The following is a 57671-nucleotide window of genomic DNA, read 5'->3' as shown; positions in this document are numbered from 1 at the left end:
GCCAAAGAATACGTGGCCAGTCGCATCGACTCCGACGGCGTTCTCGTGCTGAGCGAGTTCACGGGGGCGTCCGACGAGCTCAGGCAGGCTCTGCTGGTCAACCCGCACGACATCGACGGCATGAAGGAAGCAATGCTCCGCGCCATCGAAATGCCGAAGCGGGAGCGGGCGCGGCGCATGCGTGTTCTGCGCAAGCGGGTCATCACCCACGATGTGCAGCGCTGGTCCGCGACGTTCTTCGACGCGCTGACCCACGTGACGAACGACGACGACTACGGAGCTCACGAGATCGCCGAGCAGCCTCGGGTAACGACCGACCTGCAGGCCGAGTCACAGGAGCACTCCGCACGATGAGCGCGAACTCGCTGCCGGATGCGATCGCCCGGCTCGCCGCCACACCTCGCCTTCTGGTCGCTCTCGACTTCGACGGCACCGTCAGCCCATTGGTCGACAACCCCTCGGAGTCACGGGTGCTGCCCGTCGCTAGGCGGGCCATCGATCAGCTCGAGGCGCTGCCCGACACCTGGGTCGCCTTCGTCTCCGGACGTCCGCTCGCCGGATTGGTGCGGGTCACTGAGGCCGACGAGTCAGCCCTGCTGATCGCCTCGCACGGCGTCGAAGTGCGACTCACCGGCGGAGCGGTCGACGTCGGTCTCAGCGACGGTGAGCGAGCCGCTCTCCACTCGTTGAGCGAGAAGCTGGATGACATCGCCTCGCACACGCCCGGCGCATTCATCGAACACAAGCCGGTCGGCCTGGGTCTGCACACCCGCGGAGTAGCGGACGCCGCCGATGCCTCGAGGGCTCAGTCCGAAGCGCGGGCCGCCGCAGCGGAACTCGGCGGGTTCATCGAGCGTGCAGGCAAGGACATCCTGGAGTTCGCGGTGCGCGACGCCACGAAGGGCGACGGCATCGAGGTGCTGCGGCGCCACGTCGACGCGACGGGCGTGTTCTTCGCGGGCGACGACGTGACCGACGAGGACGGCTTCGGCGTTCTCGCCGGCGACGACGTCGGACTGAAGGTCGGCGACGGCGCCACGCGAGCAGCTCACCGGGTGGCCGATCCTGAGGCCGTCGGCGAGGTGCTCGCGGCACTCGCTTCGGCCCGCGCCTCGACCAGGATCTGAAGACCGCGAGCTGAGGCGACGCCGACCGGCTGGGGCGAGACCGGTCAGACCTCGTCGCGCGCCGGGGTTGCCCTTGTCGCCCGAAGCCGCGATCCCAACGCGACGAAGAACAGCACGAAGGCCACGGTGAGCCCGATGTGACCCATGCCCGCGATGCCGGCCAGTACCGGGGAGTCCGCGACCGCCGGCGTCACGATCTGCAGGGTCCCCTTGAGTGCGAGCGCACCGACGGTGACGGCGAGGCTCGCGTTCCAGACCCAGAGGAACCAGCGCATCCTGCGGTCCGCGCCAAGAGTGAAGACGCGATTCAACGACAGCACCGCGAGCATCACGACCGTGCCGAGCACGAGAGCGTGCGTGTGCACGACACTCAGTTCTGTATAGCCGTCGAACCCCGTGGACTTGGTGATCTCGCGGAACGCGAGGCCCCCAGCCAGGCCGATGCCGGTCCAGACTGCGGCGCCGATGAAGAGCGCCCTCTCTGTGCGTCCGAAGCGATTTCGGGTGTTGGACGTGGTCTCGGGCATCCTGGTCTCCTCACAATCAGCGACAGGGTGTCGCTAAACATGCACCAGGCTAAGGTTGGGGACGAGGTGTCGTCAAGTTGGCGACAGGCTGTCGCAATCGGAGGTGATCGGGTGCCGAGGATCGCCGCGCCGACGGTCGCCGAACACCGAGCGCAGGTGCAGGCGAGGCTGGTGGCCGCCGCCGAGCAGATCATGCGAGCGGGCGACTCCGGCCAGCTGACCGCGGGAGCCGTGAGCTCGGCGGCCGGCATCGCCCGGAACAGCATCTACCGCTACGTCGACAGCATCGACGACCTGCGCGCACTCGTGGTCTCCCGACATCTGCCCGAGTGGATGGCGGCCGTCTCGTCCGCGCTCGAGCGCGAGGCGACGCCGCAGGGCCGCGTGACCGCCTGGGTCGAGGCGAATCTGCGCCAGGCAGCGGCATCCGGGCACGCCTGGCTGATGGATGCCGTCCGATCGCTCCCGGACTCCGCTGCGGCCACTGCGTCGGCGGATGCCGCGCACACCGACCTCCGAGAGCCACTGACCGCAGCATGGCAAGACCTTCTCGGGCACGACGGCGTGCGTTCGCGACTGGCCACCGCGATCACCTTCGGCATCGTGGAGACCGGGTTCGGGCAGCTCGACGCGGGGGTGCCGATCGACGTCGTCGTCGCCGCGTGCTGCGATGCCGCTCTCGGCATGATGCGGTCGCCGTCCGCCGCCGGCTGACCCGGGCGGCCTCGGCCCGTGAGGCCCGCGGCGCCTGGTAGCGAGGGCACCAGGCATCCGTCATGGGGCGCCGGTACCCGGTCCTAGACTCGTCTTCATGCCAGAGATCGACATGAAGCCGCGCAGCCGCGTCGTCACCGACGGGATCGAAGCCACGACCAGCAGGGGCATGCTCCGCGCGGTCGGCATGGGAGACGAGGACTGGGACAAGCCGCAGATCGGCATTGCGAGCTCGTGGAACGAGATCACGCCGTGCAACCTGTCGCTCGACCGTCTCGCTCAGGCGGCGAAGGAGGGCGTGCACGGCGGCGGGGGATACCCGCTCGAGTTCGGCACCGTCTCCGTCTCAGACGGCATCTCGATGGGCCATGAGGGCATGCACTTCTCGCTCGTGTCGCGCGAGGTCATCGCCGACTCGGTTGAGACCGTCATGATGGCCGAGCGCCTCGACGGCTCCGTGCTGCTCGCAGGCTGCGACAAGTCCATCCCCGGCATGCTGATGGCTGCCGCCCGCCTCGGCCTGTCATCCGTCTTCCTCTACGCAGGCTCGATCGCCCCCGGCTGGGTCAAGCTCAGCGACGGAACCGAGAAGGATGTCACCATCATCGACTCCTTCGAGGCGGTCGGCGCGTGCAAGGCAGGCACCATGAGCCTCGAAGACCTCAAGCGCATCGAGTGCGCGATCGCCCCAGGTGAAGGCGCGTGCGGCGGTATGTACACGGCCAACACGATGGCATCCGTCGCCGAAGCGCTCGGGCTGAGCATCCCGGGGTCCGCGGCCCCGCCGGCCGCCGACCGTCGCCGTGACTACTACGCGCACCGCTCGGGCGAGGCCGTGGTGAACATGATGCGGCTGGGACTGACCACGCGCGACATCCTGACCAAGAAGGCGTTCGAGAACGCCATCACCGTCGCCATGGCACTGGGCGGCTCCACCAATGTCGTGCTGCACCTGCTCGCGATCGCGAACGAGGCCGAGGTCGAGCTCACCCTCGACGACTTCAACCGGATCGGCGACAAGGTTCCCCACATCGCCGACATGAAGCCGTTCGGCAAGTACGTCATGAACGACGTCGACCGCCACGGTGGAATCCCGGTGCTCATGAAGGCGCTGCTGGATGCCGGCCTGCTGCACGGCGACGCCATGACCGTGACCGGCAAGACCGTCGCGGAGAACCTCGCAGAGCTCGACCCCGAGCCGCTCGACGGCAAGGTGCTCCGCGCGCTCGACAACCCGCTGCACCCGACCGGCGGCCTGACCATTCTGAAGGGCAGCTTCGCGCCTGACGGCGCAGTGGTGAAGACCGCCGGATTCGACGCCACGGTGTTCGAGGGACCGGCCCGCGTGTTCGAGCGGGAGCGCGAGGCGATGGACGCGCTGACCGAGGGCAGGATCGATCACGGCGACGTGGTGGTCATCCGCTACGAGGGCCCCAAGGGCGGCCCTGGCATGCGCGAGATGCTGGCGATCACCGCCGCCATCAAGGGCGCTGGGCTCGGCAAGGATGTACTACTATTGACGGACGGTCGATTCTCAGGCGGCACAACCGGGCTGTGCATCGGCCACATAGCACCCGAAGCGGTGGACGGTGGTCCAGTCGCCTTCGTGCGCGATGGTGATCTGATACGGGTCGATATCGCGGCTCGCTCACTCGACCTACTTGTCGACGAGTCCGAGCTGGCCTCCCGCCGGGAAGGCTGGGAGCCTCTTCCCCCGCGCTATACCCGTGGCGTTCTCGCGAAATACTCCAAGCTCGTGCACTCCGCTGCGGAGGGCGCGGTCACGGGGTAGCACTCGCGTTCGTACAGTTCCTCAACTTCGCAACGAAGGACATCGTCCCCCATGACAACGGAACCTAGAGCCGTGCCGGCTTCGGCAGCGCGCGCTGCCGGGGCCGATGGCACTTCGAATCTCATCACCGGGTCGGCCGCCATTCTGCGGTCGCTCGCTCATCTCGGCGTCAAGGATGTCTTCGGCATCCCTGGCGGCGCCGTCATCCCCTTCTACGACGAGCTCATGGCGCAGGACGCCATCAGGCACATCCTGGTGCGCCACGAGCAGGGCGCAGGTCACGCTGCGGAGGGCTACGCCACCGCCGGGCGCAAGGTCGGTGTCGCCATCGCGACGTCCGGCCCCGGCGCGACCAACCTCGTGACGGCGATCGCCGACGCACACATGGACTCCGTTCCCACCCTGTTCATCACGGGGCAGGTCTTCTCGACCCTGATGGGGACGGATGCCTTCCAGGAGGCCGACATCGTCGGCATCACGATGCCGATCACGAAGCACTCCTTCCTGGTGAAGGACCCTGCCGAGATCCCCGCCACCATCGCGGCCGCCTACCACATCGCGTCGACCGGACGTCCCGGCCCGGTGCTCGTGGACATCACGAAGGACGCGCAGCAGAACCTGATGGAGTTCTCCTGGCCGCCGGTGGTCGACCTTCCTGGCTACCGTCCGGTGACCAAGGCTCACGGCAAGCAGGTGCACGCCGCGGCACGCCTGCTCGTCGAGTCGAGCAAGCCGGTGCTCTATGTCGGCGGTGGCGTGGTGCGCTCCGAGGCGTCGCCCGAGCTGCTGGTGCTCGCGGAGGCGACCGGTGCTCCGGTCGTCACGACGCTGATGGCCCGTGGCGCGTTCCCCGACTCGCACGAGCAGCACCTCGGCATGCCCGGCATGCACGGAACGGTTCCCGCGGTGCTCGCGCTGCAGGATGCCGACCTCATCGTCTCGCTCGGCGCCCGCTTCGACGACCGCGTGACCGGCAAGGTGTCGGAGTTCGCTCCGCACGCCAAGATCGTGCACGTCGACGTCGACCCGGCGGAGATCTCGAAGATCCGCCATGCAGACGTCCCGATCGTCGGCGATGCCAAAGACGTCATCGCCGACCTGACCTCCGCGTACGAGCACGAGGTCGCAGCGGTCGGCAAGCCCGACCTGAGCGAGTGGTGGACCAAGCTCGACGGGCTTCGCAAGGAGTTCCCGCTCGGCTACACGCCGACCAGCGACGGCCTGCTGTCGCCGGAGGCCGTGATCACCCGCATCGGCGAGCTCACCGGACCGGAGGGCGTGTACGTCGCCGGCGTCGGTCAGCACCAGATGTGGGCTGCCCAGTTCATCAAGTACGAGCGTCCGAACGCGTTCGTGAACTCCGGAGGCGCAGGCACGATGGGCTTCGCGGTTCCGGCCGCGATGGGAGCGAAAGTGTCCGAGCCCGACCGTGCGGTGTGGGCGATCGACGGTGACGGCTGCTTCCAGATGACCAATCAGGAGCTCGCCACCTGCACGATCAACGACATCCCGATCAAGGTCGCGATCATCAACAACTCGTCGCTCGGCATGGTGCGCCAGTGGCAGACCCTCTTCTACGAGGGCCGCCACTCGTTCACCGATCTGAACACCGGACACGAGACCGCGATGATCCCCGACTTCGTGAAGCTGGCCGACGCGTACGGCGCCCTTGGCATCCGCGTCACCAAGGCCGAGGAGATCGACGCCGCCATCAAGCTGGCGCTGGAGACGAACGACCGCCCGGTCGTCATCGACTTCATCGTGAGCCGCGACGCCATGGTGTGGCCGATGGTCCCGCAAGGGGTCAGCAACTCCAACGTTCAGTACGCCAAGGACCATGCACCGACCTGGGGAGAGGAGTAGGCCATGTCGACACACGTTCTGTCGCTGCTCGTCGAAGACAAGGCGGGCCTGCTCACCCGCGTTGCCGGGCTCTTCTCGCGTCGTGGGTTCAACATCCAGTCGCTCGCCGTCGGTGTGAGCGAGGTGCCGGGCCTCTCGCGCATCACCGTTGTCGTCGACGTCGAGGATGCTCCGCTGGAGCAGGTCACCAAGCAGCTGAACAAGCTGATCAACGTGATCAAGATCGTCGAGCTCGACCAGTCGCAGTCCGTGCAGCGCGAGCACCTGCTCATCAAGGTGCGGGTTGACAACGCGACCCGCTCCCAGGTGCTGGAGGCCGTGAACCTGTTCCGCGCACGCGTCGTGGATGTCTCGCCCGACGCACTCGTGATCGAGGTCACCGGCGACACGGGCAAGACCGAGGCGCTCCTTCGCGTGCTCGAGCCCTACGGCATCAAAGAGATGGCGCAGTCCGGACTGCTCGCGATCGGTCGCGGCTCGAAGTCCATCACCGAGCGCGTCTTCAAGAATTGACGGAGTAGCCGTCAAGGTCGAGTAGCGCGCACAGCGCGCGTATCGAGACCGACATCCGATTCACGAACAACAAGGAGAGACAACACCCCATGGCTGAGATCTATTACGACAACGACGCCGACCTGACGATCATCCAGGGCAAGAAGGTGCTCGTCGTCGGCTACGGCTCGCAAGGCCACGCGCACGCACAGAACCTGCGCGACTCGGGCGTCGAGGTGCGCATCGGTCTGCAGGCGGGCTCGAAGTCCACCCAGCGCGCCCAGGAGGCCGGCTTCCAGGTCGTCACCCCCGCCGAGGGAACCTCGTGGGCCGACGTCATCGTCATCCTCGCCCCCGACCAGGTGCAGCGTCACCTCTATGCGAACGACATCGCGCCGAACATCAGCGACGGCAAGGCGCTCGTCTTCGGGCACGGCTTCAACATCCGCTTCGGCTACATCACGGCGCCCGACAGCGTGGACGTGATCATGGTCGCCCCCAAGGGTCCCGGTCACACCGTGCGCCGCGAGTACGTCGCGGGCCGCGGCGTTCCCGTGATCGTCGCGGTGGAGAACGACGCCACCGGCAGCGCATGGGCCCTCGCGCTCAGCTACGCCAAGGGCATCGGCGGACTCCGCGCGGCCGGCATCAAGACCACCTTCACCGAGGAGACCGAGACCGACCTGTTCGGTGAGCAGGCCGTGCTCTGCGGTGGCGTCACCCACCTCATCCAGGCGGGCTTCGAGACCCTGACGAAGGCGGGCTACCAGCCCGAGATCGCCTACTTCGAGGTGCTTCACGAGATGAAGCTGATCGTCGACCTCATCTGGGAGGGCGGCATCTCCAAGATGCGCTGGAGCGTGTCGGACACCGCCGAGTACGGTGACTACGTCTCGGGTCCGCGCGTCGTCGACCAGCACGTGAAGGACGCCATGCAGGGCGTTCTCGACGACATCCGCTCCGGCGCCTTCGCCGAGCGCTTTATCGCCGACCAGGACGCCGGAGCCCCCGAGTTCCTCGCGGAGCGCAAGAAGGGCGAGGAGCACCAGATCGAGTCCACCGGTCGCGAGCTGCGCAAGCTCTTCGCGTGGAACGCCTCCAACGACGACGACTACGTCGACGGCGAGGTCGCCCGCTAGACACTCTCGCAGGTTGAGGAGCACGCCGTGAGGCGCGCGTCTCGACACCCCGCATGCGGCTGAGTGCCGTGGTGCGGGTTTCGAGACGCGCCGCTACGCGGTGCTCCTCAACCAGCGGTGGGGGTTCGCCGCTACGCGGTGCTCCTCAACCCGCGGGAGAGGCGGAAACGAGGGCGAAGGGATACTGGATGCCCAAGGCACTAGCCGTCGAGATCGCGGTTCAGGATGTCGCGGGTGTACGCATCGCCCTCGCAGAGGGCGCCGACCGCGTCGAGCTGTGCTCCGCATTGGGCGTCGGGGGACTGACCCCATCGCCCGGGGTCGTCGAGCGCGCCGTACAGGTCGCGCGCGACGCCGGCCGTGATGACTTCGTCCACGTGCTCGTGCGCCCGCGCGGAGGAGGCTTCGTGTACTCGGCCGACGAGATCGAGGTCATGCTCGCCGACGTGCGCCTGCTCCGTGAGCTCGGCGTCGGCGGCGTGGTCGTCGGCACACTGGATGACCGTTCACACGTCGACCTTGTGACGACGTCCGCGCTGGTCGACGCCGCCGGCGACCTCCATGTCACGTACCATCGCGCCATCGACGTCGCCGTGGATGCGGCCGACGCGGTCGGCGCTCTGGCGGAGGTCGGGGTGCGACGCATCCTGACGTCCGGCGCGTCGCGTCGCGCGATCGAGGGCGCGGACACGCTCCGCGAGTTCGCGCGACGGGCGGTCCGTCGGATCGAGATCATGGCCGGCGGGGGAGTGAGCGCCGAGCAGCTCCCCACACTCGCGGAGGCCGGTGTGGACGCCGTGCACCTCTCCGCTCGGGGAACGGCGACCGGGTTCCCGTCCGGCCCCGGTGGTGGCCACCCCGACTACGACGTGACCGATGTGGCGCTGGTTCGCGCTGCGATGGCGGCACGTCGCGCGATCGCCACAGGGCAGTCACACGGGTCTCGATACGCGTGACGGCTGCGCGGCCGCGCTACTCGACCGGCGGTGTGACGGCCACGCCGCCGTTCGGCGAGGTGAATCCCTCCCGCCAGGACCAGTAGCGCGGCGTCCAGCCCATGCTGCGCGCGAGGGCGTTCGAGATCGGGCGACCGTGTGGGAGGTTCGTCGGAATCGCGGGGGCAGGTGCGCCGACGGATGACGCGAACTCGGGCATCCACTCCTCGGCACGCGCGGGTTCGTCGTCGACCACGTTGACGACTCCGTGAGGCGACTCGAGGGCGAGCACGGTCGCGGCTGCTGCATCGGCGACGTGGACGAAGCTGCCGACCTCCGCCATGGACGTCAGCGTCCCCTGTTGCGCCGCGATGGCGCTGAGCCCGCCGCGCGAGTACCAGGTTCCCGGCCCGTACAGCTGGCCGTACCGCAGTACCACGCCGTCGCTCAGCCCGAGCACGGCGCCCTCGAGCTCGGGAACGCCCGGTGTCACGCCGTCTCTGAACGGCTCGCTCTCGGTTGCCGGCGTGTCGCCGTCCGGCACGACCCACGAGATGCTCTGCGCGACCATCCGTCCGACGCCGTGGCGGACTGCGGCGTCCACCAGCGTGCGGGTCCCCTCGATCCGTACGCGCGAGTTGCCTGCGCGGTCGGATCCCGCCAGATCGGTGAGCTCATGGATGACCGCCTCGGGGCGCGACGCGAGAAATGCCTGTTCGACGCTGTCGGCGTCGTAGACATCCATCACGAGCGGATGCCCGCCCGCCTGCTCGACAACCCCGGCCTTCGCGCTCGATCGGCTGGTGGCGAACACCTCGTGTCCCGCCTGCACCAGGGCAGGGGTGAGCTGCCTTCCGATGGCGCCGGCGCCTCCCGCGAGCAGGATCCTCATCGCGTCTCCCTTCGAATGTTTCCTCGTGTGACACGCTACGGAGGTCTGCGCATCGGGTGCTAGGCCATTGGCGGTCGCTGAGACCGGGCCAACCCGTCCGTCGTACCAGTGCTCACCTGCGCAGCGCCTCCCTCTGAGGCCGCTAAAGTTGTGGTGATCGCGCCCCGAGGCCGTGGCGTGCCGGCGGCATCCCGTCGGCGAATCCACCGTTCATCCCCAATCGAAGGGTCTCCACACGTGTCGAAACCGGTCGTGCTGATCGCCGAGGAACTTTCGCCCGCCACCGTCGATGCCCTCGGGCCCGACTTCGACGTGAAGAACGTCGACGGAACCGATCGTCCCGCGCTGCTCTCTGCGCTCGCCGACGCCGACGCCGTGCTGATCCGCTCCGCCACCAAGATCGACGCGGAGGCCGTCGCTGCGGCCCCGAGGCTGCGGGTCGTCGCCCGTGCCGGAGTGGGACTCGACAATGTGGACATCAAGGCGGCCACCGCCGCCGGTGTGATGGTCGTCAACGCGCCGACCTCGAACATCATCTCCGCGGCCGAGCTCACGATCGGGCACATCCTGTCGCTGGCAAGGCACATCCCCGCGGGCGACGCATCGCTCTCGGGTGGCGAGTGGAAGCGCTCGAAGTACACGGGAACCGAGCTCTACGAGAAGACCATCGGCATCATCGGCCTCGGCCGCATCGGCGCGCTCATCACGGCGAGGCTGCAGGCCTTCGGCACGAACGTCATCGCGTACGACCCCTACGTCACCTCCGCAAGGGCGCAGCAGCTCGGCGTGCAGCTCGTGACCCTCGACGAACTTCTGCAGCAGGCCGACTTCATCACCATCCACATGCCCAAGACGCCCGAGACGATCGGGATGATCGGGGACGACCAGCTCGCCCTGATGAAGAGCACCGCGTACATCGTCAACGTCGCCCGCGGCGGCCTCATCGACGAGGATGCCCTCTACCGTGCCCTCACCGCCGGATCGATCGCCGGCGCAGGCCTCGACGTGTTCGTCACCGAGCCTCCGCTGGACTCGCCGCTGCTCGGCCTCGACAACGTCGTGGTCACCCCGCACCTCGGTGCATCCACCTCGGAGGCGCAGGAGAAGGCTGGCATCTCGGTCGCTCGTTCCGTGCGGCTCGCGCTCTCTGGCGAGCTCGTACCCGACGCGGTCAACGTTGCGGGTGGCGTCATCGACCCGTACGTGCGGCCGGGTATCCCGCTGCTCGAGAAACTCGGACAGGTCTTCAGCGGACTGGCGAAGAACAGCCCGATCACGAGCGTCGACGTCGAGATCCGTGGTGAGCTGGTCGAGTACGACGTCAGCGTGCTCAAGCTCGCCGCGCTCAAGGGCATCTTCACGAACATCGTCAGCGAGAACGTCTCCTATGTGAACGCACCGCTCCTTGCGGAGCAGCGCGGCATCGAGGTGCGACTGTTGACGGATGCCGCCAGCGAGGACTACCGCAACGTTCTGACCCTGCGCGGTGCGCTCGCCGACGGCTCGCAGGTCTCGGTCTCCGGCACGCTGACCGGGCCGAAGCAGATCGAGAAGATCGTCGGCATCGACGGATACGACGTCGAGGTTCCCCTCGCACAGCACCTCATCGTCATGGTGTACGACGACCGTCCGGGGATTGTCGCGGTCTACGGTCGCGAGTTCGGCGAGGCCGGCATCAACATCGCCGGCATGCAGATCGCGCGCACCACCGCGGGCGGCAAGGCGCTGAGCGTGCTCACCGTCGACTCACCCGTGCCGGACGGCATCCTGGAGACGGTTCGCGCGGCGATCGACGCCGACGTGATGCAGGCGATCGACATCACCGAGTCCTGACGCGGGCCATTCCCGTGGGTTGAGGAGCACCGCGAAGCGGAGCGTCTCGAAACCCGCCCAGCGATGGGGTTTCGAGACGTGCCCCTTTGGCGTGCTCCTCAACCCACGGGGTGATGATTCGTCGAGCCACCACCCGGTCGACGCCATGTCGGTGGTGGTTGGGCGACGGGGTGGTGGCTCGCGGCGAAGTGGATGACTCAGGGCTGGTCGTCGCGCGTCGTGCTGTCGATCTCACGACCGGTCTGTGGGTCGATCGTGCGGCTGCGTGTCACCGTCGAGCGGCGCTTACGCGTCAGCAGCACGATGCCGAGGATCGTCACGAGCACCCCGGCGATGAGCAGGATGTAGCCGACCAGCTGCAGATCGATCCAACTGGGGCTCACCGTCACCGCGAACGCCAGGATCGCGCCGACGACGATCAGAAAGATTCCGCCACCTATACTCACGTGTCTACCTCCCGTTCTGGTGTCAATCAGCCTACGTGGGTGCTCACCTGCCGAGACAGGGTTTTCAGACTCCGCGGGATTGTGCTAGCGGGTCGAACGCGCCACCGAACGGCGCGCGCGGGATCATGGTGTTCACTTGGACTTTGCCGAGTGCGGGTACGGTGCACCGAACGCCGGGCACCGACGAGGAGGGCAGTTGTCAGCAGGGGGACAGGTCGAGGTTCTGACCCGAAGCGGATTCGCACCGCCAGAACGCACGCTGATCGATGTGCTCCGTGCCACTGCGCAGCGTCATCCAGACGCCTCCGCGATCGAGGATCCGATCGGAGCGCTCAGCTACCGCGAGCTCATGGCGCGAGTCGTCACGACGGCGGCATCGCTGGCATCGGCCGGGGTGCGGCGCGGGGACCGGGTGGGCATCCGCATGCCGTCCGGTACCCGCGAGCTGTACGTCTCGATCCTCGGTGTGCTCGCAGCGGGGGCGGCATACGTTCCCGTCGACGCCGACGACCCGCAGGAGCGCGCCGACCTGGTCTTCGGTGAGGCACGTGTGCGCGGCATCATCTCGGGCGCGGGTGTGTACACGCCGTCCACACCGGCCGACGAGCACGCGTCCACGCCGGCCGACGAGGTCGCACCGGCCGCCGCCCGAACCGTCGACCTCTACACCGGTGCGGCGCCGCACCCCAGCACGTCGAGCACACCGATCCAGACATCCCCGACCGTCGACGACACCGCCTGGATCATCTTCACCTCGGGCTCGACCGGCGTGCCCAAGGGCGTCGCTGTCACTCACCGCTCGGCCGCCGCCTTCGTGGACGCGGAGGCGAGGATGTTCCTCGCTGCCGAGCCGATCGGTGAGGGGGACCGGGTGCTCGCCGGCCTCTCCGTGGCCTTCGACGCCTCGTGCGAGGAGATGTGGCTGGCCTGGCGCAACGGTGCCTGCCTCGTGCCTGCGCCGCGCTCGCTGGTGCGCACAGGGACCGACCTCGGACCGTGGCTCACCACCCACGGCATCACCGTCGTCTCGACGGTGCCGACGCTTGCGGCGCTCTGGCCGACCGACGCCCTCGACTCCGTTCGCCTGCTCATCTTCGGCGGCGAGGCGTGCCCGCCCGACCTCGTGCAGCGCCTGGTCGGCGACGGCCGCGAGGTCTGGAACACCTACGGACCGACCGAGGCGACCGTCGTCGCCTGCGGTTCGCTTCTGGCCGCAGGGGAGCCCGTGCGCATCGGGCTGCCGCTCGACGGCTGGGACCTCGCCGTCGTCGCCCCAGACGGCACCAGGGTCGCCGAGGGCGAGGTCGGCGAGCTCATCATCGGCGGCGTCGGGCTGGCCCGCTATCTCGACCCGCAGAAGGACGCTGAGAAGTACGCGCCGTTCCCCGCCCTCGGATGGAACCGCGCCTACCGCAGCGGCGACCTCGTGCGCTTCGACCCGGCCGGCCTGTTGTTCAACGGCCGAGCGGATGACCAGGTCAAGGTCGGCGGCCGTCGCATCGAACTCGGCGAGATCGAGTCCGCGCTGCAGGCGCTGCCCGGCGTGGCGGGAGCCGCCGTCGCTGTGCGCAAGACGGAGGCCGGCAACGACGTGCTCGTCGGCTACGTCGCCGTGGCCGAGGACGGATCCTTCGACAGGGTGGCGGCACTCGCCGAGCTCCGTGCGGAGCTCCCCGCAGCGCTGGTACCGCTGATCGCCGTGGTGCCCGACCTGCCGACGCGCACGTCGGGAAAGGTGGACAGGGCTGCGCTGCCGTGGCCTCTTGCATCGGATGCGTCGGAGCTGACATCCGACTCGGAAAGCCCGCTCAGCGTCGCAACCGCCACCCTCGCCCGCTTCTGGCAGGCCGTGCTCGGCGCGAGCGTGACCGACGCGGACGCCAACTTCTTCGACCTCGGCGGCGGATCGCTGGCAGCAGCACAGCTCGTGACCCGCATCCGCGAGATCGACCCGGAGTTCACGGTCGCCGACATCTACGCGCATCCGCGGCTCGGTGCGATGGCCGCGGAGCTCGTCGCCCGGCAGGAGACGCTGGACCTCACGCGATCGGTGCACCGCATCCCTCCGACACCGCTCCGCACGCAGTGGGTGCAGACGCTGCTCGGCGTTCCTCTGTTCATCCTGAGCGGCGTGCGGTGGCTCCTCTATGCACTGACCGGCACCGCGATCGTCAGGGCGTTCGGCGGCTTCGACGCGCTGCCGACCATCCCGTGGCCCGTGCTGGTGATCGGCCTGATCATCTTCGCCACGCCGTGGGGTCGCATGGCGATCTCCGTCGTGGCGGCGCGGGCGCTGCTCGCCGGCGTGCGCCCCGGCGACTACCCGCGCGGCGGCAACGTGCACCTGCGACTCTGGCTGGCCGAACAGGTCGCGCACCAGATCGGGGCAGTGAGCCTGGCAGGCGCCCCGTGGGTGAGTTACTACGCCAGGGCGCTCGGCGCGAAGATCGGGCCGGATGTCGACCTGCACGCCCTCCCGCCCGTGACGGGCATGCTCACGATCGGTCGCGGCGCATCGATCGAGCCCGAGGTCGACCTCGCGGGGCACTGGATCGACGGTGACCTGGTGCGCATCGGAGGGATCCGCATCGGTGCGCAGAGCACGGTCGGCGCGCGCAGCACGCTGCTGCCCGGCGCGCGCATCGGCAAGCACGCCGAGATCGCCCCGGGCTCCGCGGTCTTCGGCCGCGTTCCGTCAGGCCAGCGCTGGGCCGGGTCGCCCGCCGTGCGCGTCGGCCACGTCGACGAGTGGTGGCCGGAGGAGCGGCCGCCGCGTCGCACTCCGTGGGTCTTCGGCTACGCCGCGTCGTCGGTGGCGCTCTCGCTCATCCCGATCGTCGGCTTCGCCGTTGCTGCCCTGGTGATCGTCGCACTCGCGGGCGGCGACACCTTCGGCGCCATCGTGGGGAGTGCGTTCCTCGCGGTCATCCCCGCGACACTCGCCGCGGGAGTGGTGATCGCAGGGGCCATCGTGGTGTTCGTGCGGTTGCTCGGCATCGGCCTCAAGGAGGGCGTCTACCCGGTTCGCAGCAGGATCGGATGGCAGGTGTGGACGACCGAGCGCCTGCTCGACCTCTCCCGCACCGTGCTGTTCCCGCTCTACTCGAGCCTGTTCACGCCGGTCTGGCTCAGGATGCTCGGGGCTCGGGTCGGACACGACGTCGAGGCATCCACGGTGCTTCTTCTGCCCAAGATGACGAACGTCAAGGACGGCGCATTCCTCGCCGACGACACCCTCGTCGCGTCCTACGAGCTGGGCGGTGGATGGCTGCGCATCGCACCTGCTGAGATCGGATCGCGCGCGTTCCTCGGCAACTCCGGCATGGCGGGAGCCGGCCGCCGGGTGCCACGCGACGCGCTCGTCGCCGTGCTGTCCGTCGCGCCGCGCAAGTCCAAGCCGGGAACGTCGTGGATCGGCTCGCCGCCCATGCGGCTGCGGCGCACGGCGAACGAGGGAGACGACTCCCGCACCTTCCACCCGCCGACCTCGCTGAAGGTCGCCCGCACCCTCTGGGAGCTGTGCCGCATCGTGCCGGTGTTCTTCACCTGCGCGATCGGCCTTGGGACGATCTTCGCCCTGCTCGCCATCACCGAGTACTGGGGAGTGGTCGCCGCGGTTCTCCTGAGCGGCATCGTGATGCTGATCACGGGTGCGGTTGCGGCGATCATCAGCACGGCAGGCAAGTGGGCGCTCATCGGGCGGATCGCCGTGGGAGAGCATCCGCTGTGGTCATCGTTCGTGTGGCGCAGCGAGGTCTCAGACACGTTCACCGAGATGGTGGCCGCGCCCTGGTTCGCGCTGTCAGCCTCGGGAACTCCGGCGCTCGTGGTGTGGCTGCGCAGCCTCGGCGCGTCGATCGGAAGCGGCGTCTGGTGCGAGAGCCACTGGCTGCCCGAAGCCGATCTCGTGCGCCTCGGAGACGCGTCGACGGTGAACCGCGGTTGTGTGGTGCAGACCCATCTGTTCCATGATCGAATCATGAGCATCGACGACGTGACACTCGACAACGGCTCGACTTTGGGGCCCCACAGCGTCATCCTGCCCGCGGCTCGCGTGGGGGAGCACGCGACCGTCGGACCGGCATCCCTTGTGATGCGCGGCGAGTTCGTACCGGATCGCAGCAGATTCAGCGGCAATCCGATCGGTCCGTGGCGCGAGGTCAAGACCGCCGACTACCACGTTGACCAGAGCCGATGACGTCGGGGCTGCCTTTCACGACGTCACGGCGGGAGCCGTACCTCAAGTCCAGCGGTAGCGACGCCTACCGCGTCGAGTCGTACGACCTCGAGCTGCGGTACCGCATCACGCGTAACCGGCTCGATGCCGTCGCGACCATCACGGCGTACGCGAACAGGGGCATCCGCTCGCTCAGCCTCGACCTGGTGGGTCTGCGTGCCACGAAGGTGAAGGTGGGCGAGAAGTCCGCGCGCTTCACACAGAACGCCACCAAGCTGACGGTGACCCTGCCGTCGTCGGTCGCTGCGGACGAGTGCGTGCGTGTGCGCGTCGAGTACGGTGGCTCGCCCCGGCCCCGCAGCTCGCGGTGGGGCACCATCGGCTGGGAGGAGCTGGAGGACGGCGTCATCGTCGCCGCACAGCCGACCGGAGCCCCGACGTGGTTCCCGTGCAACGACAGGCCGGCAGACAAGGCGCGCTACCGCATCCGCATCGAGACGGATGCCTCCTACGTCGCCGTCGCGAACGGCGAGCTCGTGCACAAGTCGCTCTCGTCCGGTGTGGCGAGCTGGGAGTACGTGCAGGATGAGCCCACATCGAGCTATCTCGCGACGATACAGATCGGGCGGTATCAGACCCACGTCGACGCTTCAGCGGTCGTTCCGCTGAAGCTGATCCGGCCGCGGTCGCTCGCTCGCAGGGTCGCGGCCGACTTCGCGCCGCTCGCCGACATGCTGACGTGCTTCACCGTGGCGTTCGGCCGGTACCCGTTCGCGGAGTACAAGGTGGTCATCACGGCAGACGACCTCGAGATCCCGCTCGAGGCGCAGGGGATGGCCGTGTTCGGAGCCAATCACGCGGACGGTCACGGCGGGTCGGAGCGCCTCGTCGCCCACGAGCTCGCGCACCAATGGTTCGGCAACAGCGTGGGCCTCGCGGACTGGCGCGACATCTGGCTCAACGAGGGCTTCGCCTGCTACGCGGAGTGGGTCTGGTCGGAGTACTCGGGCGGCCCGTCGGCGCAGGAGTGCGCTGAGCAGTACCACGAGGGGCTGACCCGGCAGGCGCGGGACATCCTGGTCGGCGACCCAGGACCTCAGCGGATGTTCGACGACCGCGTCTACAAGCGCGGCGCGCTTGCGCTGCACGCGTTGCGCGCGACGTTCGGCAACGAGCGGTTCTTCGGCACTCTGCGCGAGTGGACGTGGGCGCACCAGCACGGAACGGCGACCACTGCCGACTTCGTCGAGCTGGCGGAGCGCGTGATGGGGGAGGAGGCGGCCGAGCTGATCGACCTCTGGCTCTACCGCCTCCCCCTGCCCGAGTTGCCCGCTCTGCCGGACCCGCCGGCGCTGCCCCTCGTCCCGTAGGCGCGCGTCCCCGTGGGTTGAGGAGCTCGCCGTAGGCGCGCGTCCCGAAACCCGCTCGGGTCGGGGGTTTCGAGACGCGCCGCTTCGCGGTGCTCCTCAACCAGCGGTGGGGACGGGCCGGTGCGCGGTGCTCCTCAACCCACGGGAGAGCGCCGCTGCGCGGTGCTCCTCAACCAGCAGCGGGGACATGCCCGAGGGCGACGGTGACGCAGAGGGCGTGGGGCGCCTCGACGTCGAGCACGGCGTACTCCTCGGGGCGGTCGGCTACGCGCGCCAGCACCGCCACGCCGTCGACCACGGTGAACAGGATGCCGCGCGGATCGACCTCCAGCCCGCGCCCGTCCGCCTTGAGCACGGCCTCCACCCGCGTCCAGTGCCGCGCCGGCTCAGCGCCGTCCGGGGACTCGCCGGCGATCTCGTGGATGGCCGCAGCACGTTCCGCGTCGAGGTGCGCCGGCTCGGCATCCACCCCGACGGTCCGGGAGAGGACTGCCGCCACGACCGTCGTCCCCTCGGCGTGCGAGACGGAGACCCCGGTGCCGACCGCCGCCGACGGCGCCGTCACCCTGGGCCGCCCGTGCTGCAGCCCGCAGCGAGGACAGCGCGCGTCGATCACCACGTCGCGGACATCCACTCCCACGAGCTCCGCGACGAGCGACGCGAGCATGATGCGCCCAGCGGCGCGAACGTCATCCCGGGTGCCATGCGCACGCGGAGCGATGCCGACGAGCACGCCGTGCGCCGCCCGGATGACCCGCATGCCGCCTCCTCTCCCACGCCGCTGGTCGAGTAGCGAAGTAAAGCTGGCGCAAGCATACGAGCCGCGCCGATACGCTGGTATCCCAACGTGTCGAGCACAACGAAGGAGTCCCATGTCGCGTCAGGTCAGGCTCGCGGTCATCCCCGGTGACGGAATCGGGCCGGAGGTGATCGCCGAGGCGGTCAAGGTGCTCGACGCCGCGGTCGACCCGGCGGAGGTCGTCTTCGACAAGACCCACTTCGAGCTCGGCGCAGGCAGGTATCTGAAGACCGGCGACGTGCTCACCGACGAGGACCTCGCATCGATCTCCGCTCACGACGCCATCCTGCTCGGCGCGGTCGGCGGCAAGCCGGGCGACCCGCGTCTCGCCGGCGCGAACATCGAGCGCGGCCTGCTGCTGCGCCTGCGCTTCGCCCTCGACCACTACGTGAACCTGCGTCCGACCGAGATCCTCCCCGGAGTCGTGAGCCCGCTCGCCGACCCCGGCAACGTCGACTTCGTCGTCGTGCGCGAGGGCACAGAAGGTCCGTACGTCGGCAACGGCGGCGTCATCCGGCAGGGCACGCCGCACGAGATCGCAAACGAGCTCTCCATCAACACCGCGTACGGCGTCGAGCGTGTCGTGCGCTACGCGTTCGAGCAGGCGGAGCGTCGCCGCAAGAAGCTCACCCTCGTGCACAAGACCAACGTGCTGGTGAATGCCGGCGGTCTCTGGAAGCGCATCGTGGATGTCGTGGCTTCCGAGCATCCGGACGTCTCAGTCGACTACCTGCACGTCGACGCGGCGACGATCTTCTTCGTCACCGACCCTGCTAGATTCGATGTCATCGTCACGGACAATCTCTTCGGCGACATCTTGACCGATCTGGCGGCCGCGATCAGCGGCGGCATCGGACTCGCGGCCTCGGGCAACATCAACCCCGACGGCACGTACCCGAGCATGTTCGAGCCGGTGCACGGCTCGGCACCCGACATCGCCGGGCAGGGCAAGGCAGACCCCACCGCCGCCATCCTGTCCGTCGCTCTGTTGCTCGACCACCTCGCACTCACGGATGCCGCGAACCGCGTTCGCTCAGCGGTCACCTCCGATCTCGCCGAACGTACGGCGGGGGAGGCTCGACCGCGAACCACGCAGGAGATCGGTGACGCGATCGCAGCACGGGTGGCCGGGTAGCAGGCAGATCGACGTAACCTTTTCTCGGCGGCTGCCGCAGACATCCGCCACTTCTGCTCAAAGGGGAAGCCCATGACCATTCCGCTCACCGACATCTCGAACCCGCCAGCGGGCACCGGCCTGCTCTGGCAGGTCACCCGCAACGAGGCGCCCGCCTCAGCGGAGGCGCGTGAGGCGGTCTTGGCCGACCCGGGCTTCGGCCAGCACTTCACCGACCACATGGTCGACATCTGCTGGTCGGAGAAGGGTGGATGGCACAGGCCGCGTGTGAGCCCGTACGGCCCCATCCAGCTCGACCCTGCCGCCGCCGTGCTGCACTACGCGCAGGAGGTCTTCGAGGGTCTCAAGGCGTACCGCCACGCTGACGGTTCGATCCACACGTTCCGCGCCGACCAGAACGCCCTGCGCATGCAGCGTTCAGCACAGCGTCTTGCGCTGCCCGAGCTGCCGAGCGAGTACTTCATCGAGTCGCTGAAGCAGCTCATCGCCGTCGACGGCGCCTGGGTGCCCGACGCCGCTGAGACCAGCCTCTACCTGCGGCCGTTCATGTTCGCGAAGGAGGCCTTCCTCGGCGTTCGCGCGGCGAAGAAGGTGGCGTACTACCTGATCGCCAGCCCAGCCGGCGCGTACTTCGCGCACGGTGTGCAGCCGGTGAGCATCGCCCTCGCGCAGGACTATGCGCGTGCCGGCAAGGGCGGGACCGGCGCCGCGAAGACCGGCGGCAACTACGCGTCGAGCCTTCTGCCTCAGGCGGAGGCGTACGCGAAGGGCTGCGAGCAGGTGCTCTACCTCGACGGGGAGTTCCTCGAGGAGCTCGGCGGCATGAACGTCGCGCTGGTGAGGCGTGACGGCTCGCTCGTGACGCCGGAGTCAGACTCGATCCTCGAGGGCGTCACGCTGAAGTCCATCCTTCAGCTGGCGAGGGACCGTGGTCTCACGGTCGAGCAGCGCCCGGTGACCATCGACGAGTGGCGTTCCGGTGCGGAATCCGGTGAGATCGTCGGAGCGTTCGCGTGCGGCACCGCCGCCGTGCTCGTGCCGATCGGACGCCTCGTGGCCGACGACTTCGAGATCGTGCACGACCGGCCGGAGTCCACCGAGCTGGCCCTTTCTCTGCGGGCCGAGCTCACGGACATCCAATACGGTCGCGCCGAAGACCGTCACGGCTGGCTCACCAGGCTCGACGGCTGACCGCGCCGCATGAAGATCGCACGCTTCAGTCACGCCGGTTCGATCGCGTTCGGCATTCTCGACGAGGATGAGCGCGAGTGGGTGCTGCTCTCAGGCGACCCGATGTACTCGGGCTTCGATACGACCGGGGAGCGTGTCAAGCTCGCGGACGTCTCGCTGCTCGCGCCCGTGCTGCCGCGCTCCAAGGTGATCGGCATCGGTCGCAACTACCACGATCACGCCGAGGAGATGGGGTCGGTCGCGCCCGAGGCGCCGCTGATGTTCCTCAAGCCGAACACCGCGGTGATCGGGCCGGATGACGCGATCGTGCTGCCTCCGCAGTCCGAGCGGGTCGAGCACGAGGGCGAGCTCGTCGTGGTGATCGGCCGCATCGCCAAGGACGTGACCGAGGATGACGCCCTAGAGTACGTCTTCGGTTACACGGTCGGCAACGACGTCACCGCCAGGGACCTGCAGCGTGCGGACGGCCAGTGGGCGAGGGGCAAAGGGTTCGACACCTTCTGCCCGCTCGGGCCCGTGATCGAGACGGAGTTCGATCCGTCATCCGCCACGATCGAAACCAGCGTGAACGGCGAGGTACGGCAGAGCGGCAGGGTGGATGACCTCATCCACGGCATCCCGCAGCTGGTCGCGTACGCGTCGAGCGTGTGGACGCTGCTCCCCGGCGACGTCATCATGACGGGCACTCCGGCGGGTGTTGGGCCGCTCGTCGCGGGCGACCGAGTCGATGTCACGGTCAGCAGCATCGGAACGCTCTCGAACCCGGTGCGCGCGAAGGGCTGATCCCGCCACCACCGGCTCGCTAGACTTCCCGCATGACGGAGGGCTGGAGCGACTTCTACGTCGCGGTCGCTGGCGCTTCCGCCGCGCTCGCCGGTTTGATCATCGTGGCGATGAGCGTGACGATCAAGCAGATCATCGCCTCACGCACCCTCCCATCACGGGCCGGTGCGACGATCAGCTCCATGGTGCTCATCCTGGTGCTGGTGATCCTTGGCTTGATGCCGCATCAGACGGATGTCGCGCTCGGTATCGAGTTCGTCGCCGCCAGCATCCTGGCCCTCTTCCCACCGTTGCTGATGTCGCAGCGCGTGCTGACCGACACCACGTACAACGTGTCGATGATGAGCAGGCTGTCGCGTGTGGTGCTAGGCGTCGTGCCCGTTGCATTGGCACTGGTGGGTGGCATCCTGGTGATCGCGGGCCTTGAGGCCGGGCTGTTCCTGGTGGCAGCCGCGATCGCGCTGATCTTCGCGATCTCGATGCTGAACGCGTGGGTACTGCTGGTCGAGGTGCAGCGCTAGCAGTCCGTTCGTCACGGTCATCCGCTCCACTAGCGCTCGGCTCCGGCGGCCCGCCCCACCGTAGACTTGAGCACGATGTCAGAGACCTCTTCTCCCGCCGCGTATCCCGTCACCACCGCCACCGGAAGCGACGTGCGCGTGCGCTTCTGCCCCTCGCCGACGGGCACGCCGCACGTGGGCCTCATCCGCACCGCGCTCTTCAACTGGGCGTACGCCAGGCACAACGGCGGCAAGCTCGTCTTCCGCATCGAAGACACGGATGCCGCGCGTGACTCGGAGGAGAGCTACGAGCAGCTGCTCGACGCGCTCACGTGGCTCAAGATCGATTGGGACGAGGGCGTGGAGAAGGGCGGCCCCGACGGCCCGTATCGCCAGTCGCAGCGCTCGGAGATCTACGCGGCCGTGCTCGACCGCCTGATCGACTCCGGTCACGTCTACGAGAGCTACTCGACCCCCGAGGAGATCGAGGCGCGCAACGAGGCAGCCGGCCGCCCGAAGCAGCACGGCTACGACAACGCCGACCGTGACACGACGGATGAGCAGCGTGAGGCCTACCGCGCCGAGGGGCGCCAGCCGGCCCTGCGCCTGCGCGTACCCGACGAGGCGCTCGACTTCGACGATCTCGTGCGCGGTCCCATCACGTTCCCGGCCGGCTCCTTCAGCGACTTCGTGGTGGTGCGCCCGAACGGGCAGCCGCTGTACACGTTCGTGAACCCCATCGACGACGCGTTGATGCGTGTGACGCACGTGTTGCGCGGGGAGGACATCCTGCCCTCAACCCCGCGTCAGATCGCGCTGTACCGGGCGCTGATCGACATCGGGATGACCGACTTCGTGCCCCGTTTCGGGCACCTGCCGTCGGTGCTCGGCGAGGGCAACAAGAAGCTCTCGAAGCGCGACCCGGAGTCGAACCTCTTCCACCACCGTGACCGCGGTTTCGTGCCTGAGGGCCTCGACAACTACCTCGCGCTGCTCGGCTGGGGATACTCCCACGACCGCGACGTCTTCTCCCTGAAGGAGATGGTCGAGAAGTTCGACGTCACCGACGTCAACCCGAATCCGGCGCGCTTCGACCTGAAGAAGGCCGAGGCGATCAATGCGGACCACATCAGGATGCTCGAGCCCGACGACTTCAGGGCACGCACCATTCCGTACCTGGTCGGGGCTGGCATCCTGACCGAGCCCCTCAGCGACCGCGACCACGCCGTTCTGGAGGCCGCGACCCCGCTCGTGCAGGAGCGCGTGCAGCTGCTGGGTGAGACGCCGGGGATGCTCGGCTTCCTCTTCACCAACGCCGCCTCGCTGAAGATCGAGGATGACGCCCGCGCGACCCTGCCGGATCATGCGGCCGAGGTGCTGGACGCTTCCCTCGAGGCGCTGGATCGGCTCGCCGAGCACCTGTGGGTGCACGACGCCATCGAGGTGGCGCTGCGCGTCGCGCTGATCGAGGTGCTGGGCCTCAAGCCGCGGGTCGCCTTCGGCCCGCTGCGAGTCGCTGTGAGCGGCCGCCGGGTATCTCCGCCGCTCTTCGAGTCGATGGAGATCCTGGGCAAAGGGGAGACCCTCGCGCGGCTGCGGGGCCTGCGGGCGACCCTCGACGCGTAGGTCAGCGCGCGCCGTTCGACGGGTGCCGACGCCGTTTTGGATGCCGCCCCATCCGTACGGTAAAGTTGACGCTTGTGCCGCGGAGACGCGGAGCGCCGTCCGCTCCTCGATGGGGTAGACCGGTGGGGTATGGTGTAATTGGCAACACGGCTGATTCTGGTTCAGTTGTTCTTGGTTCGAGTCCAGGTACCCCAGCCAAAGAAAGACCCTGATCAGTCCGTGGTTCTGCTGTAGCCGTGGTGGATCTTGCAGTTCCGCGTGTGACATATGTGGGATATGTAGTTCCAAAATCGGGGCCATCGCACTCAGAATCTGCAGTGCAGAACGCTCGAAGGGAAGCTGGAGCCAGGACGGCGACGCTTACCGGTCGAGGCCGCGGAGGCGGGAGGCGTCCCACGGGATCGCCCAGCCGAGGGTGTCGAAGAGGGCGTCGAGCACCATCGCGGTGAAGCCCCAGACCACGACGCCGTCGACATCGAATGCGGGGGTCGTGAATCTCGTACCGAATCGCTCTGCCGCGAACGTGAAGCGAGTCGCCGGATCGAGCAGGTGGATGACCGGCACCTGCCACAGCTTCGTGGTCTCGGCGTGATCGATCGGCTGCAGGGCTGACGGGGTCGGCCACCAGCCGACGACCGGCGTGACCAGGTGATTGCTGGCCGGAAGCGGAAGCGCAGGGAGCACCGACAGCACCTCGATTGCCGAGGGGTCGACGCCCGTCTCCTCGGCGGCCTCGCGCAGCGCGGTCTCCTCGGCGCTCTGGTCCGCGGGTTCACGACGACCACCGGGGAAGGACACTTGGCCCGCGTGGTCGCGCAACGTGCTCGCTCGAAGCTGGAGCAGCACATTCAGCTCGTCAGGACGCCAGGACGGCGACGGCGACGGATCGGTCTGCTGCCAGTCGACCACCCGCGGGCTGAACAGGATCAGGACGGAGGCAGGCCGTGTCGCGGGCAGCGCACGAAGCGGGGCAGGCAGGGCGAATCGCCGGATGCCGTCCGCGAGGCGTCGCAGCTGCTCGAGGGCGTCCCGCGGCTCGGCTGCGGGTTCCGACGCACGCGACGGCTCGGCCTTACCGGACATCCAGCCAGTATCGCGCGGACGGTCACGAGCCGCCGTGCAACTGCGCAAGCGCGCGCTCAGGCGGCGGGGCGAAGCCTCGGGAGAGCCGCTCCGCCCGCGCGGTCGAGCACCGCGAGCAGCCCACTGGCGCGCCCGGCCCACGCCAGCACGGCGTAGACCGCCGGGGTCAGCAGCACGGAGTAGACGACCGCGAAGAAGACATCGGCGGGGTAGTGGGCGCCGAGGTAGACGCGGGCGACACAGATGGCGATGGTCGCCAGCAGGCCGAGAACGACGGGGATCCACACGCTGCGGCGTCCACGGAGCAGCAGGATGAACGTGACCGCGGTGGCCGCGACGAAGACGACGTGCCCGCTGGGGAAGCTCGGGTCGACATCCAACCCGCCTGCATTGTGCACCAGCTGAGCCACCGGCGGACGCGGACGGTCGACGATGTACTTCACGACATCAGATCCGAGCCAGGTGACCGCGATGGTCGCCGCGGTGAAGATTCCGGTGCCGAGGCTGCGCGAGACGAGAGCGACCACGATCGCGATGATGATGCCGATCAGGATGGCCTGCGTCGGCGCGACGATCCACGTCGCGGCGAGCGAGGCCAGGTCGGCGAGGTGCGACGGCGAGCCGTTGAGCGCGAGCACGCCTGCGAAGTCGGCCTTCGTGAGTGAGGCGCTGTGGGTGAGCACGAAGCCTGCGATGATCACGATGATCAGTCCGACGAGGCCGAGAACTACCGCGACGATCGGGTGACGCAGGGGCACGACGAGCTGCTCGGCGCGACTCGGCTGCCGCCTCACCTTGCCTGTCGGCATCGCCGTGCCGGCCGGTTGCTCAGATGTCTGGGCCATGTCGTCGCCTTTCGCCGCCCGACGGGGTTCGGGCATCCTCATGATTCTTCGGGGGCCGTACTGAGATATCCCCAAGACGCGTACATCTCATCTGCCGGTTCGCACAGGATCGGCACAGACGTGAACGCCCGATCGAGATGCACGCGCGTTCATGCAGGCGACCCCTGACGTTCACCAAGCTCACCGGAGTCGCTCGTAGCGTTGAAGGGATGACCTCTGCTCCGTCCGATCGCGGCTTCCGCCCGGACATCCAGGGGATGCGGGCGCTCGCCGTTCTCGCGGTCGTCGCGAACCACGCGGGGCTGCCGTTCGCAACCGGCGGCTACGTCGGTGTCGACGTGTTCTTCGTCATCTCCGGATACCTCATCACCGCGCACCTGGTGCGGGAGCACGACGCGACCGGGCGCGTGCGGTTCGGCGCGTTCTACGCACGGCGGGCTCGGCGCATCCTGCCCGCGTCGTTCGCTGTGCTGGCGGCAACCGTCGCGGCGGCGATGCTGCTCGTCGCCCCCGCGGTGCGGCCGCAGGTGCTGGGCGACGCGATCGCCACCGCGCTCTACGTGCCCAACCTCGCATTCGCGGCCCAGCAGACGGACTACCTCGCGAACACAACGCCGTCCGTCTTTCAGCACTACTGGTCGCTCGGCGTCGAGGAGCAGTTCTACCTGGTGTGGCCCGCCCTCCTCGTCGGTGTGTGGGCGCTGGGGATGTGGATGACACGGCGCGTCTCTAATCGGATGACGGACCTTCGCGCTCAGGACCCGATGGCGCCGCGAGCGACCACCGCCACCCGGACGGCCGCCGTTGTGATCACGGTGGTGCTCGCCGCTGTTCTCGTCGTGTCGCTGGTCGCCTGTGTCACGCAGACGTACACCGACGAGCCGATCGCCTTCTTCTCGCCGTGGACGCGTGCGTGGGAGTTCGGGGCGGGAGCTGTGGTCGCGCTGGTGATGCGAGGCAAGAGAGCCTTCGCGGGGGAGCGAAGTGGCGCTGGAGAGCCGAGCGGCGCGGGGGAGCGCTCCGGCGTGCTGCGGCTGGCGATCTCCGGCGCTCTCGCGTGGGCCGGACTGCTGGTCATCCTGGCCTGCTGCGCGCTGTACTCGGCCGGCACGACGTTTCCGGGAGTGGCGGTCATCCTGCCCGTGCTCGGCGCGGTGGCGATGATCGTCGGCGGCACGGGGGAGTCGCGGTTCGGCCCAGCTCGGGTGCTCGCACTCCGGCCCGTGCTGTTCGTGGGCGCGATCTCGTACTCCCTTTATCTGGTGCACTGGCCTGTGCTGGAGCTGGCGCAGGCATCCGTAGGGTACGAACATCCGCTCGCGCTGTGGCAGACCGCCGCGCTCGCCGTCGTGTCGGTGCCGATCGCGTGGCTGCTCTACCGGTTCGTGGAGACGCCGGCGAGACGTGCCCGGTCCGGGCCTGCCGCGCGTCCGCGGAGGACGCTGATCGCTGCGGGGACGGGCAGCGCAGTGCTGGCCGCGACATGTGCGGTTGCGCTCATCGTGGCGACGGCTGCTCCGCTCGCATCCAGTCGGGCTGCGGCATCCGCACCGCCCGCTGCTCCTCCCGTTGAGACCTCGTACGTTCCGACGAACCTCACGCCCGACCTGGAGCATGCAGCTGACGATGATCCGGAGCTCTACTCGGACTCGTGCGAGCTCGACTCGACGGCCAGTGTTCCGCATCCCTGCGTGTTCGGGTCAGGGCAAAAGACGATCGCGCTGTTCGGCGACTCGCATGCCGCGCAATGGTTCCCCGCGATGCGTCGCGTCGCCGACGATGCCGGATACCGCCTGCTCACGCAGACGAAGAGTGGATGTCCCGCCGCCGACGTCGAGGTCGATTACAAGGGCGCCCCCTACGCGTCGTGCGACACCTGGCGTGCGAGCGTGATCGAGCAGTTGCAGAGCGATCCGCTCGACGTGATCGTGATCGCGGACTACGTCGACCCGGTGTTCGAGAAGGCGGGCGACGAGGCGTCGCAGTGGGAGCGCGGCATGCGCAGCACGATCGAGGCGCTCGCCCCGCATGCCCAAGTCGTCGTGCTGGCGGACACGCCGGACATGGGTACCAGTCCGGTCGCGTGTCTCAGCGCGCACCTGACGTCGGCGGATGACTGTGCCCGCCCCGCATCCGACGTGCTGGACTCCGCCACCAGGGCCGCCCAGAAGAGCACCGCGGCAGCGCTGGGGGTTCCGCTGATCGACGTGAACGACTACTTGTGCGGCCGCACCTGCCCTGCGATCATCGGCGACACGCTGGTGTACCGCGACTCGCACCACCTGACCGCGACGTTCGCCGCCGAGCTGGCCGGGCCGCTCGGCAGCAAGCTGGACCCATTGCTCTGAGGGGCTCATCGTCGGGCATCCAGCGCTCTGTGCGGCATGGTGCTGTGCAACGAACAGCGCATCTGGAAGGGTAGGGGAGGACGAGGCGTGGAGGACGAATGTCAGACGGCGAGACCGATCGCGAAGGCAAGCTGGTGCTCATCCGCCACGGAGAGACACCGTGGAGCAGGGTCGGGAAGCACACCGGCGTCACCGATCTGACGCTGACCGAAGTCGGTGAGCAGCAGGCGCGCGACCAGGGGTCGATGCTGCGCGGCCACCACTTCGCGATGGTGCTGTGCAGCCCTCGGATGCGGGCGCGTCGCACGTCTGCGCTCGCGGGGTACGGGCATCCCACCATCGACGACGACCTGGTCGAATGGGATTACGGCGGATATGAAGGCATCACGACGTCGCAGATCCGGGAGTCGCGCGGTGGTGCACCGTGGGATCTGTGGACCGACGGCGTCGTCCCGGGCGAGACACCGGGGGAGACCGCCGAGCAGGTTCAGGCCAGAGCACAGCGCGTGATCGACAAGTGCACCGACACGCTGCAGCGCGGCGAGGACGCCCTGCTCGTCTCGCACGGACACTTCTTGCGGATGCTCGCGGTCACCTGGGCCGACCTGCCCATCGCGGCCGGGGCCATCCTGCGGCTCAGCACCGGCAGCGTCTGCGAGCTCGGGTACGAGCACGAGCGGCAGGCGATCCTGCGCTGGAACTGCCCGCCCGACCCGCGCATCGACTTCAACTAGCCACTACGGCAGGCTCGAAAAGGGGGACCGTCAGCACGCCCTCGATGCGGCGGCGGATGACCGCTGGCATGTCGACCGACGTCGGATCGAGCAACCACTGCACCTGCAGCCCGTCCATGAGCGCGGTGAGCTCGACGGCGGTCTCGTCCGCGTCGACGCCCGGTGCAAGGTGGCCGGCGGCGTCCGCGCCTATCAGCGCACGAGCCGTGCCTCGCCGGATGCGCTCGTACCGCTGCACGAAGTAGTCGTGTGCCGGGTGCGTCGGCGAGCCGGCCTCCGCCGACAGCACCGCGTAGAGACCGATGATGCCAGGAACCGCAGTGTTGTGCTCAGCGAGATCGACCATGCCGCGCAGCACGCCGAGCCCGTCGGCGGATGCCGAGCCGTTGCGCCTGAAGCGGTCGTAGTCCTCTTTGTCACGCGTCTCGAGCACCGCCTCGAGGAGCGACTCCTTGGTGGGGAAGTGGTGCGACAGCCCGGCCCGCGAGATGCCGCACTCCTGCGCCACCTCGAGCATGGTGGCGCCGTTGAATCCGACGCGGCCGAAGAGCTCGGTGGCGACGCCGATGATCTTCTCGCGGCGTGCTCGGCCTGCTGCGTATCCGGGTTCGGTGGGCGTAGACATCTCCTTCATTGTGCCGTTCGGCACGGTCATCCCGAGGCAAAACCGGCACTTTTGCAGATTTTGGCAGCAAAACCGACACTTGTGCCGGTTTCTTGTGTTACGTTGTCGTCGGTCGCGCTGCCCGCCCGGCCCGGATGCCCAGCGTCGGGCGTCTGCGTCACCCCTCAGCAAGGACTTCCCGTGACAATGTCGTCAGAACCGTCGGCCGCGGTCGACACCCCGATCACCACGAACACCTTCATCGCCTCGGCGGACGGAAACGAGGATCCGCCAGAGCCGATCAAGGGTGTTCGTCGCCTGCTCTGGTGGATCATCCCCGCCAACTTCAGCATCTTCCTGATCTGGGGTGCGGTGCCCGGCATCCTGCTCCCGCAGCAGATCACTGCGCTGAACCCGACCGACAAGGTGGCGAACCTGGCCATCGTCTCGACCATCGGCGCGTTCGCCGCCATGATCGCGCAGCCCGCTGCCGGACAGATCTCCGACCGCACGAGGGCGCGATTCGGTCGTCGTGCTCCGTGGATCTTCCTCGGCGCTCTCGCCGGCGGACTGTCGCTGGTCGGCCTGGCGTTCGCGAACAGCCTGGTCGGAATCGCGATCGCGTGGACGCTCGTGCAGATCACCTACAACTTCGCGCAGGGTCCGCTGAGCGCCGTGATGCCCGACCGCGTGCCGCTCGCACGACGCGGCACCTTCGCCGCGCTCTCGGGCATCGGCCTGATGGTCGGAGCGCTCGGCGGCCAGATCATCGGCTCGTTGTTCTTCAACAGCATCGCCGTTGGCTACGTCTTCTTCGCCGTGCTCGCGCTGGTCGCCCTGACACTGTTCATCGTCTTCAACCCCGACTACTCCAGCAAGCAGGCGCCTCGCGAGCCGTTCCAGCTGGGCGACTTCCTGCGCACGTTCTGGGTCAACCCGATCAAGCACCCGGACTTCTTCTGGGCGTTCACCGGCCGGCTGTTGCTCTACACCGGATACTTCGGCGTCACCGGGTTCCAGCTGTACATCCTGACCGACTACCTCAAGGTGGGAAAGCCCCAGGACGTCATCCCGCTGCTCGGCATCCTGAGCCTCGTCGGCGTGCTGATCGCCACCGTCGTCTCCGGACCGCTCTCCGACCGGATCGGTCGTCGCAAGCCGTTCGTGTTCGGGTCGTCCGTCGTGATGGGGCTCGCGCTGATCCTTCCGTGGGTGTGGCCGACCCTGACCTCGTGGATGATCATGGTGTTCATCCTCGGTCTCGGCTTCGGCATGTTCCAGGCGGTCGACACGGCGCTGATGAGCCAGGTGCTCCCCTCGGCGAAGTCGTTCGCGAAGGACCTCGGCGTGGTGAACATCGCCGCGACCCTGCCGCAGACGCTCGCGCCCGGTGTGGCCGGCGCCATCGTGCTGGCCTTCGGGTACTCGGCGCTGTTCCCGGTGGGCATCGTGCTGAGCATCCTCGGCGCATTCGCCGTCTGGTTCATCAAGGCGACCAAGTGAGCGACATCCATCAGCCGACCCACCTGAACCACTTCATGGAGGAAGAGAAATGACTACGACCGACACGGAGCAACAGGCCCGGTTCCCCTACCAGGACGCCTCGCTGAGCGTCGACCAGCGAGTGGACGACCTGCTCTCGCGCATGGAGATCGCCGACAAGGCCGGGATGCTCTTCCACACCATGGTGTCGCTCGGCGATCCGACGGAGGGCAATCCGATGTTCGGCCTGCCGTCGGCCGAGTCGATGGTTCGCAAGCGCCGCATGAACCACTTCAACATCCTCGGCGCGACCCCGGGCGGCCGCGAGTTCGCGGCCTGGCACAACGAGATGCAGCGACTCGCGCTGCAGTCGCCGTTGGGCATCCCGATCACGTTCTCGACGGATCCGCGCCACGCATTCAGCGACAACCCGCTCGCCTCGATGATGGCCGGGGCGTTCTCGCAGTGGCCCGAGACGCTGGGCTTCGCCGCGATCGGCTCGCCGGAGCGGCTGCAGCGGTTCGCTGAGGTGGCGCGCCAGGAGTACGTCGCCGTCGGTCTGCGGGTCGCCCTGCATCCGCAGATCGACCTTGCGACCGAGCCCCGCTGGTCACGCATCTCCGGCACGTTCGGTGAGGATGCCGACCTCACGTCGGCTCTGGTCGTCGGCTATATCCGCGGGTTCCACGGCGAGAGCTTCGGCACCGAGTCGGTCGCGACCATGGTCAAGCACTTCCCGGGTGGCGGGCCGCAGAAGGACGGCGACGACCCGCACTTCGCATGGGGTCGCGAGCAGGTCTACCCGGGCGACGCAAGGGAGTACCACCTGAAGCCGTTCATCGCAGCGATCGAGGCGGGCGCCACTCAGATGATGCCGTACTACGGCATGCCGGTCGGCACCGACTGGGAGGAGGTCGGCTTCGGTTTCAACAAGGCGGTGCTCACCGATCTGCTGCGCGATCGCCTCGGCTTCGAGGGCATCGTCTGCACCGACTGGGGCCTGCTGACCGACGCCGCCGTCATGGGCGGCGAGTTCCCGGCACGGGCGTGGGGCGTCGAGCATCTCATCAGGCCGGAACGCATGCTGAAGGCCATCGACGCAGGCGTCGACCAGTTCGGCGGCGAGCTCTGCACCGACGTGCTGCTCAACCTCATCGCCGACGGGTCCGTCACCGAGGACCGACTCGACGTCTCGGTGCGCAGGCTGCTGCGCGAGAAGTTCCTGCTCGGACTGTTCGACGACCCGTTCGTCGACGAGGACCACGCGGAGGCCGTCGTCGGCCGCGCCGACTTCGTGACGGAAGGGCTGGATGCCCAGAGCGACTCGCTCACGCTGCTGACGAACACCGACGCGGTGCTGCCGCTTCAGCGGGGCATCCGCGTGTACGCCGAGGGCGTGGACGCGACCAAGCTGGCGCACTATGCGACCGTCGTCGACACGCCGGAGGATGCCGACGCGGCGATCCTGCGCATCAAGGCGCCGTTCGAGGCCGGCGGCGAGGGCTTCGCCGCGTTCTTCCATTCGGGCTCGCTCGAGTTCCAGGAAGAAGAGCTGGCGCGGCTCACCGCAATCGCGAACGCGGTGCCGACCGTGATCGACATCTACCTGGACCGTCCCGCGGTGCTCGGCGGCCTCGAGGAGTCGGCTCGCGCGGTGCTCGCCGACTACGGCGCAAGCGACGACGCTGTGCTGCCCGTGCTGTTCGGCGACCGTGGGCCGCAGGGCTCGCTGCCGTTCGACCTGCCGCGATCGATGGATGCAGTGCTCGCCAGCCGCTCGGATGTGGCGTTCGACACGGAGAACCCCACTTTCCGCTTCGGCCACGGCCTGCGGTACTGACCTGGCACGGCTCCCTCTCGCTGGTTGAGGAGCACCGCCCTCTCGCTGGTTGAGGAGCACCGCCCTCTCGCTGGTTGAGGAGCACGCCGTAGGCGCGCGTCTCGAAACCCGTTCCCCTCGGGGCGTGGGTTTCGAGACGCGCGCCGCTGCGCTGCGAGCTCCTCAACCCGCGGGAGAGAACGCGCGCGGCTGCGCTGCGAGCTCCTCAACCCGCGGTGAAGGGTGACCGCTTACAGGTCGTAGGAGTCGCCAGGCTGCAGGTCGATGAAGGTGCCACCGCCCTGCTCGGTCGCCCACTGGATGCGGCCGTCCGCCATGTTCTTGCCCACAACGGAATTCACCATCTCGTGCGTCGAGAACGAGTGCTTGGGCTTCAGCTCGAGCACGTAGTCGATGAACTCGCCCGCCTTGAGCCACGGTGCGGATGACGGCACAGCAAGCACCTCGATCTCGCCGAGCTCGGGCGCGGCGAAGGAGTCGCCCGGGTAGGCGAGCTTCTCGTTGACGATGACGCCCACGTTGTCGACGACGGGGATCGACGAGTGGATGACGGCGTGCTTGCCGCCGAAGAACCGGAGGCTGAAGGGGCCCGCCTCGACCGAGTCACCCGCGTGCACGGTGATCACGTCGAAGTCGGTCGCAGCCTTCGCCACGCCCTCCGGACCGTAGATGACGGCGTCGGGGCTGGCCTTGAGGATGCGCTGCAGCTGCTCGGGAGTCCAGTGGTCCCCGTGCTCGTGCGTGATCACGACGGCGACGGTGTCGGTCGCCTCGGTGATGGGCGTGGTGAACGATCCGGGATCGACGAAGAGCTTCTTGCCGTCTTCTTCGAGGATGAGTGCCGCGTGCTCGAGCTTGGTGAGTTTCATGTCTCCATTCTTGTACCGGGAATGATGAGGTCGCTCCGCCGTTAATACCCCTAGGGGGTATCATGGAAGCGATGGACATGCACACCGACGGACAGACCGAGCACACTCACGCCGGCCACGACCACGACCACGACGCGCACGAGCAGATGACGCACGAGCATGCGGAACATGGCCACGAAGCGCACGATCACGGTGCCCACGAGCACGCCGGTCACGACCACGGTGGCCATGACCACAGCGCGCACGACCCGGCACAGTTCCGCAGGAAGTTCTGGTGGTCGCTCGTCCTCACTGTGCCGAGCATGGTCTTCTCGACCGGATTGCAGGACATCCTCGGCCTGAGCGGTCCGCGGTTCCCCGGCAGCCAGTACATTCCGGCTATATTCGGCATCGCCGTGTTCCTCTACGGCGGGCTCGTCTTCATCAGGGGCGGCATCACGGAGCTGCGTGCCAAGCAGCCGGGCATGATGACCCTGATCTCGCTGGCCATCGTCGTGGCGCTGGGATACAGCCTCGCCGTCACGCTCGGCATGCCTGGCATGGACTTCTGGTGGGAGCTCGCCACCCTGATCACGATCATGCTGCTCGGCCACTGGATCGAGATGTCCGCCGTGATGGGCGCGCAGAACGCCCTGGGCGAGCTGGCATCCCTGCTGCCGGACACGGCGGAGGTCGTGAGCGAGGACGGCACCCGCTCGGTGCCCACCGCGGAGCTCTCGGTGGGTGACCGGGTGCTGGTGCGTCCAGGGTCAGCCATCCCTGCCGACGGCACCGTCGTGGCGGGCCGCAGTGACGTGGACGAGTCGCTCCTCACGGGAGAGTCGGCGGCTGTCGGGAAGGATGTCGGGGCATCCGTCGTCGCAGGCAGCGTGAACGGCTCCGGGTCACTCACCGTCGAGGTGACGAAGGAGCGAGACGACACCGCGCTCGCCGGCATCATGCGCCTCGTCGCCCAGGCCCAGGCCAGCAAGTCCGGCGCACAGTTGCTCGCCGATCGTGCCGCGGGATGGCTGTTCTACGCTGCGCTCGTGTCGGCCGCGGTGACGCTCGTCGTCTGGCTGTTCGTCAACCCGGGCGACCCGGGCTTCGTGCTGGAGCGCGTCGTCACGGTTCTGATCATCGCCTGCCCGCACGCGCTGGGCCTCGCCATTCCGTTGGTCGCGCAGATCGCGACGTCGCTGGGGGCGAAGAACGGCATCCTGGTGCGCAGTCGCGCGGCCCTCGAGGATGCACGCCGTATAGATGTCGTGCTGTTCGATAAGACCGGCACGCTCACGCAGGGACGTCAGGGCGTGGCCTCCGTCGCGGTAGCCGCGGGGGAGAGCGAGGAGCGCGTGCTGGCGCTCGCCGCGTCGGTCGAGGCGGAGGCCGAGCATCCGATCGGGCGGGCGATCTTGGAGTCGGCGCGGGAGCGCGGCATCCGGTTCAAGAACGCCGTCGACTTTTCGGCGCAGGCCGGCAGGGGAGTGGTCGGGACCGTTGAGGGATCGACGGTGACCGTCGGATCGCCCAGGGTCGTCGCTGAGCGCGGGCTCGCGGTCGCGCCGCAGGTGGCCGACGCCGCGGAACGAGCGCAGGCTGCGGGCAACACCGTGGTGTTCGTTGTGGCGGGCGACACGGGCGCCGAACGCGTGATCGGTGCGATCGCGATCGCCGACGTGGTGCGTGAGGAGTCGAGGGAGGCCGTCGCCGCGCTCCAGCGGCGCGGCGTGCGCGTCGCGATGCTGACGGGTGACTCCAAGGCGGTGGCCGACGCGGTGGCCGCAGGGTTGGGCATCCACGAGGTGATCGCCGAGGTGCTGCCGGACCAGAAGGCGGCAGCGGTCTCGACTCTGCAGGCGGACGGCTCGCGCGTGATGATGGTCGGCGACGGCGTGAACGACGCGCCCGCGCTCGCGCAGGCCGATGTCGGTGTCGCGATCGGGGCCGGTACGGATGTCGCCATCGAGTCGGCGGGCATCGTTCTCGCGTCGAGCGATCCGCGCGGGGTGGCGATGACGATCGCGCTCTCGGCGCACACGTACCGCAAGATGACGCAGAACCTCTGGTGGGCGGCCGGTTACAACATCGTCGCGATCCCGCTCGCGGCGGGTGTTCTGGAGCCCTTCGGGGTCATCGTTTCGCCGGCGCTCGGCGCGGTTCTGATGAGTGTGTCGACGATCGTGGTCGCCGTGAACGCACAGTTACTGAGGCGTGTGCGGCTGGGTTGACCGTGTCGGGGGCCGGTGCTCCGCCATAATCGGGTGCATGACGAGCACGCCGGACCCCGACGTACCCGCCTCGGCTGCTGCCCCGAAGCTGATCGCCGTCGCCATCAATCCGCAGGCGTCGTTCGGCAAGCACCGCGGGGTCGGCCCGGGCGTGGTCTCCGCCCTCGAGGCGGCAGGGCACAGGGTGCTCGTGCTGGCGCAGCCGAACTACGAGCTGCTGCGCCGCGAGACGGGACGGGTCGTCGAGCAGGAAGCTCTCGACGCCCTCGTGGTGGTCGGCGGTGACGGCATGGTGAGCCTCGGTGTCAACTTGGTGGCGGAGACGGATGTCGCACTCGGCATCGTCGCGACCGGCACCGGCAACGACATGGCGCGCACCCTGGGCCTGCCCATCGACGACCCCGACGCCGCGATCGCTCGCGTGACGCGGGCACTCGGTCGTGAGCCGCGCCGCATCGACCTCGGTCGGGTGCGGCACGGCGAGCTCTTCACCTGGTTCGGATGCGTGCTCTCCGCCGGGTTCGACGCGGTGGTGAACGAGCGCGCGAACAAGATGACCCGGCCGAGGGGATCGAGCCGCTACACGCTCTCGATGGTGCGGGAGCTGCTCACCTTCCGACCGATCGCCTACCGGCTGGAGGTGGACGGTGTGACATCCGATCGCTCGGCAATGCTGGTGTCGGTGGCGAACGGACGCTCCATCGGGGCAGGCATGATGATCACGCCCGACGCCCGACTCGACGACGGGATGCTCGACCTCTTCGTTGTCGAGGCCATGTCACGATTCAAGCTGCTCCGCGTCTTCCCGAGGGTCTTCAAGGGGACGCACACGACCCTGCCCGAGGTGTCGATCGTGCGGGCGCGCAGCGTGAAACTGCAGGCCGAGGGGGGCGTGATCGCCTACGCGGATGGCGAGCGCGTCGGCCCCCTCCCCGTGGAGGTCACCGTGGTGCCCCGCGCAATGTCCGTGCTCGTCTGAGTCTTCTGTCGCTCGCGGGGAGGGCGCGGGATGGAGGCGCGAAGCGGTCCCGATTTGAAGGGGCGACGGCGGTATGGCATACTCGATGAGTTGCCTTTTTCGGCACCAGACCGGCCCCATCGTTTAGCGGCCTAGGACGTCGCCCTCTCACGGCGGTAACGCGGGTTCAAATCCCGCTGGGGTCACATCAGCCCGGTTCCCTTGTCAACACAGGGGAGCCGGGTTTTTCGCATCGCACGGAGTGGCCCCTCGAGGGGGTCGGGCCGTCTCGCCCGCTCGGGTGTCACACTTGTCGTGGCGTCACACTCGCGTCGGCGGAGGGCTGCTCATGGGCGGTGCACGGCGGTCAAGGGCCGCGGGGATCGCCGCCATCGTGGTGGCCGGCATGCTGCTCGCCGGGTGCAGTGCCGCCTCGCCCACACCTGTGACTCCGTCCGGCACGACCCCGTCCGGAGACGCGCCGCAGGCAGACATCCATCGACTCGTCGATATCGGTGGAGGCCGAACGATCGCCATCGACTGCCGAGGCACGGGCTCGCCGACGGTGATCCTGGTGTCGGGCACGGGTGGCGCGGCCGACGAGTGGATGTCGACAGTGGACGCCTCTGACCCGAAGGCGACTCCCGCGCTCAGCAGCCAGTCGGTCTTCGACACCCTGTCCCGCACGACGAGGGTCTGCGCGTACGACCGGCCGGGCACGACCCTGGTGTCCGGTGCCCCGGTCACGTCGACGGCCGTGCCTCAGCCGACGACAGCGCAGGACGGGGTCGCGGATCTCGAGGCACTCCTCGACGCTGTGCATGAAGACGGCCCGTACGTGCTCGTCGGAGCGTCGTGGGGCGGGATGATCGCCCAGTTGTTCGCGCGCGAGCATCCGCGGCAGACGAAGGGGATCGTGCTCGTCGACTCGGCGTCGGCGTTCCTGAAGGACACGATGACCCCGACGCAGTGGGCCAAGTGGATGGCGGTCATCGCGTCGTCTCACGCCTCGGCGAGCGCCGAGGAGCCGGACTACCAGCGCAGCCTCGCCGAGCTCGAGGCCGCGCACGCCATGCCGCGCGTCCCGGCGACGGTCCTCTCGTCCGATCACGCGTGGGATCTCGGGGTCACCCCGGGCACCTCCACGTGGCCGGCCTGGCTCGCCGCCCAGGACCGGCTCGCCGCGTCCCTTCATGCCACGCACATCAGCAAGACGGACAGCGGTCATGGGATCGCGGTCGAGCAGCCTGCTCTCGTCTCGCGCGCGATCGCGGACGTCCTCGCGGAAGCCCGGTCGAGGTAGGAGTCATCGATGCGAATCAGCCGAGGCCTCACGGTCGCAGCCGGCCTCGTCGTGGTCGCGCTCCTGACCAGCGGGTGCACGGCTGCCAGCGAGCCGGCCTCGTCGCGGTCATCCGATCCGGCGAACGGCGCCGACGCGTCGGGATCGACACCGTCCCCCACTGGCAAGGTGACCGCCGTCTGGGTGCAGGCGATGGATGACGCGCAGGTGGTGCACGCGAGCGACGGCAAGAACCACGTGGAGTACAACCTCGTCGTGGTGAACGCGTACAGCGATCCCGTGACCCTCACCCGCGTGACCGCCACCGATGCCGATGGCCACGAGCTCGGCACGATCAGCGGCAGCCGTCTCGCCGCCGCGACGCAGACGCTGTTCACCCACGCGACGTCCGCGTCCATTCCGGCGTCCGCCGCCGTCGCTGTCGAGGTCGATCTCGCGCTGACCTCCGGTGAGACCGTCCCCGAGCACGTGTCGAACCGTGTCGAGTACGCCCTGCCGGCGAGCCTGCCGGGCAACGTCATCGTCGACGACACCGTCGTGCAGGGGCCTCGGGTCGACGTGGATGCCGCCAAGCCGATCACCATCGCGCCGCCGCTCCGCGGTGATGGGTGGCTTGCGACCTCCGCCTGCTGCTCTCCTAACGTGCACCGTGATCTTCGCCTCGCGGTGGACGGCCAGAGTTGGGCGACGGCCGAGACCTTCGCTGTGGACTGGGCCCAGGTCAAGGGGGACCGTCTCTACGAGGGCACCGGCAGCGCCAACGAGCAGTTCTACGGGTTCGGGGCCGACGTCGTCGCGGTCGCCGACGCAAGGGTGGTCGCGGTGACGGACGGGGTCCCGGAGTCGACCCCGTTCACGGCCGGCTCGCCGGACTCCAAGGAGGGGTTCGGCGGCAATCAGGTCATCCTGAAGCTCGCCGACGGCGTCTACGCTGCGTACGCCCACCTCCAGCCGGGCAGCATCAGGGTGCACATCGGCGACGACGTCACCATGGGCGAAGTGATCGCGAAGCTCGGCAACAGTGGGCCATCCCAAGGTCCCCACCTGCACTTCGGGCTGCTGGACAGGCCGGACCTCTTCACCGGGATGAGCCTGCCGTTCGTGCTCCGGTCGTTCGACCTCGTCGGAACCGTCGATCTGGCCTCGGCCACGGGTGACACGCTGCAGATCGCGCCGACGTCGCAGAAGGCGCACGACGCCTACCCGCTCTACGGCACCGTCGTGGATTTCTGAGCCGTCCCGACTGTCGCCTCACTCGATCAGTCCGGCGGCCGCCAGCTCGGGACGTCGTCGTCGAGGGTGAGCCATCCGCGGGACCGACTCTCGTCATCAGCGACGTCGATGAAATCGGCGACGGGTTGTGCCAGCTGATCGTCTCGCCACACGATCGACCACGGGTAGAAGGGCTGGAACTCCGCCGGCCGATGCACGGGCATGCCGAACTGCCGGTATCGGAACGCGTAGGACTCGAACTCGAGCAGATATGCGATGCCCGGAGCGCGGAGCATGCGCGCGAGGCACTGGTCGAAGGTGCCGGGATTGCCGAGCCAGCGGAAGGAGAGACTCGCCCTCCGCTCGAGCGCCGCGAGGTATTCGCCGTGCGCGTTGAACAGGACGGATCCTGGTGGGTCTCCGAACACCTCGATCGGCCGTTCGTCAAGGCTCGCAGTCTCGGCGACCGGGTCTCCCCGTCGTCCGACGAGCCAGAACGGCTCGAGCCGAAGCGGTCGGTGGTGCCATCCGGTGGGATGGCCGGCGATCATCGCCGGGGTGAGGCGCAGGATGGCGACATCGAGCCATCCGCTCATCAGTGCATCGAACTGGCGCTGGCTGTCCATGGAGCTCGCGATCACCGGCGTATCGGGGAATCGCGTCGAGAACGCGTCGACGACGAGCCTGCTGGTGTCGAGGTCGAAGATGTGGGCAACGCGAATCCCGGAGCCCTCGGGGTGGGTCATGCGCTGTGCGTGAGCGAGCAGGACGCGCGCGTCACGCAGGAATCGCGTGCCTTCCTGGGTCAGCGACACGTGACGGCTGTCGCGAGCGAAGAGCCGGAAACCGAGGTCGGCTTCCAACCGGCGGATCTGCTTCGAGAGCGCAGGCTGGCTGATGTGCAACTTCGCGGCGGCGCGCCCGAAGTGCAGCTCGTCCGCGACGACGACGAAGTAACGCACCATCCGAAGATCGAGATCCACATTGTCCTCCCATAGGGAAGGCTGCCGCTTCGCACAGATCGATGCAAGATCGGTTATCGATCGGTCGTGAAATAACCATGGACGCCGCGGTCCCTTGTGGTGTGTGCTGGCCTCATATCCGAGTGCGCGAGGAGGCACAGTCATGGCACGTCCCGTGGTCTTCATTCACGGTCTTTGGCTTCATGCGAGCAGCTGGCAGCCATGGATCGACCGGTTCCGTGCCGCCGGATACGAGCCGGTCGCACCGGGATGGCCGTTCGAGGGCGAGACCGTCGCCGATGCACGCGCCAACCCCGAGGCTGTCGCCAACATCGGCATCGACGAAGCGGCGCAATCGTTCGCCGAGGTCGCCAAAGGCCTCGGCGACGACACGATCCTCATCGGGCACTCCTTCGGTGGACTGATCGCCGAGAAGCTGCTCGGAGAGGGAGTCGGCGCAGGTGCTGTCGCCATCGACCCGGCGCAGATCAAGGGAGTGCTTCCGCTTCCACTCGCCCAGCTGCGATCGGGGTTCCCGGCACTCGGAAACCCGGCGAACCTGCACAGAGCCGTCTCGCTGACCAAAGCCCAGTTCCGATACGGCTTCGGCAACGCCGTCGACGAGGCCGAATCCGACGCGTTGTACGAGCAGTGGACCATCCCTTCGCCCGCTCGCCCGCTGTTCCAGGCCGCGGCGGCGAACTTCGTCATGCACTCGCCGGCTGCCGTCGACACGAAGCGCACACCGCGAGGACCGCTGCTGCTCATCTCCGGTACTGCCGACCACACCGTGCCCGACGTCGTCACACGGTCCACCTTGAAGCAGTATCGCGACGCGATGTCGGTGACCGAGCTCAAGCAGTTCGAGGGGCGGGGCCACTCGCTGACGATCGATCACGGTTGGGCCGAGGTGGCGGATGCCGTGCTCGAGTGGCTCGCCGCCCAGGGCCTCTGACGAGGAGCCGCCATGGACCTCGGATTGGAGGGCGCTCTCGCCATCGTGACCGGCGCGGGCCGCGGAATCGGCCTCGCTGTCACCCGCACACTGGTCGCAGAGGGCGCGAGGGTTCTGGCGGCATCCCGCACCATCACGCCGGCGCTGACGGAGCTCGTCGGCGGCGGCGCAGTCGACGCGGTCGAAGCCGATCTCACCGACCCGGACAGCTCGGCCGCGCTTGTTGCCCGGGCTGAGGCGATGGGCGGGCTGGGCATCCTCGTCAACAACGTCGGCGGAGTGCGTCCCCGCACGGGTGGCTTCGAATCGGTGACCGACGACGAATGGACGAAGACGTTCCTGCTCGACGCGCTGAGCGCCATTCGGATGACCCGCCTGGCGCTTCCCGCTCTGCGCACCGCCGGCGACGGTGTCGTCGTCACCGTCGCGTCGGTGAACGCGCGGCTGCCCGATCCCGCTGTCATCGACTACTCCGCTGCGAAGGCGGCGCTCGTGAACTTCTCGAAGTCGCTTTCGAAGGAGGTCGGTCGGGACGGCATCCGCATCAACACGGTGAGCCCGGGGCCGGTCGCCACGGATCTCTGGCTCGGCGACGGGGGAGTGGCCGCGACGTTGTCGAGCGCGGGCGGTGCCGACAAGGCGGACGTCGTGGCGGGAGCCGAGGCATCGATGGTGACCGGACGTTTCACGAAGCCCGACGAGGTCGCGGCCCTCGTGGCGTTCCTCGCCAGCAATCGGGTCGCGGGCAACATCACCGGTGCCGACTTCCTGATCGATGGCGGGCTCACCGCGGAGCTCTGATCGCTGTATCAGACATCGTCGTCCGGCGTCGCAAGCTACCCTCGAGGCCACCGAACGACGTCGACGAAGAGAGACCGCATGACCGACTCACACGCGCAGCACGCCCACGAGAACCGCGCGCCCGTTCCGCTGAGATTCGAGGTCGTCGTGCTGCCTGTGACCGACGTCGACCGTGCGAAGGCCTTCTACCAGGGCCTCGGCTGGCGGCTGGATGCGGACTTCCCGATCGATGAGCACTTCCGCATCGTGCAGTTCACCCCTCCGGCGTCACCTGCGTCGATCCAGTTCGGGCTCGGCACATCCACCGCGACTCCCGGCTCTGCCCAGGGGTTGTACCTGATCGTCGACGACGTCGAGAAGGCGCGGGCCGACTTGATCGCCCGCGGCGCCGAGGTGAGCGAGATCTGGCACGGTCGCGGGCTCGGCGCCGAAGGGCACGCGCCGGGACCCGATCCGCAGCGTTCGTCGTACGGCAGCTTCGCCTCCTTCGCCGATCCGGATGGCAACACCTGGCTTCTGCAAGAGGTGACCGACCGTCTGCCAGGTCGAGTCTCCCTGACCGATGTGCAGGGGCTCGCGGACCTGCTGCTGGAGACCTCACAACGCCACGGCTCTTTCGAGTCCGTCGCGCCGGAGCACAACTGGTGGGACTGGTACGCCGCATATCTCGATGCCCGTCAGAGCGGCGACACGAAGGACGAGGCGTCGGCAGCCGCCGATCAGTACATGGCCGAGGTGAAGGGCATCGTCCCCGACGCGGGGTGAGCGGCGCAGTGGTTCGAGCAAGCGAGCGGCGGACCCGCATCCCGTGAAGCAGTCCGTGATCGCTTCGCTCGACGAGCTGACGGATGTCGCGCGCGAGGTCGGCGCCGTCAATACTGTCGTGATCACCCCGGATCGTCTCGTCGGCCAGAACACCGACGTCTACGGCTTCAGCGAGTTGGCGGCGCGTACGTTGAGGAACGAGCGCGCAGACATTGTCGTGCAGTTCGGAGCGGGAGGGGCCGGCGCCTCCGTCGCCTACGCACAGCTGCAGCGCGGCGTCGACCGCCTGACCATCGTCGACATCGACACCCGCCGTGCGGAGGCGCTCGCATCTTCGATGGGCGGGGTGTTCGGGCGATCCCGTGTCGTGGCGGCAAGACCAGACGAGTTCCACGATCTCGCGGGCGAAGCCGACGGATTCGTCAACGCGACGCCGATGGGAATGGCCGGACACCCTGGCAGTCCGGTCGATCCGGAGCTCATCACCGACCGTCACTGGGTCATCGACATCGTCTACCTGCCGCTGGAGACGCAGTTCATGCGGGATGCCACCGCTCGCGGGGCTCGGGTGACGGGTGGTGCGGCGATGACTGCTTTCCAGGCGGCCGGTGCGTTCGAGCTGTTCACCGGGGTCTCGCCCGATGCTGAACGCATGCTCCAGCACATGCAGGCACTCGTGGCAGAGCGGCTTGCAGGCTGATCGATGCCGCGCGAGGTGTTGTCCTCCGCGAGCGGACCGTGAGTCTTTGGCTTGTCGTCCACAGCGAGGCTTTGAATCCACTTATCCACAGAAACTGCATCTGATCAGGGATTCGCCCCTCTCAATGTCGGTGGCTGCGGGTTGAGTTGAGCCATGAAGGACCTCGGCGCAGAACTCGGCACAGCTACAGCTGCCGTGAAGGCTGCGCTGACGGTTCGCCAGGTTCCGACTCTGGTCGACGATGAACTGCTGAAGGCGATGGGTGCCATCGAGGTGCTTGGCCGGTCCGTCGACGCGCTGCGAGTGGCGGTGGCTGCCGAGGCTCAGGAGCGCTCTCGCACCTCCCTTGGCTCGGATCGCCTCTCGGCCCGCAAGGGATGCCGCACGGCCAACGAGCTGATCGCCCGCGTCACGCAGGTGACTGAATCGACAGCGGCTCGCCGGTCCCGGCTGGGTGCGACCATCCGTGTCCGTGAGACCCTGACGGGCGAAGTACTGCCGCCTATCTTCGCAGCACTGGCGGGGGCGATGGACGCCGGCGCCCTCGGCATGGACTCGGCCATTGCCATGACCGCCGTGCTGAATGCGGTCGCCAGCCGGGCGGAGCCGGGCCTGCTCGAGCAGGCAGAACGCGCCCTTGTCGGGTGCGCCCTCGGGGTCGAGGTGACGACCGGGGAGCCGATCGTGCCTTTCACGGCGGATCAGACGCGCATCCAGGCGATCCAGTGGCAGGTCGCGCTTGATCCTGACGGCGTCGAGGCGCGTGAGGACCACGCCATGATCGCTCGCGGCATAACGAAGATCGGCACTCGAAACGGGCTGGTGCGCTACTCGATGCACCTGCTTCCCGAGATCGCCGGCAAATTCGATCGCGCGGCCGATTCCTGCCTCTCGCCGAAGACCACCGGTCGTTTCCTGACGCCGGAAGAAGAAGCCGACGCGGAGGTCAATGGAGACACTCGAACGCCGGTGCAGCAACGACATGATGTGTTCGCCGCGATGGTGGATGCAGCGGTGCGAAGCGGGGAGCTTCCGACGGTCGGTGGAGCGTCGCCGACCGTGCTGGTCAGCGTGAGCGCTGACGACCTCGAACCCGAGTCCGAGCCCGAGGGCGCATTTACGGCAGGGTCGACAGCGGGCGTAGCGGCCCCGATCGGTGCGGGATGGATCGACGGAGTCGAGATCCCGATCTCACTCCGCGCGGTGAAGCAGTTCGTCTGCACCGGCGGCGCGCAGAAGGTGCTGTTCGACCGAAAGGGCAAGATCATCGCCCTAGGTTCACCGGAACGCGTCTTCACGCCGCAGCAGCGCAGGGCGATCAGCCTCCGCGATGGCGGATGCGTCATTCCGGGATGCCAGATCCCGGCCGGCTGGTGCGAGATCCACCACGTGATCGAACACGCACGCGGCGGCCCGACCCACACGGACAACGGGGTCATGCTCTGCTGGTTCCATCACCGCACGATCGAGGCCAGCGGGTGGCAGGTGCAGCTGCGCGATGGCGTTCCACATGTGAGACCGCCGTGGTGGGTCGACCACGAGCGACGCTGGCGAAGAGCATCGAAATCCCGCACGGGGCCCCGCCGCGACGGCGCCGCGTTCACACGTGACGCCGTGTTCACACGTGACGCCGGCGCCACCTGATCAGCGCCAGGAGTCCTCCGCCCGCGAGCAGGATCCCGAGCCCCGCCAGCAGAGGCGTCACGGCATCGGACCCGGTTCCGGCGAGGCCACCGCCGTTCGATGAACCGGATGTCGGGCCCGGTGTCGTCGGTGTCGGGGTGGGTGTCGGAGTCGGTGGAACCGGGTCGTACTCGTTCGTGATCGTCACGATCTGGGCATCAGGCACCGGGCCATCCGACGAGGACGGCTCCAGAATGCCGACCGTGCCGGGCGCGATGGTGCGACTGTCTTCGCCGTACGACCCCGGGTCACCGTTCTCGGACACATCGCATGACGCACCGATCGGGATGCCGTCCACCCTCGCGGTGTAAGAGTCGCCGCTGTCCAGGGTGAGCGTCGCGGCATCGCCGAGGTCGAGCTGAGCGTCGGCTGCCGCACAGCTGACCCCGGCATCGAAGCTCGACGGAGCACGTTCAGCGTCATCCCCCGTGATCTTCTTCACGACCTGCAGGGAGCCGGTCAGCGGGGTGACACCCACCTTCACCGGCGCCTGTGCGAGCGGAGCCGCGTTGTTGGAGAGCGTCGCCTGCACACCGCTTTGGTTGTAGTCGAACAGGGATGGCTGGGGCACGGCGGTGGTCATCCCCTGAGGATCAGCCGACGACACCGGCTGATCGATGGTGCGAGCGGTGGCGGTGATGGTGCCACCAGGACCGAGTGGCCGGTTCGCAGGGAGCGTGACGACGACCCGGAACCCGGTGATGTCGACGGGGTCGCCTGCGTAGGCATCCAACGCCGTCCACGTGTTCGATGAGCAGGTCGGATCGGTCGACCACTGGGTCGGGGTTCCCGTTCCGACGCACAGGTTCGAGTCGGTGGAGACCTCGATGGTCTGCGTCGAACCGAGCGGCGCACTCACCTGCACCCCGTACGCGACATCGAACACGGCCTTCCAGGTGCTTCCCCGCGCTGCACCGGTGGAGAGCAGCTTGTCGCCGGGGGTCGGCAGCGGATCGACCATCGTCACCGAGGAGTACGGCACGGTGCCGCTGTTCGTCACCGTGAGGAGCCATTCGTCGGTGCCCCCCATGCGTGTGTTCGCCACGCAGGGCGCGTAGTAGTAGCCGTTCACAGGCTGGCAGTTCGCGTTCGGGTTGAGGGGATTCTGCGCCCCGCTGACGAGCGGATCGACGACGTCACCGCGCACCCCCTTGGTTGCCAGCAGAGCCGGCCCCGGGATCGGCTGCACGAAGTTCGTCGTGCCGCACTCGTTGTCGGGCAGACCGCCGACGACGCCCTGGCCGTTGCCAGACGTGTTGGTGCACGAGGCCAGATCCTCATCGGTCTGCACGACCATCTGGTTCGTCGTCGACTCGTTCTCGTTCAGCCCGGGCTGGAGGATCAGTCCGATGGTGATGGTGAACTGCTCTCCCGGCTGCATCCGCCTGCCGTCTTCGGGCCACGCGAAGGTCAACGTGCCGGCCTGCCGGTCATCCGTCAATGTCACAGCGGTCGACAGGGTGCCCCCGTCGCTGTCGACGTATGTCGGATCGGCTCCATCCCACCTCAAGTACTGCGGGAGTGTGTCGACCAGTGCTGGGACGGTGAGGATGCCGGTGCCGGTGTTCGTGAACGTGAGGGTCCATGGCACCGACGACCCTGGCGACACGGTGTGCCTGTCCTGGAACGGATCCTTCGCCACGTCGAGGTCGAACGTTCCGGGCTGAAGTGCGAGGTCGGATTCGGCCTGTGCTGTGTCATCCGGATACAGGTCACTCGTTCCGTCCGTGCGGTGCGTCGTCGCCGTCGCGGTGTCGTTCACCGTTCCCGGGAACGGGATGTCGGTGCCGTCGCGCGCGGTATCGCGCAGCTGCACGTGGAGCACCGCCGAGGCGCTGAACGCCTGCGGGGGAGCGGTGTTGGAGAACAGCCCGCCGTCGGCGCGGTCGAAGACGAACCGGATCCCGGTCACATCGGCCGGATTGACCCCGGCGGGCAAGGCTGCCGTCGCACCCGACGTCCCCGTCGTCCACGTGGTCGAGCCGTTCAGCTGCACGTCGACCTCGACCTGATCGGCGCCAGCGGGCAGGGTGACATCGGCAGCCGACAACGATGTCAGCTGGAAGTCGTTCCAGAAGCCCTGGTCGGAGTCTTCGATGGTCACCTGGTTCGTGGGCACCGTGGCGTCAGGTCCTTGGGCCGCGCCGAGCGTGACGGTCACAGGATCGGTTCGGTTCGCTTCGAGCACGCTCTGCGGATCGATCGACTTCGATGCTGTGATGTCCAGCTGGCCCTGGACCAGTTTGACCTGTGCGTTCGAGCTGTCGATCGGCGTGCTCCCCGCCTGGTCCGCACTCGGGTAGAGCACCGGATCGTACGACTGGGCGAACGCGAAGTTCGACACCGTCTCCGGTGTCACGAAGATGATGGGGTCGCTGCGCAGAGAGACCCGTACCCGGGTGTGCATGACCATCGCGAGCTTGTCGCCGGAAGTGATCGTGCCTCCGGTCGTCGCCGGATCGGTCCCCTGGTAGGTGACGCTCACCCCCACGACATCTTGAAGGTCGGCTTCCGTCATGGCCTGTGCGCCCGTGATCGTCGTTGTCGATGTCGTCAGAACGCCACCAGCGCTGCGGTGAAGGAGCGTGACCACGGAGGCGTTCGGGTCGACCTCCGCAGCGTCGTAGGTGAACGTCAGGCCGGTCAGTGTGAAGGCGTCGAAGGGGTTGGACGCGTCATAGGTGTAGCCCGCGAACGGATCGGCGGCCCATGCACTCGGGTCGCTGGCGCAGGAGCTCACCTGGTTCTGCGCACACGGCATCGGGTCGGTCACACGCACATACGATGCCCGCGACGACGACGTGCTGTTCGCGGTGATGGTGAAGTCGTTCGTCGGGTAGCTCGACGGGGGCACGTCGCCGGGATGCGGAAGCGCGATCGTGTCTTTCTGAGTGGACTTGACGACGCTGACCCCCGGCGGCTGATCGAGGATCAGGATCGTGTCATCGGCGCCGCTCGTCTGGGTGCCGCCGGCCTGCAGGACCGCATCCACCTGCTCGTGGTTTCTGACGAGCCCTTCGGTCGATGTGTTGTAGAGGGTGCTGCCGTTGACCCAAGTTCCGTCGCTGTCCGGCACGCGCAGCGTGTTGCGCAGCGTCCACACGAGGTTGAAGTGGCGCGCCACACTGCTGGATGAGATGCCGGATCCCGGCTGCGGCCGCGTCGGGTCCGTGCTGCCCGATCTCGCTGCGTCGTTCGGCACGACGGTGATCTGCATGCCCGTCGTCGCGGCCCGCTCCGCTGGGGTCAGGGTGTAGCCGACAAAGCCCGTGCCGTTCATCCAACTGCCGCCTGGCGGCGCGATCACCACCCAGCCGCCGTTCTCGTACAGCCGGATCTGCGACACGGTGTCCCACTGCAGGAGGGAGTCCTGCGCGGTCGTGATCGGTGCGATCTGTGTGAGGTCGAACGCCTGATAGGTCGTCGCCTGCGCCGGCGCCGGGTTGCCTGCGGGGCCGACGGCACCGTCGGAGACCGTCAGCGACGCGTACCCCGTCGTCGTCACTCCCCAGTCGAGAACAGTTCCGGCCTGCTGACCGGATTGCGAGGCGACCTGGGTGAGGTCGCCGGAGAAGTCCGGCGTCGTCCATCTCTTGCCCGCGATGAGCGATCCGTTCTCGCCGCTGTTGGTCTCGATCGCGGCGTTGTCGCTGCCGTCGACCGGGTCGCTGGTGATCGTCTGGCCTCCCGCCTGACCTTCGCCCTGCGCGGTGGCCGTGTTGCCGTAGACGGACGGACCTGCGTCCGGCACGCTCGTCGGATCGCCCGAGTAGCGCTGATCGCTGCGAGCCGCGAAGGTCATGTTCGGCTGCACCGTTGTGCCCTGCGGGAAGCCGGCAGGATCCGTGAAGTCGAACTGCAGTCCGGTGATCGTTCCTTGCAGGTTCGACGGGATGTCGCACGAGTACACCGTCACGCCGGTCACCGGTAGGCCGCACCAGTCGGCCGTCTGCCACGTCGCGCCGTCGTCTGTCGTGTAGGAGATGCTCAACGTGGCGCCGGCCGGCACCTGCGTCGGTGCGATCTCGATCGGATTGAACGCGTTCCAGAAGCTGCTGTCGTCATGAGGGGTCGGGGCGACGTCGGTGACTGTGATCGAGGTGGGCGTGACGAAGGCGGAGTCCGTCCCTGTCGTCGCCGGCAGTTCGACCGTGACCGTGCCTCCTGGCTCGACGGGTGACTCGGCTGCGTCTGGAACGATGATCTTCTGCAGGGCGAGGCTGATGTCCGGGTCGTAGACGTTGAGCTGGGCAGTGTCCTGATCGGAATTCGTCTTGCCGCCGGCCGTTCCCGTGACGTCGACGGTGTTGGTCGAGGTTCGCGGGCTCGTCGCCTCGGTGACGTATGCCAACGACGGTGTCACCCCGAAGCTCGCGCTGGCCGTCGCATTCTGGTCGATCGGGCCGTCGAACGCGATCTCGAACCCCGTCACCACCTGACCGGCCGGCGGTGCGGGCTGAGGCGGATTGCCGGAGGCGGAGGTGAATGCCTCGGAACTCGTCGATCCGTCGCTGTACGTCCACGTGATCGTGGCGGAGGTGGATGACGCAGGAAACACGATCGGCGCAGTGAAGCCGTCGAACGGAAGCAGCCGGGTGAAGTAGTCCTGATCGGAGATCGTCAGCTGGTCGAGTGTTCCGTCTGACTTGTTCTGCGCGGTCACGGTACCGATGGACTGCACACCGGCTGGGATGTTCTCGGGATCGAACGACTTGCCCGCCTGCACGACGATGTTGATGGGGGTCACGGCGTGGTCGGCCGTGGCGTCCTTGCTCACAGGGGCTTGCCCGGGCACGTTCACCGTGCTCGACGCGGCGTTGGTGGCGGTCCAGCCATCCTCGAGGGACGCATCCGTGTCGCGGTTCGTTGCGCGCTGGGTCACGTCGATCGGTACGGCACCAGCTGAGCCGCCGGGCGTGATCTGTGTTCCGGTGGAGCTCGTGAAGGTGACGCGGATGCCCGCGACATCCCCGTTCTGCACACCGCCTGGGAGCGCAGCGGGAGGCGGCCCCGGGTCGCCGTTCACCCAGGAATACGTGCCGCTCACGGGGTCGAAGACATAGGCGTCCACCTGAACCTGGTCGGCACCGTCGGGAAGTGTGATGTCGCCGAGGCCGGCGAAATCGGTGTAGAGGAACGGGTTGCTCGGGTCGAGTGTTGCGGCACCGTCCGGCGCGGCGGCCGGCTCTTGCAGCACGAGCGAGTCGGCAGGAACGTTCGACGTGTTCTGCGTCGTCAGATCGATGGTGGACTGCGCACCCGGTGCGAACTGCTCGCTCGTCGGCGTCCAGTTCTTGGTCACCGCCGTGTCGACCGTGACGGGAACGGTGATCGTGACGCCTGCGGTGCTCGTCTGCGGCGCGGCGTTGTCAGCCGTCGTCGATGCCGTGTTCGTGATCGACTGACCGTTGTACGGCCAGGATGGGGAGAGATCCTGCGGAACCTTGAGCGTGACGGTCAGTGTGTATGCCTGGCCTGCCGGTAGGCCGACGCCGCCCTCGCCGAGAGCTGAGATGAAGTTGACCGTCGCGGCGCACGAGTCCGTGACGGTGTTGTTCGTGCACCCGGTGATCTGATCGTTCCACTCCACACCGCTCGTACCGGGAGTCACGCTGTAGCTGATGATGGGGAATCCGTCGAACTGAGACGGCAATTGGTCGGTCAACGACGCGTTGATGCAGTCGTTGTCATCGCAGCCGACGCGCATGCTGAATGTGAACTCGTCGCCGGGCGCCGGCGTCGGGTTGCTCACCGACTTGGTGACCGTGAGCGCGCCCTCTCCTGCAGCCTGTGCGGGTGCAGAGGTGGCGAGCGCGCCACCACATGCCAACGCAACGACAGCCACTCCCGTGGCGATGCTCATCTTCCACGAACGCTTCAGCACGCGTCGATCCCCCCAGCGGTGCTGACCCCAAAACAGCACACCGTGCCATATTGCCCTGATCGAGATCAGATTTGTACCCCTTGCGAAGACGCTACCGCGATGCAGTCCGTGGCGGACTATGCCACGGTGCCCGATCCACGGGCCGTTCCGACCTCACCTACTGAAGAGCGGTAGTCCTGCGTGAGACGCAGATCGCCCGGGCCGGGTGAGTTCCCGCGCGCGGGAGGCGGAACCATGGCAATGTCGCAGGTGACGCGCACGGGAGCGCCGCAGGAAGCGCCGGACAGAGGGGGACCCACCACATGGAGCAGAACCAACCGACACCATCGGTCGCGGGGGCGAACGCGGAGGTACTGAACGCGCTGCCGTTCGCCGACACAGCGGATTTCGAGGCCGTGGAGCGCGGGTTCCTCGGCACGCTTGACGACCCTGCCATCCGCGATGCGGCGGGCGAAGTCGTATGGGATGCCTCCACCTACGACTTCTTGCGGGGCGATGCGCCGGCATCCGTCAACCCCAGCCTGTGGCGGCAGTCGAAGCTCGTCGCGAAGCACGGTCTGTTCGAGGTCGTACCCGGTCTGTATCAGGTGCGAGGCCTCGACCTGTCGGTCACTTCCTTCATCGAGGGCGACAATGGCGTCATCGTCGTCGATCCGCTTCTGACCGCCGAGACGGGAGCGGCGGCGCTGGCCTTGTACCGGAAGCACCGCGGCGACCGCGCGATCGTGGCCATGATCCACACGCACAGCCACATCGACCACTTCGGCGGCATCTTCGGCATGATCACGCAGGAGCAGGTCGACTCGGGCGACGTGCAGATCATCGTTCCGGAGGGATACCTCGAACACGCCATCGCGGAGAACGTCTACGCCGGCACCGCCATGGCACGGCGCTCCGGCTACATGTACGGCGCCGCGCTCGCACGTGGGCCGCTGGGCCAGGTCGGCGCGGGACTGGGGCAGACCACATCAACGGGTCAGGCGGGGATCGTGCCGCCTACCGTGGAGATCGCGAAAACCGGCGAGACTCGCACGATCGACGGTGTCGAGATCGAGTTCCAGATGGCGCCGGGCACCGAAGCTCCTTCGGAGATGCATTTCTACCTTCCGGGTTACCGGGCACTGTGCATGGCCGAGAACGCGACGCACACTCTGCACAACCTCCTCACGCTCCGCGGCGCTCTCGTGCGCGACCCACATGTTTGGTCGCAGTACCTCACGGAGGCCCTCGTGCGATACGGCGACCGAGCCGACGTGATCTTCACGTCGCACCACTGGCCGACCTGGGGCAACGACGAGGTGAAGGCCTTCCTCGGGATCCAACGCGACCTGTACGGCTACCTGCACGACCAGACGCTGCGGATGCTCAACAAGGGGATGACGGGGGCAGAGATCGCCGAGGTCATCCAGCTGCCGCCCGCGCTGGTGGGTTCGTGGAGCACGCACGGCTACTACGGCTCCGTCTCCCACAACGTGAAGGCGATCTACCAGCGCTACATGGGGTGGTTCGACGGCAATCCTGCGCGCCTCTGGCCGCACCCGCCGCAGGCCCTCGCCGAGCGCTACGTTGCCGCCATCGGCGGGGTCGACCGTGTGGTCGAGCTGGCTCGTGAGGCGTACGACTCCGCGGACTACCGGTGGGCGGCGACCCTCCTCGATCATGCGATTTTCGCTGACGCATCCCATGCCGCAGCTCGAACGCTCTATGCCGACACGCTTGAGCAGCTCGCGTACGGCGCGGAGAACGGCACATGGCGCAATTTCTTCCTCTCCGGCGCCACCGAGCTGCGTGAGGGCAACTTCGGCACGCCGACGGCGACGGCCGCGCCCCTCGTTCTCGCCCAGCTCAGCCCGGAGCAGATCTTCGACGCGATCTCCATCACGGTGGACGGTCCGAAAGCCTGGGATCTCGACCTTGCGCTGGACATCACGCTGAGCGACCTCGACCGCACGTTCCACCTGACGCTCAAGAACGGCGTGCTCGTCTATGTGGAGCGTGAGGCCGATGGGTCCGCCGCTCTACATCTCACGCTCACGAAGCCCCGTCTGCTCGCGCTCGTTGCGGGCGACAGCGCGTCCGACGGGTTGGGCATCGAGGGAGATCCTGCGGCTCTCCAGCAGCTCGTCGGCGTGCTCGATCCGGGGGACCCCGACTTCGACATCGTTCTGCCGTAGCGCCGCTCGTCTCTCCTCAGATCAGCCCCAGCTGGGAGGCGAAGTCGCGGGTGCGACTCGCCATGGCCATCGGAATCTCCGCGATAGTGAAGTGCCCGCCTGCCTCGAGGCGCTCGAAGGTGTGCAGATCGCGGTAGAACGAGCGAGCGACCGACTCGGGGTAGGTCGTCTCGTGACGTTGGATGTGCACGCTCGCCGGCACCCGAACCGGAGGGATGCCCGGCGCATCCGTCTCGTCGAAGTACGGCCGGAACGAGGTGGCGATCGACTGCGTCGTCCAGTAGATCGTGGCCTCGGTCAGCAGGCGTTCGCGCGAGAGCCTGCGCTCGACCTGTCGCGGATCGTCGCGGGGCGTGTCGCTCCACTCCACGAACTTCTCGACCAGCCATGCCAGCAGTCCGACCGGAGAGTCGTTGAGCGCAGCGGCGAGAGTGTCTGGCCGCGTGCCTTGCACGTGAGCGTAGGCGCCTGCCTCGTATTGCCGCGCGGCGAGCTCCGCGAAGAACGCGTCGGCAGCCGGGTCAGCGAGTTGCTCGCGCTCGCGCATCGTGGGGAAATGGGCGTGCGTCACGACGATTCCCGATACGGATTCCGGATAGGACGCCGCGACGAGATCGCTGACGTTCGCCGTGACGTCTTCGCCGTAGGTCAGGAATCGGTCGTATCCGAGCACTTCCGTCATCAGCGTGTGCATGGTCGCGGCGAGACGTGGCTCGGTGAACGACCCCGACGAGTATCGACTCGAATACGCGAAACCGGGAAGGCTCGCGACCACGACGTGAAAGTCGGGCAGCAGGTCGGCGTAGTCGAGCTGCATCGCGAAGGTGTGCGGCCAGCCGTGCATCACGAGCAGTGCCGGGGCATCCGCCCGATCCGCTCTGCTGTGCACGAAATGCAGCGTCGAGCCGTCGACCTCGGCGGTGAACTGCGGATGTCCGTTCAGCCAGCGCTCACGCTCGGACCAATCGAACTCCTTCCACGACCCGACCAAGTCGGCAAGATAAGCAGCGTTCATGCCCGACCATGGTCGATCGGGCGAGTCAGGCAGTAACCGTGCCGTGGCCAAGCGATCACGGAGATCGGCGAGTGCGGCATCCGGTACCGAAACGTGGAAAGGCTCCATGCCAGGACCCTAGGCTCGACCACCGACAAGTCGGGACGGGATGGCGAGAGAGCTGGTCAACGGTCGCCACTTCGCAGTCGCACCGGCGGCACGAGTTCGCCGACACGTCGTCGCACCCACCACACGTGTTGTGTTCGCCGCTCCTCCCGCGTGGAGAAGCGGTAGAGGTACAACGACGCACGCACCATCGCGGGACGCTCGGCTCCGAACGGCGCGCTGCGGAGCATCCGCAAGGTCGCGGGATCGGCCTCCAGCAGCCTCTGCAGCAACGGTGAGAACCAGCCCTCGCCGTGCGAGCCGAGTGCGAGGAACCACATCAGCCAGTCGAGGCGCAGATGGTACGGCGCGAACTGCCGCGGCATTCGGGTGGGATCGCCGGGCTTTCCCTTGAACTCGTACTCGTGCCAGACCGCGCTCGCGGCGTCGCGCGAGTCGGTCGCCTCGATGATCACCTCGAACCGTTCCTTCGTCACCGAGCCGAACGCGCCGTAGGCGTTCACCAGGTGCCATCGGTTGAAGCTCGCGTTCATCAGCTGACGGCGCGCGAACAGGTTCCGTAACGGCCGCCAGCTCAACCCGAGCAGGAGCAGCCCCACCACGATGACGACGACGAAGAACCACAACGGTGTGATGGTGTGGTCGGTGTGTGCGGGCATTGCCGGGATGACCGCGTGAGCGACCGGGTCGGAGACTGCGGCGAACGCCAGGATGATCGTGAGCACGTTCAGCCAGGCGAAATTGCCCGACGCCACCAGCCAGAGCTGCGTGAGGATGACGATCCCCGCCGCAATGCTCGCGACGGGCTGCGGAGCGAACAGGAAGAAGGGTACGACGAGCTGGGCGACGTGATTGCCCAGCACCTCGACCCGGTGCATCCAACGCGGCAGATGGTGGAAGTACCAGCTGAGGGGACCGGGCATCGGCTGCGTCTCGTGGTGGTAGTAGAGAGCGGTGAGGTCGCGCCACGACCTGTCGCCGCGCATCTTGATCATCCCCGCGCCGAACTCGAGCCGGAACACCAGCCAGCGCACGAACACGATGATGATGATCGGCGGCGCCTGGTCGTTCGAGCCGAGGAAGGCCACGACGAACCCCGACTCGAGCAGCAGGCTCTCCCAGCCGAACGCATAGAAGGTCTGCCCCACGTCGACGATCGACAGGTAGGCAAGCCAGCAGAGCAGGAACGCGATCATGGGTGCCCACGAGGGCGCGAGCTGCGGCAATCCCGCAACGAGAGAGGCGGAGATCACCGCGCCAACGGCGGCGACCGTGATCAGCAGACGGTCGGAGTACCGACGGCGGAACAGTGTCGGCGAGAGCAGGTCGCCCATCCTCCGAACGAACGACGGCGTCGGCTCCAGCCCGTGCGCCCCGAGCAGCGCAGGGAACTGCGCGATCGTCGAGCAGAACGCGATGACGAACACCGCCGCGACGCCCCGCTCGAGAACCTGTCGCGCCAGTTCGTAGTCGCCCGCGTCGAACCAGCCCATACGCTGCCAACGCTAGTTGCGATTGAGGGTGGGAGCGGCAGACACCGTAGACTGATGAGTGCGAGGGGGAGTATCCCAGGTGCCGCATCAGGCGGTGCTCGAAACGATCGTCATCACGAGTCCTGAGGCTCCGGTCGTACGGCGTGAGAACGCGGGAGAGACTCTCGTCGCCATGGCGTACCCGCCTGGTGACGAGACCCGGAAGACCGTTGATGCACCTCGCACTCCCGCTCTGGTTCGAGATCGGCTCGATCGTCGTGCTCTCGCTGCTGATCGCCGCCGACCTCGTGATCGCCGTCAAACGGCCGCATGTGCCGAAGCCGCTCGAGTCGACGCTCTTCGTCGTCGGATACGCGCTGCTCGCCCTGGTCTTCGCCTATCTGATGTTCGTGATGGGCGACGCCGACTACGCGGGACAGTTCCTGGCCGGCTGGCTCACCGAATACAGCCTGAGTATCGACAACCTGTTCGTCTTCGTCGTCATCCTGGCGCGGTTCGCCGTTCCGCCGAAGTATCAGCAGGAGGCGCTGATGGCGGGAATCGTCATCGCGCTGATCCTGCGAGGTGTGTTCATCCTGATCGGCGCCGGCTTGATCGAGAACTTCACGTGGGTGTTCTATCTGTTCGGCGTCTTCCTGCTCTACACCGGCGTGCAGCAGGCGCTGCCCGGCTCCGACGACAGCGAGGGGACGAAGGACTCATTCTTCCTGCGCTTCGCGCGTCGGCACCTCAACGTGCACGACGAGTTCAACGGTTCGAAGCTGACGATCCGAATCGACGGCAAGCGCTTCTTCACGCCGATGCTCCTCGTGTTCCTCGCCCTGGGAACGACCGACCTGTTGTTCGCGCTCGACTCGATTCCGGCCATCTTCGGCATCACCACGAGCCCGTTCATCGTGTTCGCCGCGAACGTCTTCGCCCTGATGGGCCTGAGGCAGCTGTACTTCTTGCTCGGACACCTGCTGAAGCAGCTCGAGTACCTCAAGTACGGCGTCGTCGCGATCCTCATCTTCATCGGCGTGAAGCTCATCCTGCATGCCCTGCACACCAACGAGCTCCCGTTCATCAACGGCGGTCATCCGGTAGAGTGGGCGCCCGAAATCGGCACCTGGCAGTCGCTCGGATTCATCCTCGCGGCCATGCTTGTGGCTACCATGGCAAGTCTGGTCAAGATGTGGGTCGACAGACGTTCCGCTCGTCATCGGGATGATCAGAACTCGAGCAAGGAGAACGCGGTCGGTGAACCTGACGCTGGCGGTGAGCGCTCGCACTGACGTGGGTGCCGTGCGCGCGGTCAACGAGGACGCGGTGCTCGCGCGCGACCCCGTGTTCGTCGTCGCCGACGGCATGGGCGGGCACGCCCGCGGCGACCTCGCCAGCAGCGCAGCAGTGCGCGTGATGGAGGAGCGCATCCCGGAGGGTGCGTCAGTGACTCCCAACGATGTGCTCGACGCGGTCGCCTCGGCGAACGAGGCTGTACGCGCGCTCTCGACGGCGGACGCCTCGGGTGTCGCTGTCGCAGGTACGACCCTGGCCGGCGTCGTCGCCGTCGACGGCAGCGAGGGCGGAGCACGCTATTGGATGATCCTGAACATCGGCGACTCGCGCGTGTACAGCTGGGACGGGGCGCGGCTGACGCAGCTGAGCGTCGACCACTCGGCGGTGCAGGAACTCGTCGATGCCGGTGTGATCAGCGCAGCAGAAGCGGACGGGCATCCCGAACGCAACGTCATCACCAGGGCGCTCGGTGCTGCCGACGATGTGGACGTCGACGTCTGGATGCTCCCGGCGGGCGGTGAACAGACCTTCTTGATCTGCTCGGACGGGCTGAGCAAAGAGCTCTCGGATGACCGGATCGCCGACATCCTGCGCGAGAACCCGCACGACGAGCGGCTGGCCGGTGTTCTCGCCGATGCGGCGATCGCGGCGGGGGGTCGCGACAACGTGTCCGCCGTCGTCGTGTCGTCGTGGCCCGAGCCCGACGAGGCCGAGCGGGATACGGTAGAACGACCTGGCCACCAGCAATACCTGGAAGACACCCGCCCTCGATCGTGACGCGTGCGGAGACGTCCGCGGGCCCATCACCGATCGAAGCGAAGAACGAAGGATGACCAACGTGCTCACAGTGGAACATACGGCCCCCGGAAGTTGGCTGGCCGCCGTGGTTCCTGGACGACTCGCGGTCGTGCATCGCACTGCCGCCGACGACGGCTTCGCCGCCCGGCTGTGGGCGGCTCTTTGTCATGAGGACGGCATCCGACTCGTCATCGATGAGCTCGCCAAAGGCGGCCTGACCAACGCGCCC

At 67.8% G+C, this 57671-nt stretch carries 45 protein-coding genes and 2 tRNA genes (2 of these 47 only partly in view); 35 read left to right on the top strand and 12 right to left on the bottom strand.

The window, feature by feature from the left end; genetic code table 11:
- Positions 1-354, top strand: partial view of an alpha,alpha-trehalose-phosphate synthase (UDP-forming) gene (locus ACYVDN_RS06380; RefSeq protein WP_460572266.1) — the 3' portion only. It extends 1161 nt beyond the left edge of the window; 354 of the gene's 1515 nt are visible here — the last part of the coding sequence; its start codon lies beyond the left edge, outside the window; the stop codon is at positions 352-354.
- On the top strand, positions 351-1127 hold the full coding sequence (gene otsB, locus ACYVDN_RS06375; RefSeq protein WP_460569555.1) for a trehalose-phosphatase: 777 nt from the start codon (positions 351-353) through the stop codon (positions 1125-1127). The genes ACYVDN_RS06380 and otsB overlap by 4 nt, the downstream gene beginning before the upstream one ends.
- Before the next feature lie 44 nt (positions 1128-1171).
- Here otsB and ACYVDN_RS06370 read toward each other — a convergent pair whose 3' ends face one another.
- Positions 1172-1654, bottom strand: coding sequence for a DUF2871 domain-containing protein (locus tag ACYVDN_RS06370; RefSeq protein ID WP_460569553.1), 483 nt, complete (start codon positions 1652-1654; stop codon positions 1172-1174).
- Between the two features lie 111 nt (positions 1655-1765).
- Here ACYVDN_RS06370 and ACYVDN_RS06365 point away from each other — a divergent pair, with 111 nt between their 5' ends.
- The 6 genes from ACYVDN_RS06365 (at position 1766) to ACYVDN_RS06340 (ending at position 8610) form a co-directional block, all read left to right on the top strand.
- Complete coding sequence (locus tag ACYVDN_RS06365) at positions 1766-2368, top strand: TetR/AcrR family transcriptional regulator (protein ID WP_460569551.1); 603 nt, start codon at positions 1766-1768, stop codon at positions 2366-2368.
- Between the two features lie 97 nt (positions 2369-2465).
- Positions 2466-4160 carry a dihydroxy-acid dehydratase gene (gene ilvD, locus ACYVDN_RS06360; RefSeq protein WP_460569549.1) on the top strand — a complete coding sequence of 565 codons (1695 nt, stop codon included), beginning with the start codon at positions 2466-2468 and terminating at the stop codon, positions 4158-4160.
- A gap of 51 nt (positions 4161-4211) precedes the next feature.
- The gene (locus ACYVDN_RS06355; RefSeq protein WP_460569547.1) at positions 4212-6023 is read left to right on the top strand and encodes an acetolactate synthase large subunit; all 1812 of its coding nucleotides are present in this window, start codon (positions 4212-4214) and stop codon (positions 6021-6023) included.
- Between the two features lie 3 nt (positions 6024-6026).
- Positions 6027-6536: an acetolactate synthase small subunit gene (gene ilvN, locus ACYVDN_RS06350; protein ID WP_460569545.1), complete on the top strand. Its 510-nt coding sequence runs from the start codon at positions 6027-6029 to the stop codon at positions 6534-6536.
- Between the two features lie 89 nt (positions 6537-6625).
- Positions 6626-7654 (top strand): NADP-dependent ketol-acid reductoisomerase, encoded by a 1029-nt coding sequence (gene ilvC / locus ACYVDN_RS06345; protein ID WP_460569542.1) that lies wholly within the window; start codon positions 6626-6628, stop codon positions 7652-7654.
- A gap of 188 nt (positions 7655-7842) precedes the next feature.
- Positions 7843-8610: a copper homeostasis protein CutC gene (locus ACYVDN_RS06340; protein WP_460569540.1), complete on the top strand. Its 768-nt coding sequence runs from the start codon at positions 7843-7845 to the stop codon at positions 8608-8610.
- A 16-nt stretch (positions 8611-8626) separates the two neighbouring features.
- Here the strand turns inward: ACYVDN_RS06340 and ACYVDN_RS06335 are convergent, their stop codons facing one another.
- Positions 8627-9481: an NAD-dependent epimerase/dehydratase family protein gene (locus ACYVDN_RS06335; protein WP_460569538.1), complete on the bottom strand. Its 855-nt coding sequence runs from the start codon at positions 9479-9481 to the stop codon at positions 8627-8629.
- 237 nt (positions 9482-9718) lie between these two features.
- On the opposite strand from ACYVDN_RS06335, the gene serA reads away from it, so the two are divergent.
- Positions 9719-11314, top strand: coding sequence for a Rossmann-fold NAD(P)-binding domain-containing protein (serA, locus tag ACYVDN_RS06330; RefSeq protein ID WP_460569536.1), 1596 nt, complete (start codon positions 9719-9721; stop codon positions 11312-11314).
- Between the two features lie 197 nt (positions 11315-11511).
- Here the strand turns inward: serA and ACYVDN_RS06325 are convergent, their stop codons facing one another.
- Entirely contained in the window at positions 11512-11760 is a 249-nt protein-coding gene (locus tag ACYVDN_RS06325) for a DUF6458 family protein (RefSeq protein ID WP_460569534.1), read from the bottom strand.
- Positions 11761-11956: 196 nt separating this feature from the next.
- Between ACYVDN_RS06325 and ACYVDN_RS06320 the strand changes: the two genes are divergently transcribed.
- Positions 11957-15958, top strand: a complete 4002-nt coding sequence (locus ACYVDN_RS06320; protein ID WP_460569532.1) for a non-ribosomal peptide synthetase — start codon at positions 11957-11959, stop codon at positions 15956-15958.
- Positions 15955-17307, top strand: a complete 1353-nt coding sequence (locus ACYVDN_RS06315; protein ID WP_460569530.1) for a M1 family metallopeptidase — start codon at positions 15955-15957, stop codon at positions 17305-17307. The genes ACYVDN_RS06320 and ACYVDN_RS06315 overlap by 4 nt, the downstream gene beginning before the upstream one ends.
- Before the next feature lie 169 nt (positions 17308-17476).
- Here ACYVDN_RS06315 and ACYVDN_RS06310 read toward each other — a convergent pair whose 3' ends face one another.
- Complete coding sequence (locus tag ACYVDN_RS06310; RefSeq protein ID WP_460569528.1) at positions 17477-18067, bottom strand: 4'-phosphopantetheinyl transferase family protein; 591 nt, start codon at positions 18065-18067, stop codon at positions 17477-17479.
- A 112-nt stretch (positions 18068-18179) separates the two neighbouring features.
- On the opposite strand from ACYVDN_RS06310, the gene ACYVDN_RS06305 reads away from it, so the two are divergent.
- The 6 genes from ACYVDN_RS06305 to ACYVDN_RS06280 all read left to right on the top strand — a co-directional run bounded on the left by ACYVDN_RS06305 (position 18180) and on the right by ACYVDN_RS06280 (position 23539).
- Positions 18180-19241 carry a 3-isopropylmalate dehydrogenase gene (locus ACYVDN_RS06305; RefSeq protein ID WP_460569526.1) on the top strand — a complete coding sequence of 354 codons (1062 nt, stop codon included), beginning with the start codon at positions 18180-18182 and terminating at the stop codon, positions 19239-19241.
- A 72-nt stretch (positions 19242-19313) separates the two neighbouring features.
- Entirely contained in the window at positions 19314-20432 is a 1119-nt protein-coding gene (locus ACYVDN_RS06300; protein ID WP_460569524.1) for a branched-chain amino acid transaminase, read from the top strand.
- A gap of 9 nt (positions 20433-20441) precedes the next feature.
- Positions 20442-21215 carry a fumarylacetoacetate hydrolase family protein gene (locus ACYVDN_RS06295; protein WP_460569522.1) on the top strand — a complete coding sequence of 258 codons (774 nt, stop codon included), beginning with the start codon at positions 20442-20444 and terminating at the stop codon, positions 21213-21215.
- A 32-nt stretch (positions 21216-21247) separates the two neighbouring features.
- The gene (locus ACYVDN_RS06290; protein WP_460569520.1) at positions 21248-21736 is read left to right on the top strand and encodes a hypothetical protein; all 489 of its coding nucleotides are present in this window, start codon (positions 21248-21250) and stop codon (positions 21734-21736) included.
- 75 nt (positions 21737-21811) lie between these two features.
- Positions 21812-23341, top strand: coding sequence for a glutamate--tRNA ligase (gltX, locus tag ACYVDN_RS06285; RefSeq protein ID WP_460569518.1), 1530 nt, complete (start codon positions 21812-21814; stop codon positions 23339-23341).
- A gap of 123 nt (positions 23342-23464) precedes the next feature.
- A tRNA-Gln gene (locus tag ACYVDN_RS06280) sits at positions 23465-23539 on the top strand.
- Positions 23540-23701: 162 nt separating this feature from the next.
- Here ACYVDN_RS06280 and ACYVDN_RS06275 read toward each other — a convergent pair.
- Positions 23702-24424 carry an NUDIX hydrolase gene (locus ACYVDN_RS06275; protein WP_460569516.1) on the bottom strand — a complete coding sequence of 241 codons (723 nt, stop codon included), beginning with the start codon at positions 24422-24424 and terminating at the stop codon, positions 23702-23704.
- A 56-nt stretch (positions 24425-24480) separates the two neighbouring features.
- Positions 24481-25269 carry a phosphatase PAP2 family protein gene (locus ACYVDN_RS06270; protein WP_460569514.1) on the bottom strand — a complete coding sequence of 263 codons (789 nt, stop codon included), beginning with the start codon at positions 25267-25269 and terminating at the stop codon, positions 24481-24483.
- Positions 25270-25478: 209 nt separating this feature from the next.
- Between ACYVDN_RS06270 and ACYVDN_RS06265 the strand changes: the two genes are divergently transcribed.
- Positions 25479-27617: an acyltransferase family protein gene (locus tag ACYVDN_RS06265; protein ID WP_460569512.1), complete on the top strand. Its 2139-nt coding sequence runs from the start codon at positions 25479-25481 to the stop codon at positions 27615-27617.
- A gap of 98 nt (positions 27618-27715) precedes the next feature.
- The gene (locus ACYVDN_RS06260; RefSeq protein WP_460569510.1) at positions 27716-28351 is read left to right on the top strand and encodes a histidine phosphatase family protein; all 636 of its coding nucleotides are present in this window, start codon (positions 27716-27718) and stop codon (positions 28349-28351) included.
- On the opposite strand, the gene ACYVDN_RS06255 is transcribed toward ACYVDN_RS06260, so the two are convergent.
- Positions 28344-28976, bottom strand: coding sequence for a TetR/AcrR family transcriptional regulator (locus tag ACYVDN_RS06255; RefSeq protein ID WP_460569508.1), 633 nt, complete (start codon positions 28974-28976; stop codon positions 28344-28346). The genes ACYVDN_RS06260 and ACYVDN_RS06255 overlap by 8 nt on opposite strands.
- Positions 28977-29162: 186 nt before the next feature.
- Here ACYVDN_RS06255 and ACYVDN_RS06250 point away from each other — a divergent pair, with 186 nt between their 5' ends.
- Entirely contained in the window at positions 29163-30458 is a 1296-nt protein-coding gene (locus tag ACYVDN_RS06250; protein WP_460569506.1) for an MFS transporter, read from the top strand.
- Positions 30459-30507: 49 nt separating this feature from the next.
- Positions 30508-32277, top strand: a complete 1770-nt coding sequence (locus ACYVDN_RS06245) for a glycoside hydrolase family 3 protein (RefSeq protein ID WP_460569503.1) — start codon at positions 30508-30510, stop codon at positions 32275-32277.
- A 230-nt stretch (positions 32278-32507) separates the two neighbouring features.
- Here ACYVDN_RS06245 and ACYVDN_RS06240 read toward each other — a convergent pair whose 3' ends face one another.
- Positions 32508-33146, bottom strand: coding sequence for an MBL fold metallo-hydrolase (locus ACYVDN_RS06240; protein WP_460569501.1), 639 nt, complete (start codon positions 33144-33146; stop codon positions 32508-32510).
- A gap of 71 nt (positions 33147-33217) precedes the next feature.
- Between ACYVDN_RS06240 and ACYVDN_RS06235 the strand changes: the two genes are divergently transcribed.
- The 5 genes from ACYVDN_RS06235 (at position 33218) to ACYVDN_RS06215 (ending at position 38850) form a co-directional block, all read left to right on the top strand.
- Positions 33218-35356 (top strand): heavy metal translocating P-type ATPase, encoded by a 2139-nt coding sequence (locus tag ACYVDN_RS06235; protein WP_460569499.1) that lies wholly within the window; start codon positions 33218-33220, stop codon positions 35354-35356.
- Between the two features lie 37 nt (positions 35357-35393).
- Positions 35394-36335 carry a diacylglycerol/lipid kinase family protein gene (locus ACYVDN_RS06230; RefSeq protein WP_460569497.1) on the top strand — a complete coding sequence of 314 codons (942 nt, stop codon included), beginning with the start codon at positions 35394-35396 and terminating at the stop codon, positions 36333-36335.
- Between the two features lie 112 nt (positions 36336-36447).
- Positions 36448-36520 (top strand) — tRNA-Glu (locus ACYVDN_RS06225).
- 95 nt (positions 36521-36615) lie between these two features.
- Positions 36616-37617 (top strand): alpha/beta fold hydrolase, encoded by a 1002-nt coding sequence (locus ACYVDN_RS06220; RefSeq protein ID WP_460569495.1) that lies wholly within the window; start codon positions 36616-36618, stop codon positions 37615-37617.
- A gap of 9 nt (positions 37618-37626) precedes the next feature.
- Positions 37627-38850, top strand: coding sequence for a M23 family metallopeptidase (locus ACYVDN_RS06215; protein ID WP_460569493.1), 1224 nt, complete (start codon positions 37627-37629; stop codon positions 38848-38850).
- 26 nt (positions 38851-38876) lie between these two features.
- Here the strand turns inward: ACYVDN_RS06215 and ACYVDN_RS06210 are convergent, their stop codons facing one another.
- Positions 38877-39812, bottom strand: coding sequence for a LysR family transcriptional regulator (locus tag ACYVDN_RS06210; RefSeq protein WP_460569491.1), 936 nt, complete (start codon positions 39810-39812; stop codon positions 38877-38879).
- A gap of 142 nt (positions 39813-39954) precedes the next feature.
- Between ACYVDN_RS06210 and ACYVDN_RS06205 the strand changes: the two genes are divergently transcribed.
- The 5 genes from ACYVDN_RS06205 to ACYVDN_RS06185 all read left to right on the top strand — a co-directional run bounded on the left by ACYVDN_RS06205 (position 39955) and on the right by ACYVDN_RS06185 (position 44656).
- A complete protein-coding gene (locus ACYVDN_RS06205; protein WP_460569489.1) occupies positions 39955-40746 on the top strand; it encodes an alpha/beta hydrolase in 792 nt (263 codons plus the stop codon).
- A gap of 12 nt (positions 40747-40758) precedes the next feature.
- On the top strand, positions 40759-41547 hold the full coding sequence (locus tag ACYVDN_RS06200) for an SDR family oxidoreductase (RefSeq protein WP_460569488.1): 789 nt from the start codon (positions 40759-40761) through the stop codon (positions 41545-41547).
- A 78-nt stretch (positions 41548-41625) separates the two neighbouring features.
- A complete protein-coding gene (locus ACYVDN_RS06195) occupies positions 41626-42312 on the top strand; it encodes a VOC family protein (protein WP_460569486.1) in 687 nt (228 codons plus the stop codon).
- Positions 42313-42355: 43 nt separating this feature from the next.
- Positions 42356-43012 (top strand): shikimate dehydrogenase, encoded by a 657-nt coding sequence (locus tag ACYVDN_RS06190; RefSeq protein WP_460569484.1) that lies wholly within the window; start codon positions 42356-42358, stop codon positions 43010-43012.
- 153 nt (positions 43013-43165) lie between these two features.
- Positions 43166-44656, top strand: a complete 1491-nt coding sequence (locus ACYVDN_RS06185) for an HNH endonuclease signature motif containing protein (RefSeq protein WP_460569482.1) — start codon at positions 43166-43168, stop codon at positions 44654-44656.
- On the opposite strand, the gene ACYVDN_RS06180 is transcribed toward ACYVDN_RS06185, so the two are convergent.
- Positions 44631-50558, bottom strand: a complete 5928-nt coding sequence (locus ACYVDN_RS06180; protein WP_460569480.1) for a hypothetical protein — start codon at positions 50556-50558, stop codon at positions 44631-44633. The genes ACYVDN_RS06185 and ACYVDN_RS06180 overlap by 26 nt on opposite strands.
- A gap of 323 nt (positions 50559-50881) precedes the next feature.
- Between ACYVDN_RS06180 and ACYVDN_RS06175 the strand changes: the two genes are divergently transcribed.
- Complete coding sequence (locus tag ACYVDN_RS06175; protein WP_460569478.1) at positions 50882-52753, top strand: alkyl/aryl-sulfatase; 1872 nt, start codon at positions 50882-50884, stop codon at positions 52751-52753.
- Between the two features lie 16 nt (positions 52754-52769).
- Here the strand turns inward: ACYVDN_RS06175 and ACYVDN_RS06170 are convergent, their stop codons facing one another.
- On the bottom strand, positions 52770-53876 hold the full coding sequence (locus ACYVDN_RS06170; RefSeq protein ID WP_460569476.1) for an epoxide hydrolase family protein: 1107 nt from the start codon (positions 53874-53876) through the stop codon (positions 52770-52772).
- Between the two features lie 56 nt (positions 53877-53932).
- Positions 53933-55366, bottom strand: coding sequence for a lipase maturation factor family protein (locus ACYVDN_RS06165; RefSeq protein WP_460569474.1), 1434 nt, complete (start codon positions 55364-55366; stop codon positions 53933-53935).
- 212 nt (positions 55367-55578) lie between these two features.
- Between ACYVDN_RS06165 and ACYVDN_RS06160 the strand changes: the two genes are divergently transcribed.
- The 3 genes from ACYVDN_RS06160 to ACYVDN_RS06150 all read left to right on the top strand — a co-directional run.
- The gene (locus tag ACYVDN_RS06160; RefSeq protein WP_460569472.1) at positions 55579-56640 is read left to right on the top strand and encodes a TerC family protein; all 1062 of its coding nucleotides are present in this window, start codon (positions 55579-55581) and stop codon (positions 56638-56640) included.
- Positions 56606-57421 carry a PP2C family protein-serine/threonine phosphatase gene (locus ACYVDN_RS06155; protein WP_460569470.1) on the top strand — a complete coding sequence of 272 codons (816 nt, stop codon included), beginning with the start codon at positions 56606-56608 and terminating at the stop codon, positions 57419-57421. Before ACYVDN_RS06160 ends, ACYVDN_RS06155 begins: the two co-directional genes overlap by 35 nt.
- A gap of 61 nt (positions 57422-57482) precedes the next feature.
- Positions 57483-57671, top strand: partial view of an FHA domain-containing protein gene (locus ACYVDN_RS06150; RefSeq protein WP_460569468.1) — the beginning only. The gene runs 1176 nt beyond the window's last position; only the first 189 of its 1365 coding nucleotides appear in the window; it begins with the start codon at positions 57483-57485; its stop codon lies beyond the right edge, outside the window.

The sequence above is a fragment of the Humibacter soli genome (assembly GCF_054779035.1).
Note: the sequence above shows the minus strand (reverse complement) of the source record. Positions and strands in the feature narration are given on the sequence as shown.

Bases quoted from the DNA above. Each gene is read 5' to 3' on its own strand.
- ACYVDN_RS06245 (WP_460569503.1), top strand. From the start codon at position 30,508: ATGACTACGACCGACACGGAGCAACAGGCCCGGTTCCCCTACCAGGAC.
- ACYVDN_RS06355 (WP_460569547.1), top strand. From the start codon at position 4,212: ATGACAACGGAACCTAGAGCCGTGCCGGCTTCGGCAGCGCGCGCTGCC.
- ACYVDN_RS06195 (WP_460569486.1), top strand. From the start codon at position 41,626: ATGACCGACTCACACGCGCAGCACGCCCACGAGAACCGCGCGCCCGTT.
- ACYVDN_RS06170 (WP_460569476.1), bottom strand. From the start codon at position 53,876: ATGGAGCCTTTCCACGTTTCGGTACCGGATGCCGCACTCGCCGATCTC.
- ACYVDN_RS06255 (WP_460569508.1), bottom strand. From the start codon at position 28,976: ATGTCTACGCCCACCGAACCCGGATACGCAGCAGGCCGAGCACGCCGC.
- ACYVDN_RS06260 (WP_460569510.1), top strand. From the start codon at position 27,716: ATGTCAGACGGCGAGACCGATCGCGAAGGCAAGCTGGTGCTCATCCGC.
- ACYVDN_RS06185 (WP_460569482.1), top strand. From the start codon at position 43,166: ATGAAGGACCTCGGCGCAGAACTCGGCACAGCTACAGCTGCCGTGAAG.
- ilvC (WP_460569542.1), top strand. From the start codon at position 6,626: ATGGCTGAGATCTATTACGACAACGACGCCGACCTGACGATCATCCAG.
- ilvD (WP_460569549.1), top strand. From the start codon at position 2,466: ATGCCAGAGATCGACATGAAGCCGCGCAGCCGCGTCGTCACCGACGGG.
- ACYVDN_RS06270 (WP_460569514.1), bottom strand. From the start codon at position 25,269: ATGGCCCAGACATCTGAGCAACCGGCCGGCACGGCGATGCCGACAGGC.
- ACYVDN_RS06180 (WP_460569480.1), bottom strand. From the start codon at position 50,558: ATGAGCATCGCCACGGGAGTGGCTGTCGTTGCGTTGGCATGTGGTGGC.
- ACYVDN_RS06250 (WP_460569506.1), top strand. From the start codon at position 29,163: ATGTCGTCAGAACCGTCGGCCGCGGTCGACACCCCGATCACCACGAAC.
- ACYVDN_RS06310 (WP_460569528.1), bottom strand. From the start codon at position 18,067: ATGCGGGTCATCCGGGCGGCGCACGGCGTGCTCGTCGGCATCGCTCCG.
- ACYVDN_RS06300 (WP_460569524.1), top strand. From the start codon at position 19,314: ATGACCATTCCGCTCACCGACATCTCGAACCCGCCAGCGGGCACCGGC.
- ACYVDN_RS06275 (WP_460569516.1), bottom strand. From the start codon at position 24,424: ATGTCCGGTAAGGCCGAGCCGTCGCGTGCGTCGGAACCCGCAGCCGAG.
- ACYVDN_RS06200 (WP_460569488.1), top strand. From the start codon at position 40,759: ATGGACCTCGGATTGGAGGGCGCTCTCGCCATCGTGACCGGCGCGGGC.
- ACYVDN_RS06370 (WP_460569553.1), bottom strand. From the start codon at position 1,654: ATGCCCGAGACCACGTCCAACACCCGAAATCGCTTCGGACGCACAGAG.
- ACYVDN_RS06160 (WP_460569472.1), top strand. From the start codon at position 55,579: ATGCACCTCGCACTCCCGCTCTGGTTCGAGATCGGCTCGATCGTCGTG.
- ACYVDN_RS06290 (WP_460569520.1), top strand. From the start codon at position 21,248: ATGACGGAGGGCTGGAGCGACTTCTACGTCGCGGTCGCTGGCGCTTCC.
- ACYVDN_RS06230 (WP_460569497.1), top strand. From the start codon at position 35,394: ATGACGAGCACGCCGGACCCCGACGTACCCGCCTCGGCTGCTGCCCCG.
- ACYVDN_RS06305 (WP_460569526.1), top strand. From the start codon at position 18,180: ATGTCGCGTCAGGTCAGGCTCGCGGTCATCCCCGGTGACGGAATCGGG.
- ilvN (WP_460569545.1), top strand. From the start codon at position 6,027: ATGTCGACACACGTTCTGTCGCTGCTCGTCGAAGACAAGGCGGGCCTG.
- ACYVDN_RS06235 (WP_460569499.1), top strand. From the start codon at position 33,218: ATGGACATGCACACCGACGGACAGACCGAGCACACTCACGCCGGCCAC.
- otsB (WP_460569555.1), top strand. From the start codon at position 351: ATGAGCGCGAACTCGCTGCCGGATGCGATCGCCCGGCTCGCCGCCACA.
- ACYVDN_RS06205 (WP_460569489.1), top strand. From the start codon at position 39,955: ATGGCACGTCCCGTGGTCTTCATTCACGGTCTTTGGCTTCATGCGAGC.
- ACYVDN_RS06175 (WP_460569478.1), top strand. From the start codon at position 50,882: ATGGAGCAGAACCAACCGACACCATCGGTCGCGGGGGCGAACGCGGAG.
- gltX (WP_460569518.1), top strand. From the start codon at position 21,812: ATGTCAGAGACCTCTTCTCCCGCCGCGTATCCCGTCACCACCGCCACC.
- ACYVDN_RS06335 (WP_460569538.1), bottom strand. From the start codon at position 9,481: ATGAGGATCCTGCTCGCGGGAGGCGCCGGCGCCATCGGAAGGCAGCTC.
- ACYVDN_RS06315 (WP_460569530.1), top strand. From the start codon at position 15,955: ATGACGTCGGGGCTGCCTTTCACGACGTCACGGCGGGAGCCGTACCTC.
- ACYVDN_RS06265 (WP_460569512.1), top strand. From the start codon at position 25,479: ATGACCTCTGCTCCGTCCGATCGCGGCTTCCGCCCGGACATCCAGGGG.
- ACYVDN_RS06340 (WP_460569540.1), top strand. From the start codon at position 7,843: ATGCCCAAGGCACTAGCCGTCGAGATCGCGGTTCAGGATGTCGCGGGT.
- ACYVDN_RS06165 (WP_460569474.1), bottom strand. From the start codon at position 55,366: ATGGGCTGGTTCGACGCGGGCGACTACGAACTGGCGCGACAGGTTCTC.
- ACYVDN_RS06215 (WP_460569493.1), top strand. From the start codon at position 37,627: ATGCGAATCAGCCGAGGCCTCACGGTCGCAGCCGGCCTCGTCGTGGTC.
- ACYVDN_RS06240 (WP_460569501.1), bottom strand. From the start codon at position 33,146: ATGAAACTCACCAAGCTCGAGCACGCGGCACTCATCCTCGAAGAAGAC.
- ACYVDN_RS06295 (WP_460569522.1), top strand. From the start codon at position 20,442: ATGAAGATCGCACGCTTCAGTCACGCCGGTTCGATCGCGTTCGGCATT.